Source organism: Thiocystis violascens DSM 198 (assembly GCF_000227745.2).
GTDB classification, from domain to species: Bacteria; Pseudomonadota; Gammaproteobacteria; order Chromatiales; family Chromatiaceae; genus Chromatium; species Chromatium violascens.
The window spans coordinates 346,030-401,229 of the sequence record NC_018012.1 but is presented as its reverse complement, the minus strand read 5'-3'; the positions used below and the strand labels follow the sequence as shown (position 1 = coordinate 401,229).

The following is a 55,200-nucleotide window of genomic DNA, read 5'->3' as shown; positions in this document are numbered from 1 at the left end:
GCGCATCGAGATCGGTCAGTTGGATAGCCGGCTCCGCTTGGCGCGCTGCGCTCGCGCGCCAAGCTCCGAGCTTGCGCCGGGCGCCCGCACGGGAGGAAACGGCACGGTCAATGTCCGCTGCAGCGAACCTGTCGCCTGGTCCATCTTTGTACCGTTTCGCGTGGAGCGCTATACGGAGGTTGTGACCGTCGCGCGGCCGCTCTCTCGCCAACAGGTCATTCAACCCGCCGACGTGCGGCTGAAGCGCATGGAGACATCGCAACTCGCGAGAGGGTATTTCCAGGAACTGGCCCCAATCATTGGCCTGGAGGCGCGACGAACGCTGGTTCCGGAGCAGGTGTTGATTGACGCCCATGTGACCCAGCGGACCTTGGTCGAGCGTGGTCAACAAGTCACCCTGTTCTCGGCCAGACCCGGACTGACGGTCAGGATGAAAGGCGAGGCGCTGGAAGCCGGGACGGTCGGACAGCGCATTCGGGTGCGCAACAAATCCTCTAAGCGCATCGTGGAAGGCTATGTGGAACCTTCGGGAGCGATCCGAACCGCTTTTTAGGCAATTTCCGGAAAAGACTGTACCGATTTCCCGTTCGTCCTGAGTCCATCAATTTGGTATAAACTTCTTCAGAAATCGCCTTAAACTCTGTCAGACGCGGCACAGGCCATTTCGGTATCGCATCAGCCCACGCAAACCGACGAACGTCGTCGCAAACGTGGCTGAAGCGGGATATTTAATCCGCCGTGGGAATGCCTCTACAGTTCTCTTTCATCCGGCCGTTAAACAAGGCAAGCCCGAACCGACCTGGATTAAGCCCATGGACATTAAAAACCTGACTGGCGGCAACCTCCGCACCGAAGGCTCTCCCTCGGGGGTCAAGCCGCGCGTGACGTCAACCGCCGACAGGCCGTCCACCCCGAATACGCCCGGCGCGATCGGCGAGCCCGTGACACTCACGCAAACCGCCCGGATTATGAGTGCCGCGCGCGATCAAGCGAACAATGTTCCTATCAACGAAGCAAAGGTCGCGGAACTCACGGTCGCCATTGCCGAAGGCCGCTATTCCATCGACAATCAGCGGCTGGCGGATCGGATGCTCGCATTCGAGCGCCTGCTGGCCTGACTTCGATGCGCCGGGCGTTTCCGGTCGACCGTCGCCATTCTGAGAGATTGAATGAAATGGATCGTGCAAACCCCAACCTGGCGCTCCCCAATACCGCGGCCCAGTTTGCCCAATCGCTGAAGCTGTCGATTCAACTGATGGGTGACCTGGAAGCAGCGATGCTGGAGGAAACCCGCGCCATCGAGACACGGGAAAGCGATTCGCTGCTACGGGTTCTCGCCAGCAAAAGGGACTTGGTCGCGCGACTCGAAGAAGAAACGCTCCTTCAAAAGCAATGGGTTGCACTCGCTCATCACCCCTTCACGCCGGTCGGCATGACGAAGTTCTTCGCCGGAGTGGGCGACGACGGCCAGCTTCTCGGTCTGTGGTCGATTCTGCGCGAATCCAGTACCCGCTGCGATGGCATGAATCGCTCCAATGCACGCTTGATCGAGCGCGGCCGCAAACGCGTCGCCACGTCGCTACGCATCCTAATTGGTGACGATGGCACCTCGGCGACCTATAATCCACGTGGACGCACCGAATCGACAACTCCACGCAGCCGCACCTTCAGCCAAGCCTAATGCAGACAACGCAGGATTCGGAATCTTGAGTCAGGCACTCTCAGGCCAGCAAATCGGGGTTGACCGAGCACACCTGGCCCACGGTGAATTGGTGACGACACCCAACCGCATTTCAGCAATTCTCGACGATATCCATCGTCACCTGGTACTGATCGGGGTACGGATGGATCCCGACGGCCCTCTGTACGAATCGGTGTTGATTCGACTCGATACGGCCCGCACAAGACTCTCTCTAGATCTCTCCGGTCCAGTCGAGGACCACGCTCGGCTCGGCCCAGGTCAGCGTATCCATCTTCATGTCAGTCTACGCGGCATCGCGATTCGCTTCTCGATAACCATCGACGAGGTTCCGATCGAAGATGGGCGGCCTTTGTATGTCGGACAATATCCAACTGAAATCAGCTTTCTGCAGAGACGCGGCATTTTTCGGGTGCATCTCCCGCTTCATGATCGACGCCGTGTCAGACTCCAGCACAAGGAATCGGAGAACGCGTTCAGCGCCCAGATCATCGACCTCTCGGTCAAAGGATTTTGCGTGGAATTAAACGAAACCGATATTGATCGAACGCAACTCGGATCACGATTCGAGTACATCGGAATGAAGTTACCGGATCTGAGAAGCACGCTGTCCGGCGAAGCGGTGTTGGTCAACCTGCGACCATCTCCAAGGCCCGGCGCCCTCTCCGCTGGCTTTGTCATCGCCAATCTCGATCCTCAGGTCGAAAGATCTCTGATGCGCGCAGCGCTTTACTATCAGCGCGAGGCGAGAAGGGCGGGGATTTAGCGGCATCCCTCTCCAGGTCTCGCGCGCGCACCGCAGAGCCGAGTCATGCGTCCATGAGCGAGTTTATCCCATCGGTCTTGCCCGGACGAAACAGCGCACTCAATCCGTCCGCTAGAGCGGACGTTTCCGAGACGGGGAATTCCGGCCCCCCACTCTCCCTCAAGGTTGGAATGTCGTTGGAAATCCAATTGGCGCAAAGGCTTTCCTCGACGCTCATCGAGGCCCGCCTGCGCCCCCTGGAAGGCAACGCGCCCTGGTCGGCGACCACGCGCGTCCAGTTGACCGCGCCCTTGCCAGAACCGCCAGCGCGCCAAGCGGACACGATGACCGAGACGCGCTCGACGTCCGTCGATGCCTTACGCACGAAGGCGGAGGTTGTCTCCGTCAGCCCAACGCTGATCCTGCGCATCGGAACGCGGACCGAACCGGCCCCGGCTCCGAAGGTTGCATCCCCGGCCGCTGGATCGCGCGAATGGCTGGATGTTCAACTCCGCCAAAACCTTCCTCAATCCCGGCCGCTCACGACCACGCTTCAGGGTTGGGTCGCTCGACTGAAGAGTCCCGATGGATGCCCCGCCCGGCCGCCGGCAGAGACGTCTCCAAGGACTGACGCAATCCAGCGAACGATCGAGCCATCCACCACGATTGTCGCAACCCAACGCATGATCGAAACCCTCGTTGGAGGCTTGACCACGACGAAGGATCTGGTCGACCCGAAGCGTCTGTCCTCCGCCATCGCGCAATCCGGCATCTGGCTTGAGGCGCTGGTGGCGCAGACGACCGCGCACCCCGCAGACTCTAATAATCGCTCGCTCGATCTCAAGGCGCAATTGCTGCGCCTCGCCGAACAGATCCGCCTCGCCGATCGGTCGACTCTTCCAGTGGCGCGTCCGGCACCACTTCAGTCACTCGCTTCGGAGAGTGCCCCACCGACCGCCCTGCCCCCAAAACCGGCCGAGCCTGTCGGCAATCCGGCGCGGCCGCCCATCTCCCCTAACCTTCCATCCAGCCCTGCCACGCCACAGGAACGGATCGCCCCAGAGCGCCCGCTCACGCCATCCGCGCGCTCGCTTGATCTCTTCGTGGCGCGGGAGGCATCGAACCCCGCACGCGTCGGTGATCGCTCGCTCGATCTCCAGGCACAGTTGCCACGCCTCGCAGATCGGTCGACTCTTCCAGCGGCGCGTCCGGCACAATCCCAAGTACGCGCGCCGGGGACCGCCCCGCCCCCCTCTCCTAACCTTCCATCCCGCTCCACCACGCCACAGGAACGGATCGCTCCGAAGCGCCGGTACACCGCGATGACGCAATCCGGCATCTGGCTTGAGGCGCTGATGGCGCAAACGAACGCGCACCCCGCGTGCGCCCGCGATCGCTCGCTCGATCTCAAGGCGCAATTGCAGCGTCTCGCCGAGCAGCTCCGCACCGTCGATCAGTCGCCGTCGCCATCGTCCTCGGGACCGATGCCGCAGACGCGGACCGTCGTCGTGCCAGCGGAAACCTCGCCGAACGCCTTACCCCCGGTACCGACGAAGCCAAACAGCGCGGACCATTCGGAGCGGCCCCCAGACCCCGCCTCTCCTAAAGCCCGATCAGTCGCGCCGGAGCCGCCTCCAGCCTCGCCTCGCCTTCACGACGAAACGCCTCACTCGCGAACGACCGCGCCAGAGATCTTGGCCAAGGAAGTCGACGCCATGATTAAACACGTGGTGACTCAACAGTTGCGAAGCCTGGAAGCGGGAACCGATCAGCCGCAATGGATCCTGGAATTACCCTTCAAGACACCGTCGGGTTTAACGGCGCTGGAAGCCGATATTCGACGGGAGAACCGCGGCGATCAATCCGAGGACGACGTTTGGAGCATGCGGATCAGGCTGAATTTACCCCGCCTGGGTCCTTTGTCGATCAATCTGAGTCTTCGCTCGGATCGGCTGAATGCGGGTCTTCAGGCAGAGAACGCGACCGGCGCCGACATCCTGCGAGAACATCTGGAGACCTTGCGTCAACAGTTGCTGGACCGAAAGATCGAGGTCGTCAGCCTGCACGCAAGCCATCGGCCCGGCGGCGGCACGCAACCCGCCCGGCGCCCGCCCATGGTGAGCGAGCGGGCATGACGAAAAACCAGCGTCAAGACGCCGTCCCACAGGCCGTTGCGCTGCAATGGGATCGCCTGAACGCACCTCGCATCACCGCTGCGGGCAAGGGACTCACCGCCGAGGAAATTCTGCGCATCGCCGGGGAACAGGGGATTCCTTTGCAATCCGATCCGATTCTGGTCGAAGCGCTGGCGCAAATTCCGATCGGCGACGAGATCCCCAGGAACCTCTACATCGCGGTTGCCGAAGTCCTCGCCTTTATTTTCATGCTAGAAGGGATTGACCCGCGCAAACCGACACTTCTCGATCGAGAATCGGCGCAACAGGAATAAGGCACAGCTCAACGTCGCGTTGAAGCTGTCGAGTTCGCTCCGACACCGAGCCCCTGGCCATGCAGACTGAACAGCAGACCGACCTCGGAGTCTGTCAAGCCACAGAGTTTACGGACCTCTTCGCGGCCGCGTCCCTCCTGGATCAGTTGGATGGCCTGGGGATAGAGTCCATCGTCGACATCGCGCAGACGCATCTCGTTCTGCTGATCGGCCAGATGTTCGAGGGTTCGCCTGACCGAGGACTGCGCCTGACCATGGCTGATCACATCCTCGGAGATCATCTTCATAGCCCCATGCAATGCCAGAAGCGACGTATTTTGACGTTGATGATCCTGTCGGATCTCCCGAATCTGGCGCCGCAGAGTCGAGATGGACTTCAGGGCAACGCCAGCCATCAGCATGGCGAGGAGGATCAGGACAAAAAGCGCCAGGACCGCACCAAACAGCAGATTTTCGTTCATTCAACACGCGTTCGTTCAGGCATAGTCATCGATCAATCCTCGGCGTCTTTCGGTCGACGACGATGGCGGCCCAGATTCCCGCTTTCCATTGCTGCGACCCAATCGACCCTTGAACGAACGCCGCTCCGTCGAACGCCGCTCCCCGGCCCGCCGTTCGTCCGAGCGCCGCTCTTCCAGACGCCGCTCTTCCGAGAGACGCGAGTCCAGACGGCGTTCGTCCGCGCGACGCTCGACCGAGCGACGCTCGAATTGACGGCGTTCACCCGAGCGACGCTGCCGATCACGCAGATCGCCACGATTCTTTCGCGGGCGAGCCGCGGTAACCTGACGCGCCAAGCTCCGATCCTGCTCGTCGCCCGATGGCCGCGAGGAGGTTTGCGGCTGGACTGGCCGGAGCGGCCCGATCAAGTCGCGCATGGAAATCTCCTGGGCGTTCCGCATCGCCGGGGCTGACGACACGATGACGCCGGTGCAACTGCCGCGGAGGAACGGCTAACGTTCGCGAATCGCCGCCCACTCATCGTCGGACAACAATTTATTGAGATCGATCAGGATCGTCAGTCCCTCCTCGGTACTGCTGACGCCCAGGATAAAGCGGCTCGTCTGATCGTTACCGACCGCGGGCGCGGGATCGACCGCATCCGGCGGTATCCGCACGACCTCGGCAACCGAATCGACCAGGATGCCGACATTCTGATTATCGACATCGATGATGACGATCCGGGAGGCATCGTCGGGCGCGCGCTCGGGGAGCAGCATGCGCCGGCGGGCATCGATAACGGTGACCACGTCGCCACGCAGATTGATGATGCCGAGAATGTAATCGGGCACACCGGGAACCGGTGCGATTTCGGTGAGCTTCAGGACTTCCTGTACCTGTAATACATCGATGGCGTAGGTCTCGTCCTCCAGACTGAACGTCACATACGACGAAGAAGTTCCCTTGCCATTCACGTTCGTGTCTTCTGCGGTCATTACATCCTCGCGCGGTTCATTGCGAAACCCATCATTATTGAATTCGTCCGATCCCGGCTTCGTAGTCGCTTCGTAGCCGCTCGGGTTCGATGGCCTTGCCCGCGCGTGGAGGCGGGCCAGGCAGCACGATCACCGCGACACGACGATTCCGCGCCCGCCCTGGTTCCGCCGCATTGCTGGCCAGTGGCTGAAATTCGGCGTATCCGATCGCGACCATCCGCTCCGGATCGACCCCATTCTGGGCGAAGAGGTTCACCACCGTCGCGGCGCGACCAGACGACAGCTCCCAATTGGACGGATAGGTCGAATTGCTGATCGGTAAATTATCGGTGTGGCCCTCGACATGGATCCGCGCGTCCCGCTTGGCCAGGATCGCGGCCACGTTCTTGAGCACGGGACGCGCTACCGCTTCCAGCGTCGCGGATCCACTCGAAAACAGGAGATTGGAGTTGATCGCGATCTCAAGCCAGTAGGGTTTGCGCGTCACCTGAATGTCGTCATCCTGGATCAGCGATCCCAGCGACGACTCGATCTCCTCGGACATCTCCCCGATTTCGTTGAGAATGCGCGCGCGTTCCTCGCCTTCAAGCAAATCGAGTACATTCTCGATGGCGACATCGGTCGGCGACAACAGATTTTGGATGGCGATTTCGCTTTGTCGGGATGCGGCGCCGCTCTCGATTTCGATCGGTACGAGCGAACGATGCACGTCGTCGTTCATCAGATTGAGCGCAAAACTCGGTTCCCCGATCTGGATGGGATCCACCGGCACCTGCGAGCCGAAGGCCTCGACCAGCGAGTTGGATAAGACGCGGTATTTGCCGGCGTCGACCACGGACACGGCATACAGCACGACAAAAAAGGCCATCAGGAGGGTCACCAGATCGCCATAAGGGATCGCCCATGCCTCATGGTTCCCATGTTCCTCGCGCGTTTTTCGCCTCGCCATGACCGGTTGTCAGCCCTGGATAAAGCCGTTCAGCTTGTTTTCGATATGGCGCGGATTCTCACCCTCGGCAATCGCAATCAACCCTTCGAGCAGCATCGTCTGATAATTTGTCCGTGCCTGAACGATTCCCTTGAGTTTGTTGGACATGGGTAGAAAAAGCAAATTGGCCAGTCCAACGCCGTAGATGGTCGCGACGAAGGCCGCCGCGATGCCATGCCCAAGCTTACTGGGATCGGCCAGATTCTGCATGACCGCCATCAATCCCATGACGGCGCCAATGATCCCGAGCGTCGGCGAATAGATTCCCATGCTCTCGAACACCTTGGCGCCCTGCAGATCGAAGGATTCGCGGTTGTCCAGATCCGCTTCCAGGATTTGCCGCAACGCCAGCGGCTCGGTTCCGTCGACCAGCAGTTGGAGTCCCTTGCGGACAAAGGGATCGGCCTCGACTTCCGATTGATCTTCCAGTCCCAGCAGACCCTCCTTGCGCGACAGATGGGACCATTCGACAAGGCGTGCGATCATGGATCGCGGATTGAGGCTCGGCGGCATGAACACCCAGGGCACGATCCTGAAGGCGTGCAAAAAGATCGGGGCGCGCGTCTGCACCAGCGTGGCCCCCAGGGTTCCGACGATCACAATGACAAAGGCGGCCAGATTCCAGAGTGCCCCCAAACTGCTGCCCTTCGCGACCGCGCCACCCAGGATGGCGACGAGACCCAGGAGGATCCCGGCCACGCTTAGGATATCCATTCAGCAGAAACCCTTTACCAGTGCCGGCCCCACATCCTTCAGCGCCAGGACATGATCCGCAAGACCCGCATCGATCACCGCCGCCGGCATGCCGAACACGACCGAACTGGCCGCATCCTGTGCCCAGACATGGGCGCCCTGCCCTTGCAATGCCCGTGTCCCTTCGCGGCCATCGGCCCCCATGCCGGTCAACACCACGGCGAGCACCTGGGATTTCAACGCAGTGACCGCCGATTGAAAGGTGATATCGACGCTCGGCTTGTAAATGGTTCCCGGCGGATTTTCCTGGATCCTGACACGGGTCTGCGCCCCCCCTTCCAGCACCAGTTGCTGACCGCCTGGCGCAAGGAGCGCGCAGCCGGGTTTCAGCACATCACCCGAAACCGCCTCGCGGACCTCGATCTGGCAGAGATTGTTCAGACGCTCCGCAAATGCCGGGGTGAAGCTCGCGGGCATGTGCTGGACCAGGATAATCGGCAAGGGAAAACTTTTCGGCAGTACCTTCAGCACTTCCTGAAGGGCGACCGGACCACCGGTCGAGGTACCGATAAGCACAGCGCGCAATGAATGCAGCGGAGTGGCGCTGACCGGCGCCCGCCGCGCGGAGGGTGCCGTCAGTTCGGGCTCATGCGTCGACGGCCGCTCCCGGGCCGCGGGACGGCTGAGCGCCTGATGCCGGGTGCGGGCCAATGCACGAACACGACGGCGCAGCATCACCTTGGCGGCATCCTCGTCCTTGGCGATTTCACTGAAGCGTTTGGGGAGAAAATCCATCGCACCCGCATCCAGCGCATCCAGGGTCGCCCTGGCGCCCTCGGTCGTCAGCGTCGAGAACATCAGGACCGGCCTTGGGGATTCCGCCATGATACGACGAACCGCGGTAATCCCATCCATCACGGGCATCTCGATATCCATGGTCACTACGTCCGGGTTCAGACGCTTGACGACCTCGATCCCCTCCAGACCGTTGGCGGCGGTTCCGACCACTTCGATCCCGATGTCGGCGTTGAGAATTTCGACGATCCGTCTCCGAAAAAATCCGGAATCATCGACCACGACGACTCGAAGCGCCATCGCTCAGGCTCCCGCTTGCGCCAACTGACGGACGGCTCGCGAACCGCGTCCTCCATACCCTGGACGGCCCATGAGCCGCAAGAGCTCGGGGACATCGATAATCAAGGCAATTCCGCCGTCGCCCGTGATGGTCGCGCCCGCCAACCCAGGGACGCCCTGCAAGCCGCGGCCCAGCGGTTTGATCACGACCTCTTCCTGACCGACCAGTCCGTCCACGACCAGCCCGACCTTGCGCTGCGCGACATGCACCACGACGACATGCGCCTCGGTCTTGGGTTCGATGAGTCGGTTTGGATGCAGCCAGCGCCCGATGTAATAGAGCGGCAGGGCATGGCTGCGCACCATGATGGCTTCCTGATCGTCGACAAAGTGACTGCGGGTCAGATCGAGATCGAGAATCTCCGAGACCGACGCCAGCGGAATCGCGAACCGACGTCCATCCAGAATCACCATCAGCGCGGGCAGGATGGCCAGGGTCAAGGGCAATTTGACTGTCAGTTTGGTGCCGCGTCCGATCTCCGAGTCGATTTCGACCGTACCGTTGAGCTGGGCGATGCGCGTCTTGACGACATCCATGCCGACCCCGCGCCCGGAGACGTCGGATATCTCGTCCTTGGTCGAAAGACCGGCCAGAAAGATCAGATTGAACGAATCCCGATCACTCATGCGCTCGGCCATCGTGGGTTCCAGCAACCCTTTCTCGACGGCCTTGCGGCGCAACACCACCGGATCCATGCCACGTCCGTCATCCTGGATAATCAGTGAAATATGATCGCCTTCCTGCGCGGCACCCAGCACGATGGTTCCCTTGCGCGGCTTGCCATGCGCCTCGCGCGCACCGGGCAACTCGACCCCGTGATCGACGGCGTTGCGGATCAAATGGACCAGCGGATCGGCCAAAGCCTCGACAAGATTTTTGTCGAGGTCGGTCTCTTCGCCGAAGATCTCCAGATCGATTTCCTTCCCCAGACTGCGCGCCAGATCGCGCACGACGCGCGGGAAGCGGCTGAAGACCTTCTTGATCGGCTGCATCCGGGTCTTCATCACCGCCGTTTGCAGGTCGGCGGTCACCAGCGCCAGGGCGCCGATCGCCTTGCCCAACTCCTCGTCCATGGTGCGGGTGCGCAGCATGCTCATGCGGTTGCGCACCAGCACCAGTTCGCCGACCAGGTTCATGATCTCGTCCAGTCGCTGAGTATCGACCCGTACCGAGGTTTCGGCGCCGGCTCCGGCCGCAGTCCCTCGCGCGTTCTTCGCTAAAGACGAAACCGCGGCATCCTCTTTCTCGCCGAACGCGGCGGCGGCATCGACGGAGTTCACCGACCGATCCCCAACGGTCGGGGAGCGGGGCGGACTCGGCGCCAGAACCTCTGGCGCGGATGGCTGGGAAGCGGCTGGAGCCGCCCGGGATTCCACCGCTCTCTGCCCGTGCAACTGATCGAGCAGCGCGTCGAACTCATCGGCTGTGATCAGATCGCTGGATGAGGATTCGGGCGTGGGCGCTGACGCAGCGGGCGCGTCGGGCGCGTCGGGCGCGTCGGGCGTGTCGGGCGCGTCGGGCGCGTCGGCGACGACTTTGTCTGTTCCAGAAATAATGTCGAGCAGTGCCTCGAACTCGGCTTCCGTGATGTCGTCCGAAACATTCGAATCCGCGCGTTCGGCACCGCCTTTGGCTGGATCGGGTTCAGGGGCCGACCTCGGCGCGCCAGGCGTCGGAATGGCTTCGCGCACGGTCGCCTCTGGCCGTATGACCGGGGACACGGGCGCCGTTTCCGCCGGCGCGGGCGAGGGGGCACCGGGAACCGCCAGTTTCGCCAGGGCCTCGATCAACTGATCGGGCGCGGGTTCCGGTTCGTTGCCTAACTTCAGATCGCCGAACATGACATTGAGCACATCGAGAACACGCAGAACGGTGTCCATCAGGAAGGGCTCGATCTTGCGCTGATTGTTCCGCAGAAGATTGAAGACGTCCTCGGCATGGTGGCAGATGACCACCATCGAGTTGAGGTTCAGAAACCCCGCGCCACCCTTGATCGTATGGAAGCTGCGAAAGACCGCATTCAGAAGATCTCGATCTTCGGGGTTTTGCTCCAGATCGATCAGTTGCTCATTCAGCGCTTCGAGCAGTTCTCCCGCCTCGACCAGGAAATCCTGAAGAATCTCGTCTTGCGGATCGATTGCCATGCAAAATCACCTGATGTCAGCGGGCTAGAAGCCCAGGCTGGAAAGCAAATCATCCACGTCGTCCTGCCCACTGACGACATCCGAAGCCGTATCCTGAGTATTGGGCACGATGGGACCGTGACTCTGCGGACCGGCATGTTCCGCGTCCTTCGCCAGCGCCGCCTGCTTCGCCGCCTTGCCAGGCTCCATGCGAGCGCTGGACAAGCGAATCAGTCCGACGAGATTTTCCTCGACCTCGTGCACCAGGCGGATGACGCGGCGGATGATTTGCCCGGTAAGAGGGTGTAGACAAAATCAAACCGTTGTGGTCAACCGCCGCAGCAGGATGCGCGCCTCCGCCAGCCAAACCCAGGTTTCGGAGACCGCTGGCAGACGGTCATGATGCATGATCAATCGACGGGCACGCTCATTCCACGCATGGGTGCGCTCGACAACCCAGCGCTTCGGCAGCGGAACGAAGCCGTCGGCGTTGGCGATCACCACTCGGTCAGGCGCCCCGTCCACGTGCCAGGAGCCAACGCTTTTGTTGGCTGGATGGCGCACGACTTCCACGCGGATCGCGTGGGTCTGCTCGGTGGTTTGGGCAAATTGACCGGCGTAGGCGCTATCGACAAACAGCGTGTTGATCTGGGGGTACTTGGCGGCCGCGTCAGCGACGGCGCCCGAGGCGGCATCGCGGTCCTGAAGATTGGCCGCGACCACGCTCACCGCCAACACGAACCCCAAGGTATCGACCACCAGGCTGCGCTTGCGCCCCTTGACCTGCTTGCCCGCATCAAAGCCGCTCGGTCCACCCTGCGGCGAGCCGCGGGTCGATTGCGCATCCAGCACCGCCGCCGTCGGCGCGATCTCACGCCCCTCGCGTTCGCGCCATTGCCCCCGCAGTCGATCATGCATCTGCTCAAACTTCCCAGCCGCACTCCAACGGCGAAACGTCTTGTAGACATTCTGCCAAGGCGCGAAATCGTGCGGCAGCATCCGCCACGCGCACCCCGTGCGCACCACGTAGCAACACGCCTCCAGGATGCTCCGGCGCGACACGCGGGGCGGTTGACCCCGCCCGCCCGGCATCTCAAAGAGAGCGGCGACCAAGTCCCACTCCGCATCGGTCAGACAACTTGGGTAGCTTTGGTCGGGGTCGTGGCGACGATGCGCATCCGTATACCCATACCGACGCGGCGTTGCGCGCGCTTGCGCCTCGAGACCACTCTCGCCCCGGAGGCGCGTGACGCCCGCCTCCCGCAAGGACTTGCGAATCGTTGCTTCATGAGCCTCGATTCCCGTCCGTGCCGCGAGTTCCCGGGCAATCTCTGACAGCGTGGAGGTCGGGCGATCCGTGACAATTTGACGCAATACCGCTTGCTCCGCCTCGTGAATCTTGGGGGGACGACCAGCTTTCGACATCAGCGCACACCAGCTCAGTTGTAGACTGGTATACAAATAGCAGCTCAATTATTTTTGTCTACACCCTCTAAGATCCTGAAAATCCTGAGCCATCATGACTTCGGACATCAACGACCGCAAACGCTCGGTCTCTTCGCCGCTCGCGGCGAAAAAGACATCCAGGGCGCGGGCAAATTCGCGGAATTCATCGACCGACAACTCGCGCTGGCGAAACCGGTTCCAGGTGTCCGTGAGTTCCAGCAGGCGGGCATGGAGAGATTCCGCGATCGGCATCCCCTCGTCGAGCGCGTTGAGCGTCCGGTGAGTCGCCTGCTCCGTCATGGTGACGACATAATCGAGGCGTTCCTTCGCATCCGGAATCTCGTCGCGCGTGAGTTCCACCAGCCGGGAATCGCCACGAAAACTGTTCAGCGCCTCGTGCAAATCGCGTGTCAGCTTGCCGAGTTCCTCGAAGAGTTCTCGTTCGTAGGGAATCCTCAACTGGCGGACCACCTCGGCGGCCCGATCTCCATGGCCCGCTTCCAGATGCTCGACCAATTGCCTCGCCAGGCTCAGTTCGAATGCCTTGCTTTCTTCGTCATTGTCCATCGATGATTCCTTGCCGGACATCTAGGATGCCCGATTGGCCACAATAACCAACAGTTCGGATCTCGAAGTCACTAGGCTTCAAGGCGCTCGAAGATTTTGTCGATCTTCTCCTTGAGCGTCTCGGCGGTAAAGGGCTTGACAATGTAGCCGTTGACTCCGGCCTGTGCCGCCTCGACGATCTGATCCCGCTTGGCCTCGGCCGTCACCATCAGGACCGGGAGCGTCTTCAGGGCCGGATCGGCGCGAACCGCTCGCAGCAGATCGATCCCCTCCATATTCGGCATGTTCCAGTCCGTCACCAGAAAATCGAAACCGCCATTCTTCAACATCGGCAGCGCGGTACTGCCATCGTCCGCTTCCATGGTGTTGTTAAACCCCAGTTCGCGAAGCAGATTCTTGATAATACGCCTCATCGTGGAAAAGTCGTCCACGATCAGAATTTTCATGCCTTTATCCACACGGAGCCCCCAATGGCATTGGCCGGGTTAACGATTATGAACCAGTTGCAACCTGAATCCACTCGTTCAGGCGGACGCGCAAACGGTGGAGTGCCTGGCTGCGAATCTGGCTCACACGCGATTCAGTGACGCCAAGAATGGCGCCGATTTCTCGGAGATTCAGTTCCTCGTCGTAATACAGCGCAAGCACCAGGCGTTCCTTTTCAGGCAGACCCGCGAGCGCCTGAGCCAGCGCGTCACGCAGCCGATCCAGCTCGAAATGTTCGCCCGGCCCCGGACCGCCGCCCGGCAACAAGCGATCAGGATCCGTATCCTCGCCGAAAAGATCCTCCAATCCAAGAATCTGAGCGTTGGCCGAATCCTGAAGCATCGTGTGATAGTCGTCGAGTGCGATTCCGAGCTCGCTTGCAATCTCGCGATCCGCTGCCGCCCGTCCCTCGCGCGACTCCACCTGCTGGATCGCCTCGGCAATCCGGCGGCTGTTCCGATGAACCGAACGCGGCGTCCAGTCGGAACGTCGCAGTTCGTCAATCATGGCACCCCGGATGCGAATGCCCGCATAGGTGGCAAAGGTCGCCCCCTGACCGCTATGAAACTGACGGGATGCCTCGATCAAGCCGATCATACCGGATTGAACCAAGTCCTCGATCTGGACCGACGCGGGAAGACGCGCCGCCAGATGGTGGGCGATGCGTCTCACGAGTTCGAGGTTTGCCGTCACCAATTGCTCCGATTGATCAGCGGTACCCGAATAGCCTGTCAAGGAGCGATGCGTGGTCATCAGGCACTTTGCAGCATCCGCTCGACAAAAAAGCCGATCCCGCCCATGCCGGTCTCGGACACCGTCAAGCGATTGGCCTGTCTGGCCAGCTCGATCAGCGCCTGTCCCGACAAACTCCCGGGATAGAGCTTCACGACTGGCTCGCGTTTCCGCACGGCGTGCCGCAGGTGCTCATCCATGGGAATCATACCCGATGCATCCAGGATCACGTCAGGCAGATATTGCGCGCACACGGAGGATAGTTTGCGCATCAGGCGCCGTCCGGATTCCGGAGTGCGCAACATATTGCAGATCACCCGGAAGCGGCGCAGGCCATGTTCCTGACGCAGCACCTTGATCAAGGCATAAGCATCCGTCAAGGAAGCCGGCTCGTCGCAGACCACCACGAACACATGCTGAACCGCCTTGCAAAAACTGGTGACCGAATCCTGCACGCCTGCGGCCGTATCGACGATCAGGACATCGAGCGGCTTGTCGTAGGTGCTGAATGCGCGGATCAGCCCGGCATGCTCGACTGGCGTGAGATTCGCCATGGTTCCGATGCCGGAGGCGGACGGCACCAGAAGCAGGCCGTCCGGCCCTTCGACAAGAATCTCTTCGAGGGTGTCCGCCGTCCCCGCGACCAGATCGTGCAAGCTTTTCGTGGGGCGCAGTCCGAGCAGAAGATCCGCGTTCGCCAGACCGAGATCGGCGTCGAAGAGCATCACGCGACGCCCTAGCCTGGCTAACGACACCGCCAGATTGACCGCAACGTTCGTCTTGCCGACACCGCCCTTACCACTGGCAATCGCGATGCTCAGGAGGGGCCGGTGCCTAATGGGAGGCTGCATGAACGGTTTTCCTGAAAGGCAACACCGACTCCAAGACCATGGTCTCGCGCGGCTTCCGAGGCGGCGAGGCAAAAGGCGCTCGGTTCAGCGGCACGGGCTCGGCGGGAGCGACGTGGTCCTCGAAGAGGATCCCGGCGGGCCGGGCCGGCTCCTGGAGCGCGAGGCGCGTGAGACAGGTGGTATCCGTTTTATGGAAGTCCTCGTCGATCCGCTGTCCGTCGCTGTAAAACACCAGACCCAAACGCTGTTCGAGGAGAACGGACAAGGTTTCCCCCAATTGTTCCGCTTCGTCAACCTTCGTCAAAACCAACGCCGATGGTTCGCTCCCCTGAAACGACTGCAACACTTGCCGCAACACCATCGCCTGATGGGTTGCCGGGATCACCAACCAGGTCTCGAGCGGGATCTGGTGACGCACCTTGGCGAACAGATTGCGCTCGGCCGCATCGCGCGCGGCCTGTCCCTCGGTATCGATCAACACCAGCTTTCCGTCTCCCTCACGGTTCGACAAGGCGACCAGATCCCGTTCGCTTTCCAACAGCATGACGGGAATTCCGGCCATCTGACCAAAGGCCTGCAATTGTTTGTACGCGCCGATGCGCTGCCGATCAAGCGTGGCAAGAATCACCGAATCGCGGCCCATCCGCCGGATCTGACGCAGCGCGAGACGGTTCAGGGTCGTGGTCTTGCCAACGCCGGTCGATCCCACCAGCGCAAGCATACCACCCTGTTCGAGGACGGTGGGCGCGGCCGTGGCAATCGAGGCCGACAGGCGAGTGCGCAGACGCGACCAGGCGGTCTCGGCCGTCGAGTCTTCATGAATACTGCCCGCGAGACTGCGCGCCAATTTGTCGCTGAAGCCGCATTTCTGGAGACGCTCGACGAACTCGGCGGCCAGGGGATGGCGAACCGCCCATTGATCGCGTTCGCTCAAGGCGCCCTGTTGCATCAGGAGCGTGCGCAAATCGGATAATTCCCGACGCATGGCGGCCAGTTCGGGATCGACGGGGAGGGTGTGGACGAATTTGCTCGCTGAACCGCCGGAATCGGCCGCCGGGGCGGGTTCCAGCGCGGCAACCACTTCCAGCATCCCATCGACCCGGCGGCTGGAAAGAATAACCGCGTCCGCGCCCTGCTGCTCGCGCACCTGCCGCATCGCATCCCGCATGTCCCGTGCCCGATATCGCCGTACATTCATCTGTCCGCTCCTGTTCGCTCGTTCATGCCCGCGCCTGCGCGGTATCGCCCTTGCCCACGGTGGCAACGACCCGGATACGCCGGTTATCCGGGATCTCGGTGAAGGCCATGACAGTCAGATTGCGCACCGCGCCGCGAAGCCAGCTCGCGATCCAGGAACGAATCTCCGGAGCCACCACCAGCACCGCGGGCGCTCCTTCCGTTTCCTGACGTCGCGCGGCATCGGTCACCGACCGCTGCACCCGCTCCGCCAGCCCAGGCTCGATCCCGATGGTTTCGCCCTGACTGCCTTGCAGCGACTTATGCAAAATCTGCTCCAACGCCGGATCCAAGGCGATCAGGGGCAATTCGTCCTCCGGACCGATCAGATCCTGCACGATGGAGCGGGAGAGCGCGACCCGCACCGCCGCGGTCAAGGTGGCGGGATCCTGACTCTTGACCGCGCGTTCCGCCAAGATCTCGGCGATGGTCCGCAAATCCCGGATGGACACCTGTTCCGCCAGCAGATTCTGCAGCACCTTCAGGACGACCCCAAGCGGCAGGGCCTTGGAGGAAATCAGATTCTCGACCAGCTTGGGCGAGCGGCGCGCCAGTTGGTCGAGCAGGTGCTGGACCTCCTCGTAGCCGATCAGACGATGCGCATTATCCCGAAACACCTGCGACAGATGGGTCGCGATGACCGTCGCGGCATCCACCACGGTGTAACCGGCGCCCTGCGCGGATTCCCGATCGGCCGGGTCGATCCAGAGCGCGTCCAGATTGAAGGTCGGATCCTTGGTTGGTGTCCCCGCCACGGTCCCGAAGACCTGTCCGGGATTGATCGCCAGTTCCCGATCCGGGAAGACCTCGGCCTCGGCGGCATTCACCCCCAGCAGCGCGATGCGATACTGATTCGGGCCCAGCTCCAGATTGTCGCGGATATGCACTGGCTGAATGAGAAACCCGAATTCCTGCGAGAGCTTGCGTCGAATGCCCTTGATCCGGCCCATGAGTTGCCCATCCTGGCTGCGATCGACCAGCGGGATCAAGCGATAACCGACCTCCAGCGAGACCAGATCGACCGGCGGAACATCGTCCCAGGACAGATCGCGATCTTCCGGCGCGGGGAGTTCCATGCCCGGGGGCAGTTGTTCCACCTCATCGGGACTGGGTTCGGGCGGTTTGCGTCCCTGTAGATAGGCGCCACCGGCCAGCATCGAGGCCAGTCCGAGGAAAACCAGATTCGGCATTCCCGGGATCACCCCGAGGATTCCGATGACACCCGAAGTCACGTAGAGCACGCGGGGATTGGAGAGCAGTTGCTTGGTCAACTGCTGGCCCATGTCCTGGGGGGTGTTGGCCCGAGTGACGACGATGGCGGTGGCGGACGACAGCAGCAACGCCGGAATCTGCGCGACCAGACCATCGCCGATACTCAGGAGGACATAGACATTCGCGGCATCCCCGAACGACATGCCATGCTGGGTCGTCCCGATCGCGATGCCGCCAAGAATGTTGATGAAGAGAATCAGGATTCCCGCCACCGCGTCCCCGCGCACGAATTTGCTGGCACCGTCCATGGAGCCGTAGAAATCCGCCTCCTGGGCCACGTCCGCGCGGCGCGTGCGCGCGTCTTCCTGCGAAATCAGACCCGCGTTCAGATCGGCGTCGATCGCCATCTGCTTGCCCGGCATGGCGTCCAGGGTAAAGCGGGCGCTGACTTCGGACACCCGCCCCGCGCCCTTGGTGACCACCACGAAATTGATGATGACCAGGATCGTGAACACCACCAGACCGATGGCGAAATTGCCTCCCAGGACGAACTCGCCGAAGGCTTTGATGACTTGGCCGGCGGCGTCCGTCCCCTCGCCGCCATAGAGCAGGATGACGCGGGTCGAGGCCACGTTCAGCGCCAGACGCAGTAGGGTCGCCAGCAGCAGAACTGTCGGAAAGGCGGCGAATTCGACGGGTCGCGGCGTATAGACGGCCACCATGACCACGATCAGCGACAAGGCGATGTTGAAGGTGAAAAGCAGATCGAGCGCGAATGGCGGAAGCGGCAGCACCAGCATGGCGAGCAGCGCCATCAGCATCACGGGCACGCCGAGACCAAGCTGGCGAAGACCGCCGAGACGGTCGCTCACGGTCGTCATCGGGCTTCTCTCCGCGCCTGGCGGGAGACCCGCGGATCGAGATACTCCTCGGGGACCGGCAGATCGTCGGGCATCTCGACCTCGGGATCCTCGCGCTTGAGCTGGTAGACATAGGCCAGCAGCCGGGCCACGGCCACGAAGAGTCCGTTGGGGATTTCCTGGCCGATCTCGGTGGTGAAATAGATCGCGCGCGCCACCCTGGGCGCCTCGATCCGCGGGATGTCATGCGTCTCGGCCAGTTCGCGGATGGCCGCCGCGACGTCATCGGCGCCTTTCGCCAGCAGGTGCGGGGCGCGCATGGTCGCGGCCGCATAGGCGATGGCCACGGCATAGTGGGTGGGATTGGTGATGATGACATCCGCATTGGGCACCTCGGACATCATCCGGCGCCGCGACATTTCCATCTGCATCTGGCGGATCCGTCCCTTGACCTCGGGTTTGCCATCGCTTTCCTTGAACTCGTCCTTGATCTCCTGAAGCGTCATCTTCAACTGTTTGTTGTGATTGTAGAGTTGAAACGGCACATCGATGGCCGCCACCAGCAGCAAGGCGGCCGACGCGATCAGAAACAGGTTGACCGCCATCTCTCCCGTCCGCGTGATCGCGACCTCCACCGGCAGTTCGCCCAGATGCATCAACGACTCCCAAATGCCGCTGATCGCCAGGCCGGCGACCAGACCCACCAGAACGAACTTACCGAGCGACTTGACCAGTTCCATCAAGCCCTGAACCGAAAAAACGCGCTTGATTCCGGTAATCGGATTGAGTTTCGAGAATTTCGGCGCGAAGGCCTTCGCGGAGAAGTTCGCGCCGCCGATCAGGATGGGACCAAGAATCGCAATGGTCATCATGACGACAAAAAGCGGCGCGACAATCAGCAGTGCGCGGGTCATCAGATCGCGCAGATACGGCAGCAGCAGACCCGGATCGTAAATCAGGCTCCTCTCAAGCGTTAAGGCATCCGTCAACAGCGCACTCAGGCCCCCGGCAAGATCGCCACCAAGAAACAGCAAAAAGACGCCGCCAGCGATCAGGATCACCAGGGTATTGAATTCGCGCGAGCGGGCGACCTGGCCCTTTTCACGGGCCTCGCGCAGACGCTTCGCGGTCGGTTGTTCGGTTTGTTCCTGACCATTTTCGTTTTCGGCCATGTCAGGTTCTCGTGATCTGCTGGATCAGCGCAAACGCGATCAGGAGCAATTCGCCGATCCGCGCGGACAAGGCCGGCAGCGTCAGTATCAAAATGAGAAAGCCGGCCAGAATGGTCACGGGAAAACCCACGGCGAAAATATTGAGCTGGGGCGCCGCCCGCGTGACCACGCCCATCGCGAGATTGACCAGAAGCAGCGAGGCCATCGCGGGCAGGGCAATCAGGACGGCACCGGAAAACATCTGACTGCCAAAGCCGATGACCGCCCACAAATCGTCGGAGGTCAATCCGGCGCCCGTCACCGGAAAGGTCTCGAAGCTGCGGATCAATAACTCGATCAGCACCAGATGGCCGTTCAAGGCCAGAAAGATCAAAGTCGCCAGGATGGTAAGAAACTGCGAGATCATCGGTACCTGGACCCCGCCGACCGGATCGACGGCCGACGCGAAACCCAGCCCCATCGAGAGCGCGATGTATTCGCCTGCCTGGGTCAGGGCCGAAAAGACCATTTGCAGGATAAAGCCCATGGCGACCCCGATCAGGATCTGCCGCATGGCCACCACCAATCCGCCCAGACTGAGCGGATCGACCGTCGGCTGAGCGGCCAACTGCGGCGCCACGACCAGCGCCAGCAGCAGCCCTAACGCCAGCCGGGCGCGCACATTGACATTGCGGGCACCGAAGAGCGGCGCGACCAGCAGTGCGGCGCTGATGCGCACGAATGGCCACATCAGCGCGCCGACCCAGAGCACGATCTCCTCGGCGGCAAAGTTCATGACGGATTGCGACCGCTCGGATCACCCGATCAGGTTCGGAATACTGTGATAGAGACGGATGATGTAGTCGGTGATCAGCGACAGCATCCAGTGGCCCGCGAAGATCAGCGAGGCCCCGACACCCAGCAGCTTGGGAATGAAGCTGAGGGTCATTTCCTGAATCTGGGTCGCGGCCTGGATCATGCTGACGATCAGACCGATGGTCAATCCAGCCAGCAGGGGCGGCGCCGCCAACAAAACGATGACCTCGCCGGCCTCTTTGCCAATATCCATCACCATTTCGGGCGTCATCGCGCATCACCTCAGGTAAAAAAACTCTGGGCCAAGGTGCCCATCACCAGCGACCAGCCATCGACCAGCACGAACAGCATGATCTTGAAAGGCAGCGAGATGATCATCGGCGACAGCATCATCATGCCCATCGACATGAGGACGCTGGCCACCACCAGGTCGATGATCAAAAAGGGAATCAGGATCAGGAAGCCGATCTGGAAGGCGGTTTTCAATTCGCTGATCACAAAGGCCGGCACCAGCAGATTGAGCGGAATGGCGTCGGGCGAGTCGAAACCGTCGAGTCCCCGGATCTCGGCGAAGAGCGACAGATCGGTTTCCCGGGTTTGCGCCAGCATGAAGGTGCGCAGCGGTTTGATCGCCTTGCCGAGCGCCTCCTCGGTGCCGAGTTTCTCCTCCATGTAGGGAATGGCGGCCGTGTCATAAATTTCCTGGAACACGGGCGCCATGACAAAGAGGGTCAAAAACAACGCCAATCCAAGCAGGATCTGGTTCGAGGGCGTTTGGGAGGTGCCCAACCCCTGGCGCAGAATGCCCAGCACGATGATGATGCGCGTGAACGAGGTCAGCATGATGAGCGCCGACGGCAGCAAGGTCAGCAGGGTCATGAACAGCAGGATCTGCAGGGTCACCGAATAGACCTGCCCGCCATCCGGCGCGCTGGTGACGGTGACCGCATTCATTCCCCCGATCTGGGCCAGGACAAGTCCGGGCACCAGCGCGAACGCCAACACAAGCCCCAGTCGCATGGCGCCCTTCATTTTCCCGCCCACTGCGATCTGGCGCGCTGCAACAGGCTCGCGAACTCGCCCGCCCGCGGCTCCACCGGCGCGACGACGACCGGCGTGCGCAGGGTATGGAGATGGCGCATGCCGGTCGGCGTCAACCCGACCAGAATCTGCTCTTCCCCAACCTGCACGAGCATCAGGCGTTCGCGCGTCCCAACCGCACGCACCGCCAGAATCTCGATGACCTGCCGTCCCTGGCCCGCCATGCCCGGCATGCGGCGCAGGATCCAGGCCATTACCAGAATCGTCAGGATGACGAGCACCAGACCGCCCACCAACTGGGCCAGGTACCCTGACGCAGCCCGTGCGGACTCCGCCGCGGGAGCCGCCAGCAATGGCGGCGCGGCCAGGGCGATCAGCAGGCCCAGATCGCGCGCTGCCGGATGACGGGAACGAGGCCGACGGAGCGTCATGGGTTTACCGGAGCTTGCGAACCCGTTCGCTGGGACTGATCACGTCGGTCAGACGAATGCCGAATTTTTCGTTGACCACCACCACCTCGCCATGGGCAATCAGGGTGCCATTCACGAGCACATCCAGCGGCTCTCCGGCGAGACGATCCAACTCCACTACGGAGCCCTGATTCAACTGCAAAAGATTGCGAATCGCGATCTTGGTACGGCCGATTTCCATCGCAATGGTGACCGGCACATCCAGCAGCATGTTGAGGTTGAGGTCTTCGCGACCGGATGCCTGCATACCGGAAAAATCTTCGGGATTCATGGGCTTCGCCTGCAGCGCATCCATGGATCCCCCGCCAACGCCGCGGTTGGCCGACGCGGGCGTCCGTTCCCCGGCGCCTCGCTGGGGCGCGGCATCCCGCGCAGGAGGCGGCACCGCCGCAGACGCCGCAGACTCGGTCGTGGCGTCTTTCTGCTCTTCCAGCGCCGCGGCCCAATCGTCGGCAATGGCGTCATTCGGATCGAGATCGGTATCGGTATCGGTACTCATGTCACAACCCGCTAATTTTTATTAATAAATTCAGAAATTTTGATCGCATTGGAGCCGTTGGCAACACCGAACTTCCCGCGCAACAGCGGAATATCCTCGACGTTGAGGACCACCGATTCGGGCAGGTTGATCGGAATAATGTCGCCTGGACGCATATCAAGCAATTGTTGGACCGTCAGAGTAGCCTCGGTAAGAACCGAGCTGATCTCGACCTGAGCCGTGGGGATCTCTTCCTTAAGCGCGCGCAGCCAGCGTTCGTCGACGCCGGAGCGATCGGATTGCAAACCCGTGTCCAAGACCTCGCGAATCGGCTCGATCATCGAATACGGCAGGGTCACATGCAGATTCCCGCCCCCGCCATCGAGTTCGATATGAAAATCGTTGATGACCACGATCTCGGTTGGACTCACGATATTGGCGAACTGCGGATTGACCTCCGAGTTGATGAACTCGAATTGCAGATGCATGACCGGCTCCCATGCCTTCTGCATGTCCTCGAAGGCGACATCGAGCAGATTTTTGATCACCCGCAGTTCCATGGGCGTGAAATCACGTCCCTCGATACGGGAGTAATAGCGTCCGTCGCCGCCGAAAAAGTTGTCGACCAGACTGAAAACCAGCTTGGGATCGAACACGAACAGTCCGGTTCCATGCAGTGGGATGACCCGCACCAGGTTCAGGCTCGTCGGAACAAAGAGCCCGTGAAGATATTCCGAAAATTTCGTGACACGGGCGCCAACCACGGAGATTTCGGAGGAGCGGCGCAGCATGTTAAAGAGATGGATTCGCAGGTATCGCGCAAAGCGCTCGTTAATCATATCGAGCGTGGGCATGCGCCCGCGGACGATGCGCTCCTGGGTGGCAAAATCGAAGGATCGCGCATTCCCGTCCACCGGAAAAGGATTCGCATCGGTATCGATATCGCCATCGTCGACGCCATGCAGTAGCGCGTCGATTTCGTCCTGGCTGAGAATGTCGCTCTGCTGCGCCATTGCCGCGTCGCGCTCCTACTGCATGACCAGGTCTGTGAACAGAATATCCTCGACTCCCGCGGGCTCCCTGGCCCGAGTCAAGACATTGATCAGCATGCTCTTCAATTCTCCGCGCAATGCGTCCTTGCCTTCCGGTGTATTGACCGTGCTGTAATTCTGTCCCGAGAGATGCGCGAGCAGATCGTTGCGGATCAATGGCAGGTGCTTCTCCACGGCGGCGATGACATTCTGATCGCGCGTGACGACGGTGATATTGAGACGAAGAAAACGCACCGGACCGGGTGCCGTGATATTGACCGTCACCGGCTCGAGCGCATGGTAGATCAACGGCGCCTCTTCCAGTGGCGGCTTGGGCGGCGCGGTAACGGCAACGGGTTCGGCAACGGGTTCGGACGCGGATTCGGATGCGGATTCATCCGACGCCCCCCCCTCTTCGGCCGGTTCCGCGGCGCCCCGGAACAGGAAATAATAGGCGGCACCGCCTCCCGCGGCGAGGATCAACAAGACAACCAAAATCAGTATTATCAGCTTGAGCTTGCCGCTGGAGCCCTTGCTCGGTTTCGGTTCGGTCGCTTTCTCGGCCATGTTTCACCCTGACGGATAGTCATCGAATGTATGCGGACCAGCATACCAGATACCAAAAACGCATCGATCCCTCTGAACCGCGCATCCGGCCTCTGGTAGCAGACGATCATCGCAAAAGTAACCAGTTGAAATCAAATAAAATAATCCAGTCTCCCGGCTAAGGCGGACAGGGTGCTGCCGGCGAGATCCGGAGACTCGACACCATCCCCGACAGAACCGTCAAAATCCTGGCGGTTTTGGGCGCTGCCAGCCCGCTCCCGATCCTGTTCGCCGCGTCTTTCGGGGGCTTGCTCGGAAATCGACACGTTGCCCAGCGACAAACCATCCTGGGCCAGCGCATCCCGCAACCGCGGCAGTGCCGCTTCCAGCACCTCGCGCACGATCGGGTGAGGCGACAGAAACTGGACATGCGCCTGATCGGCCTCCATGGTCACCCGCACCTCCATGGCGCCCAGACTCCGCGGGTGCAGGGTTAACTCGGCCGTCCCCAGACCGGACCGCATGACCCATTTCACCTGCTCCGCGAGGCCCGTCTCGCCGCCGGGCCGCAACACATTGGACAGATCGAATATCCGCGCCGGCCCGGAACCGCTTTGAGTCCCAACCGAGGTCACGCTCGTCGCGGGCAACCCCGTTTCGGGCAACTCAGCCGCTTCGTCGGACGCGCCCCGGACAGCGAGGCGCTCCGTTTCGTGCGTCGCCTTCAGTGCCAGATCGAGCAGGGCGCCACGGGTCGAGAAGACCATCGGCAAACCCTGCCCCTCTCCAGCCAGCGGGTTTCCGGACTGCGCCGCACCGATTTCAGTATCGCGCGCTCCCGGCGGGAACTGGTTCAACCAGATCGGAGCGGTTGCTTTCAGGATCGATGCCTGACCGGACTCACCGGAATCCGCCAGGGCGGCGGTCGTTGGGATGGCCGCAACGTCATCCGCGGGAATCGACGGCAACCACTGCCTTAACGCCTCTGCGGGAAACGCCTGCGGCAGCGAGGCCGGCACGATCTCGCCAGATTTCACCAGAGCAGCGGCAGTCGCTGGTTTGGAAGTCGCCACGCCATCCCCTGGCATCGGCTGCAAATAACGCTGCGGCAAGTCTGCGGGAATCGCCGTCAGCGGTGCGGTTTCTTCTGATTCCAGCGGATTCACAAGGTCGGCTGCCCTCGGGCCGGCGCTTTCCACGCCATCCGCTGGCGTTGGCTGCAACAATCGCCGGAGTAGATCCGCCGGAACCGCCGTCGGCGGCCCGGTTTTTCCTGACTCCATTGGAGTCGCCAGGGCGGCGACCGTCGGATCGGCGCTTTCCACGCCATCCGCCAGCGTTGGCTGCACTAACCGCCGGAGCGGATCCGCGGGCATCGCGGTCGATGGCGCTGTATTTTCTGACTCCAGCGAACGCGCGAGGGCGGCGGCCGTCGGGGGAAGATCCACGCCATCGGCCAGCGTTGGCTGCACTAACCGCCGAAGCGGATCCGCGGGCATCGCCGTCGATGCCACGGTTTCTTCTGACTCCAGCGAACGCGCGAGGGCGGCGGTCGCCAGGGGAAGATCCACACCATCGGCCAGCGTTGGCTGCACTAACCGCCGAAGCGGATCCGCGGGAATCGCCGTCGACGCCGCGGTTTCTTCTGACTCCAGCGAACGCGCGAAGGCGGCGGCCGTCGGGGGAAGATCCACGCCATCCGCCAGCGTTGGCTGCACTAACCGCCGAAGCGGATCCGCGGGCATCGCCGTCGGCGACTCGGACTGCCCGGCGCCTTCGGAACGCATCTCCGACAGCGTGGCGGCGCCTTGCGCGCTCGCCGGCGATGCGCCGGCGATCGACGATTCCAGCAATTTGTTCAACAGATCCGTAGGCATCTCCGGCGGGCTCGATGCCGCCGCACGGAGCGACGCCGGGGGTTGAGCGGTCATTCTCGGCTCGTCGGCGGGCGGCAAGCGGTCCTGTGCGAGCGCCAGGAATTGCGCCAGGAGCGACGGACCGTCAAGCGCCGCGATCTCGGCCGGATCCTCCCCCCATTCGACCAGGATATTTTGCAATTGCGTGCCAAGGGCGCCCATGAATCCACCGTCTTCCGGCGTTTCCAGGGAAACCGTCTCGCCAGATGCGCCTGCGTACACTTGAGACAGGAGGTCGGTGCAAAGATTGAATTGAATCATCTCAAGCCCTCGTGTGCATGATCATGACAACGCCCTTTCAAGAATCCGCGTTCGCGTGTTTCTGGAAAGCCTGTCGGGTCGCCCAGAGATCCTGCTCGCGCTGTTGCTTGCGACCGTCCAGAACGCTCTCGGTCCGGCGGCGACGCTCGATGAGTTTTGCCAGCGACAAGGTTGCCTGATGCCTTTCCATCCAGACCGACCGGGCCTGTTCCACCTGCGACTCGGCGGCGGCGACGCGCAACGCCTGTTGTTGCAATGCCTCGCGCAACTGCTGCTGCATCTGGGCCATCTGCTTCAGCATGCGGGCATCGCTCGGCAAGCCGGAATGCAAATACTGGCTCTGATACTCGGACAACTGGTCACGCTGCTGCTCGGCACGGTTCAATTCCGCCAGACGGCTGGCCAGGACGACCGCCACCTCGTTTTCCTGCGCCTCGCGGATCTTGCGCAGGCGCTCGAAGCGTTTCACGCTCATGGGTTGTCTCCTCGCGCCTATCCGCTCGGCATGCCCAGCAGGTCGAACAACTCGCGCCGCGACTGTTCGAAGCTGGCCGCCTCGGTGCGGTTTTGTCCAAGATACGACTCCAGACGCGGGTTCATCGCGACCGCCTCGTCCAACTGCGGATCGGAACCCTTGCGATAGGCGCCCACGGCGATCAGATCGCGGTTGCGCGCATAGGTCGACATCAGACTCCGGAAACGATAGGCCGCGCGTTGATGCTCGGGGGTCACCACGGCGCTCATGACGCGCGACACCGAGGCGCTGACATCGATGGCGGGATAGCGGCCGCTTTCGGCAATCTCGCGCGACAGCACCACATGGCCGTCCAGGATGGCGCGCGCCGAATCGACGATCGGGTCGTTCTGATCGTCGCCCTCGGCCAGCACGGTATAAAAGGCCGTGATCGAGCCGCCGCCATGATCCCCGTTGCCGGCGCGCTCGACGAGTTGCGGCAGACGGGCGAACACCGAGGCCGAATAGCCCTTGGTGGCCGGCGGCTCGCCGATGGCCATGGCGATCTCGCGCGCGCCTTGGGCAAAGCGGGTCAGGGAGTCCATCAACAGCAGCACGTTGAGCCCGCGGTCGCGAAAATATTCGGCCACGGTGGTCGACACCCAGGCGCCATGCTGACGCAGCAAGGGCGACTGGTCGGCGGGCACCGCCACCACCACGGTTCGCCGGCGCGATTCGTCGTCGAGAATATCCTGAATGAATTCGTTGACCTCGCGACCGCGCTCGCCGATCAGACCGACCACGATCACGTCGGCTTCGGTGTGCTTGGTCATCATGCCCAACAGGACGCTCTTGCCGACGCCGCTACCGGCGAAGAGTCCGAGCCGTTGTCCGCGACCGACCGAGAGCAGTCCATTGAGCGTACGAATCCCCACATCCAGCGGCTGTCTGACCGGCGCGCGGGTCAGCGGGTTGATCGGGCGACCTTCGAGCGGCACCAGTTCCTGAGTGCGCAGCGGCCCGCCGCCGTCCAGTGGCCGGCCGAGCGCATCGATCACGCGCCCGAGCAGTTCGGGACCGACCGGGATACGGCGGCTCTGCTCCAGCGGTTCGATGCGGGCGCCCGGAATCAGACCCTCCAGCTTGCCCTCGGGCATCAGAAAGGTCCGCTCGCCCTGGAAACCCACCACCTCGGCGGCCAGTTGCGTCCCGTTGACGGTATGGATGGCGGCCCGCCCGCCCACCGGCAATCGGATGCCCTCGGCCTCCAGGGTCATGCCCACCATGCGCGAGAGTCGGCCTTCCGGCTGCGGATCGGGCGTCTTCTCGATCCGCTGGCGCGATTGCTCAAGGCGTTCGCGCAATCCATGAACCAATTGACGCGAACCCTGCTCCCGTAGATCTCGAATGACCTCGGTCATGCATCGTTCTCCAGCGGCGCTTCCGGCGGGACTTCCATCTGCGCTTCCGGCGGCTCGGCAGGGGCGGATTCCATCGGCTGCGCCAGTTCCCCCCAGATCGCATCGATGGACTGCCGCAGCCGCGTCTCCAGTCTGGCATCGATGCGACTGGCGCCGCTTTCGATAAGACAACCGCCGCGCTCGATGGCGGGGTCCGCGAGCCAGGTCAACGATTCGCCGATGGAATTGGCATAGGCATCCAGAATGGCCTGGTCGTCAGGATGGACATGCACCCGCAGCGGACGATTGCGCGAGGGCAACTGGGCCAGCGCCTGTCGGAGAACACGCGCAATGAGGTCGGGACGTTGACGCAATTCATCCATGACGACCCGTTTGGCCAGCGTCTCCACCAGCATTAGTAATTCGGGCTCCAGGTCATCCGCGGAGCGGGCCAGGGGATCGGCAAGATCGGCCGCGATACCCTCCAGCGCCGCGATCGTTTCTTGCAATGTCGCTTCCTGAAGTGTCCGCAGTTCCGTCTCGCGCGCCAGGCGCGCATCGCGCTCTTCTCCGGCCTCTTGCAACGCCTGTTCGAGTCCCTCCCGATAGCCCGCTTCAAAACCAGCCTCGGCTCCGGCCGCTCGCGCGGCCTCCTCGATAGCCGCGAGTTCGTCCGCCGTCGGCCGATGGACGAGAGGTTCGGGTTCGGGTTCGGGTTCGCACAACGGCGGGGTGGTCACATCCGGCGGCATCCAGCGCTGCGCGTCCGGAAACATCTGTTCCGCCAACCCTGACCGGGACCGGTTCACAGCATGGTCTCCCCGCCCTTGCCGCCCAGGATGATTTCGCCACTGTCCGCGAGGCGGCGCGCCACGGCGAGAATCTCCTTCTGCGCGCCCTCGACGTCGCTCACGCGCACGGGGCCCTTGGATTCGAGATCCTCGCGCAGCATCTCGGCGGCACGCTTGGACATGTTCTTGAAGATCTTCTCTTTGAGTTCCTCTTCCGCGCCCTTTAACGCCAGAACCAGCGACTCGGTCGAAATCTCGCGCATCAGCGTCTGAATCCCCCGATCATCGACATCGACCAGACTGCCGAAGACGAACATCAACTCCTGAATCCGCGTGGCCAGATCCTCGTCAACCTGCGAGACGCTCTCCATCACCACGGATTCCTTGGAAGAATCCATGAAATTCAGGATACTGGCCGCCGCTTTGATCCCGCCGATCATGGATGACTTGGCGGTATTCTTGCCCGAAAGCTGGCGTTCGAGAATTTCGTCGAGTTCCTGCAGGGCCGCCGGCAGCACGCCATCGAGCGTGGCGATGCGCAAAATCAGATCGGACTGCACCCGCTCCGGCAGATAGGACAGCGTTTCGGCCGATTGATCCGGATCCAGATGCGAGAGCACGATCGCGACGATTTGCGGATGCTCGTTGCGGATCATTTCGGCGATCGCCCGAGGGTCGAGCCACTTCAGCGCCTCCAGCCCCTTGGAATTGCGCCCCTGCAGGATACGATCGATCAGACCCGACGCCTTGTCCTCGCCCAGGGCCGAGCGCAGCACATTGCGGACATAATCGTCGGCCCCGATGCCGAGCGAGGTCTCGTCATGGATGACGCTCAAAAATTCCTGCAACACATAATCGATGTCGCTGCGCGCCACGCGCTCCAGGGTGGCCATCGCCGTGCCGATCCTCTGGACCTCCTTGGGCCCCATGTGCCGGAGGAGTTCGGCCGCCGATTCCTCGCCCAGGCTCATCATGAAAATGGCCGTGCGCTCGGCGCCGGAAAATTTCGAGGGATCAGCTGCCATCTTCCACCAACCATAACTTCATGACTTGCACGACCCGCTTGGGATCCTCACGGACCATCTCGCGGATGGCTTCCAGATCGAGTTGCTGCTGGGTGGTCCCCTTGGGCCCCGTCAGCGAGGGGTGCGCCGAGCCTTGATGACTCAAGGCGACCAGTTCATCGTCGGACTGCGATTCGTCGGTCAAGGCAGGGAGTTCCTCGCCATCGGCACCCAGTGCCAGCGACTCGGGCTCGGGCTCGGGCTCGGGCGGCTTGGGCATGAGCTGTTGCAGGCCCGGCTTGACGACAGTCAGCAGGACCAGCAGGGCCAGGATGAGTCCGCCAACGACCTTGACCAGTTCAAGAAACCAGGTCTCGGACCAGAAAGGAATGGCGTCTTCCTCAGCCGTATCCGGGACGAAAGAGACCGAACTCACGTTAATCGAATCGCCGCGTTTCTCATCGAAACCGACCGCTCCGCGCACCAGTGCGCGGATACTCTCAAGCTCGGCGTCCGAGCGCGGGACACGCACGACCTCGCCGGCATCGTTGGTTTCGTCCCGATAATCGACGACCACCGCGGCGGACAGCCGACGAATACCGCCAGGCGTTTCCTGGATGTGGGAGATGGTTCGATCCACTTCATAATTGCGCGTCGTCTGCTGGCTGCGACTGCTGGGCAGTTGGGGATTCGCCGCCGCGCCAGCCGCCGGCCCGCCGACCGCGCCGCCCGCTGGCGGTTGGTTGGTCAAGGCGCCGGGAATGCCGCCGATGACCGGATCGACACCAATTTTTTCTTCTTCGTTACTCTGCTCCGAACGCACCGCCGTGCGGTCCGGATCGAAGGCTTCCTCGGTCCGCTCGACCCGCGAAAAATCCAGGTCGGCCGCGACCTGTACCCGCACCCGATCGCGCCCGACGATCGGGATCAGCAGCGACTGCACGCGCTCCACGAAACCCGTTTCGACACGATTCGTATAATCCAGATGATCGAGCGACAGATTCGCCGACTTTTTGTCGTCATCGACGGTGAGCAGCCGCCCGGTCTGGTCGACCACGGTCACGCGCTCCGGCAACAGCTCCGGCACGCTCGCCGACACCAGATGCACGATGGCCCCAACCTGGGCCTCGGTCAAGGAGCGATTCCCGCGCAGATGAACGACCACCGAGGCGCTCGGCGGGGTCCGCTCGCGCACGAACACCGAACGTTCAGCCTGGGCGATATGGACCCGCGCCCGCTCGACCGGCTCCAGGGCGGCCACGGAGCGGCCCAGTTCGCCCTCCAGCGCGCGTTGGAAGCGGGCGCCCTCGATCAAGCGGCTGCTCCCGAAACCGGCATTGTCCTGCAACAGCTCGAAGCCGATATCGCTCTCTTTCGGAAATCCCTGGCCAGCCAGCAGCAAGCGGGTCTCCGCGATCCGCTGCTGAGGAATCTCGATGCGTCCGGAGGCGCTGTCGACCTTGTAGGGCACGCCCATCGAGGTCAGCGCCTGCATCATCTCGGCGGCCTCGGCGCCATCGACCTGCGCGAACAGGGGGGCGTAGGTGGGCCGCAGCGCCCAGTACAGAATCGCGACCACGGCGACGAGACCGCCGGCGATCATCCCGATCAGGGCGATCTGACGCCCGGCCGGCATCTCGTTGAACGACTGAAGACTCGTCGAAAGCGCGGCGGTCAGTGAGGACGCCATGGCTAAATCGCTCCGTTACCCGCTCGTCCGTCAGGCTCAGACCTGCATGCTCATGACTTCCTGATAGGCCGACAGCAAGCGATTGCGGACCTGATTGGTCGCCTCGAAGGCGATGCTCGAACGGTTCATCGCCAGCATCACCTGCGGCAGACTGGTATTCGCGTCACCCAGTTCAAAGTTGGTTTGCATCTTGGTGGATTCCTGTTGCACCTCGTTGACGGAACGCACCGCCTCCTTCAGCTTGGAGGCGAAGTCCTGCCCCTCGGATCCGCGCGCGGGCTGTACCGCCTCGACTGGTCTGGCGCCCTCGATCCGTCCCGACTGGGAGAGCGCGCGCATCTGCTGCAACACACTCTGGATCTGCATTTCGCTCATGTCCAATCAACTCCGGCTTGGCCCGACGGGATTCAGGTCATGACGCCCACCGACCCAGGACCGATTCAACCGGAGGGAAGCGAGGCATGCGACTGTTGCCAAATCAAAGCAAATTCCGCGCCTGCCAAGACGACGGGGGGCTGGCGAAGGTTATCGCCGCAGCCGTTGCGCGGCGGCCATTCGCTGCATCGGCGGTTCATGCAAGGTCATGATGACGGACAAACGTGCGGCGTTCGGACCGCTTGCGCATGCGCGGACAGGCCGCGTCGATCGGCAAACGTCAGAACATTGACGCTTCGTCGGGCGACTCCCGTTCGAGCCCGAATTTACGCATGCGCTCAACCAGCGTCGTGCGCCGCATACCCAAACGTCTGGCCGCGCGAGCGACGACCTGATCGCTTTGCTCCAGCGCGACGAGGATCATGCCGCGCTCCAGCGCGTTGAGATATTCGCGTAACTCCATGCCGTCCGGCGGGAGCGGCGGGGGAGCGGCGGCGGGCATCGCCAACCCCTGATCCCGCGTCTCCAAGAACGGCAGCGACTCCACATGAGGCGGTCGAAACCGGGCTGGCAGTTGGGGCAGATCGACCAGCAGACCTGGATACATGATCGAAAGTTGCTCCAAGAGATTCGCCAACTCCCGGATATTTCCTGGCCACGTCTGCCGTTCCAGATGGGCCAGCACGGCGGGGGTCAGATGCGCCGGCTCCCCTCCCTGCTCTCGGAGACGCGCTTCGAGCGTCGCGATCAACAGTGGAATATCGCTTTGCCGCTCCCGCAGGGAGGGCAGTTCGATCGGAAAGACATTGAGACGGAAAAACAGATCCTGCCGAAAGGATCCGCCCGCGACGGCCTCCTCAAGATTCCGGTGCGTGGCCGAAACGATGCGGGCATTGGTCTGTAGCGGCTTGTTCGAGCCGACCCGCTCGAAAGTGCGCTCCTGCAGCACGCGCAGCAGCTTGACCTGCATCGGCAACGGCATGTCGCCGATCTCGTCGAGAAAGAGCACGCCATCCTCGGCCAACTCGAAACGCCCGGCGCGGGCCGTGAACGCGCCAGTGAACGCGCCCTTTTCATGACCGAACAGCTCGCTTTCCAACAGATCGGCCGGAATGGCGCCACAGTTGACGGCTACGAAAGGCTTGCCCCGGCGACTCGATGCGTGGTGGATGGCGCGCGCGACCACCTCCTTGCCGGAACCGGTCTCGCCAAGGATGAGCACGGTCGCATCGCTCTTCGCGACCTGACCGATCAGACGCTTGACCGCGAGCATGGCCGGATGGCGACCGACGAGATCGATCTCGGACGAGCAATCGGACGGGGTTTCGGTGTCGTTCCGCAACCATTGCAAAATCTGAATCACGCTGCCCGGCGACAACGGAGTCTGCACGACCAGGGCCCGCCGCGAAAGTTCGCCGGCGAGTCCATCCGTCGGCTGGCACACCACGGGCGTCCCCGAGAGGGGCTGCGTGTCGAGTATGCGGGTCAGATTCGCGGAGGAGTCGCAAAGCCAGAGCGCGGCCAACGCGTCATGCCGCGCCGTCGTCGGACTGCCCAGGTCAACGACCTCGCAACCCAGAAACTCCAGGATGCAACGGGTTGCGATGCGCGCCGTTTCTTGACCGAACAGACCGATTCTCATCACCGATGCGGATTCCCCTGGTCCGGGAGCGTGGGCGCCGTCCTTACAGTCAATGTTCAAAACCGTGCTGCGAGGCGTGCATGGAGGAATTCGAGAGGAATAACGACGTCTCCTCGCGCGCGGCGCCAGACTGAAAGCGTCGCCGCGCGACCTCGCGGCGATGCATGCGAAAGACCCAACGTCTCAAGACCTCTTTGAACCCGTCATCCGGGGAGCGCCAGGTCGCGCCGCATTCGTCGCCGCGGCACTGAACCCTGCTCAGTTCCAGGACGAGAGGCTGCGCCAGCCAATGACAGGGGAAGACTTCGATGCGTTCGCAGTCGGACGTAAGCACGGTCGCGGGCAGCACCAGCCCATCGCCGCTGAGACCGACCCGCGAACGCCTCGGGATTTTATCCGCCAGCAGCGTGGTGACAAGATCCATGAGCAAATCGATCTTCAATTCCAGACGAGCCAATTCCGGCGTGACAGGATCCTCCTTGGCATGGCCTTGCGGTTCGGCCTCAAGGACGGCGATCGCCTCCAGCAGGCGCGACGCCGCGTCGCTGGTCGTCGGCATCCGGTCGCTCGGCGCGACAGGCAGTTCCAGAGTCACCGCGAGCCCTTCGCCCAACACGTCCCGCCAGTCCTCCATCGCCATGAGTCACCTGATTCCAGACCGAGATAGCCACTGCCATGATGCTAACCGCTTCAGGATCGCCGGGAAAGCCGTTCGTACATTGACCGCCCTTGCTTGCTAAAATCGGCGCATCGGCATCCGTGTCATTGTTTCCTAAATCAGCCTGCATCGACTAAGAGAAAACCATGCTATCGAGTATCGGCAATTATTTCGAACGGCTTGTCATGGAACGCATCCATGGCGTACTGGGCGAAAACGGCAGCGAGTTCGACACCACCTACATTGAGGATCTTGCCTGCGTGGCGCTGAATTATCTGCCGCCACGTTACGTGAGGCATGCCGTCGACCTGGCGTCCCATCTCAGCGACTCGGATCATCGAAACATGCGGGAAGAGGTCTCGGACGCCGTCAACTTCGCGATCGCGACCACGCAGCGTCGCCAAGGAGCCCGGGATGAGAACCTGGAGTGACGGCTGAACGCCGCTCCGTCAAGCGGTTTCCAGACACTCCAGACACTGACTCGCCTGGCCGGCAAGACGTTGAAACGAAGCGTAACCGCGCGCATCCAGACGGCAGCTCGCACTGCGGCGATCCGCGTAAAGTAACCCGATCGGCCGCCCCCTGACCCACATCGACATGACAAAAAAGCGCGTGTCGCCGATCAGTTCGACGATTGCCTCCGGGATCCGCGGCAGAAGATCGGCTTGATTTTCCTCGTTCAGCCAGATGGCGGACGGCGCGTCCAGCAACTCGCCAAAAAGCCCACCGGCATCGAGCGAAAGACTGAAGCGATTGAAGGTCGGCTCGAAATCCGTACCGACCAGAAACTCCGCCGACAAGGTCCGCCGGCGGGGACAATAGGCCGCGAACACCGCACGATTCAGGCCCAGACCGCGATGCAGGCCACGTAGCAGGGTCGCGAACACCGCCGCGCGATCAGGCAGCGAGCAATCGCCGAGCGCCGCCAGACAGGCCAGATAATCGTCCGCTCTCGGCGCCAGACAAAAAGACGGCGTCGCGGGCGCGTTCGCCGCCGCCGACCGCCAGCCATCGCGCTCCAGGGTCAACAATGCCAGTGAACCGATGCCATAGCGGACGGCCGTCGGATTGAAGGCACCCAACACATGATTGATGCGTCGGATCAAGGACGGCGGATCGAGATCGAGCAACTCGGCCACCAGACGCAAGTCACGCATGCGCATCGGATGACGCCAGGCGGAGAAGGCATCGCGGGCAATCTGAGTCGCCAGCATCACGCATAGCGTCCTTGCATGTTGCGCATTGCGGGCCCGCATCGCCTCCCGAACCATCTCGGGCAATCTCCACCGCAGTGCCAGGGCATGGCCCAACGCTTCCAGGCTCTCCCCCAGCGCGACATACTCGGCCTCATGGGGAAACTCATGGTTTACCTCCACCAATTGCAGATAGCGGTTGATCCGGGCGTCCCCATGCGCGAGCAGGAAGAGTTCGCCCAGGTTATTCAACAGGGCCGCCAGACTGACCTCGGACGGAAACCGGTCGCGATCCAGCTCGGCCCAGTCCAGCGCCAACAGCGCCGCCAGGACCGCTCTGCCCGCGCTCCGGCGATAGGACGCGAGCCGCGCGGGATCCAGAACCTCTTCAGCCACGTGGGACTCGGACTGCATGCGCAGGATCTTCTCGACACCCAGCATGTGCGCCGCATCTTCCAGCGTTGCCACGTCGGCGCTGAAATGCCGGTGCGGAACCGCATTGGCCCGCTGCAGTACGCGCAGGGCCATGGCCGGATCGCGCATGAGCGCCAGGGACAGCTCGCGTAGCGGCGCCAGTTCGCTCGCCAACAGATGCGTCAATTCCTGACGTGTCCGGGCCAGCACCGGGAGTTCCTCCGGCGAGGCATCGGCGGTCACCCTTGTCAACCAGCCTGAACGCACAGTCGCGCCTCCCCGATGAGCCGGACATCCCCGAACCATGATCGAGGTTCAAGCAGAGGATGCCCCAAATCGCTATTATTGGACGTCAACCGCCCGCGTCACAAGCGGGCCGCCTTCGCGAAACGCCCTTGAGAATCCGCCAGCGTGAATCTGATCCTTGGCTCCGTCATTGTCTTTGCCTCCATTCTCGGCGGATTCGCCGCGCAGGGCGGGCACATCGTCGCACTCTGGCAGCCCTTCGAACTTGTCATCATCCTGGGCGCTGCGCTGGGCGGTTTCATCATCGCCAATCCCATGCGCGTCGTTCTCAAGTCGCTAAAGTCCATACCCTCGCTGTTCACGGGCTCCCGTTACCAAAAGGCCGAATATCTGGATGCGCTCGGTTTTATGTACGAACTCTTCACCAAGGTCCGTAAGGAAGGTCTCATGGGGATCGAGGCGGACATCGAGGAACCGGCCAGCAGTCCGCTCTTTCAAAAATACCCGCAAATCCTGAAGGACCATCATGCGGTGGAATTCATCTCCGATTACATGCGGCTCGTGGTCAGCGGCAACATGAACCCCTTCGAGCTCGACAACCTCATGGACATCGAGTTGAGCACCCATCATCACGAGGCAGAGGAAACCGCGCACGCCGTGCAGCGCGTCGGCGACGGCTTGCCCGCCTTCGGCATCGTGGCCGCCGTCCTCGGCATCGTGCATACCATGGCCGCCCTGGGCGGCCCCATGGACGAACTTGGCACCCTGGTCGCGGCGGCCCTGGTCGGAACCCTCAGCGGCATCCTGATCGCCTACGGTTTCGTCAGCCCCATCTCCACCATGCTGGAACGGTACGCCGCCGACGAGACCCGCTTCCTGTCCTGCCTCAAGGCCTGCATCCTCGCCAGCGTACAGGGATACAGCCCGCAGGTGGCGGTGGAGTTCGGCCGCAAAACCATGACCTCCGACGTCCGGCCCAGCTTCGGCGAGCTGGAACAACATCTGCGCGGCAGCCGCTAAACCCTGTTCATACCGCAAGCGCCCGCCCTAGCGGACGCGGCTTCGCCGGAGATATCCCGCATGCCGATCGACACCAACAAACAACCCATCGTCGTCAGGAAGGTCTTCAAGTCGGGAGGCCATCACGGCGGTGCCTGGAAGATCGCCTTTGCCGATTTCGCCACCGCGATGATGGCGTTTTTCATGCTGCTCTGGATCCTGGGCGCCACCACCAAGGAACAGAAAGCGGCAATCTCGCAATATTTCCAGAATCCCTCGGCGTTCGAGGGCGTCAGCACCGCGCCCTCCCAGGCGCTGGGCGAAGGGACCGGCTCCAAGCCATCCATCATCGACTTCGAGGGCGCCATCGATATGGCTCCGGAAGCGTCGCGGCCCACCGCGGAACAGATCGACGAATTGGCCCAAACGCAGGATCAGGCCCGCCTGGAATCGCTGCGGAAGGTACTGGAAGACGCCCTGAAGCAGAGCGCAACGCTAGCCCCGTACAAGGAGCAGCTTCTGATCGACATCGTGTCCGAAGGACTGCGCATTCAGATCGTCGACGAAGAAAACCGCCCCATGTTCGACTCGGGCGATACTCAGCTCAAGCATTACACCAGCGCCATCCTGCGGGAGTTGGGAACCATGATCAATCAGGTGCCGAATCGGATCAGTCTGACCGGACACACGGATGCGCGCCCACTGGCACGTGCCGGTTTCAGCAATTGGGAGTTATCCACCGAACGCGCCAATGCCGCCCGACGCGCGCTGGTGGCGGGAGGGATGCGGGAAGACAAGATCGGCCGCGTGGTCGGCTTCGCGGACACCGTGCCCTTCGATAAGGCCGACATCAATAATCCGATCAATCGTCGCATCAGCATCATCGTCATGAATCAGAAAACCGACGCGGCGATCCACGAAGAGACCACGACCGCGAACCAGCTTCTCGATCAGAATTGATAAACCGCGCCCAAAGTCACGCGAGCACAGGGCTCTGCTCGTCGAAATATTGACGCAAGCGCCCATGACCGCGCTTGACGACCTCCTCAATCACGTCATTCGCCTTTCTCAAGCCTCTGTTTATTAGAAGATAACGCTCTCTGGCCCGGATCATGCTTGGTCGACTGTCAAGCGCGCCCATCGACAAGTGGGCGCAGTCCGAGACACATGAGCGGAAGGTCTATCATGTTTGAATCGATCGCCCTCGGCCTGGTCGCCGCCATGGAACGCATGGATTCCATGACCGTCACCGGTCTCTTCGTCGTCGCCATGATCCTGCTGTTCGTGGGCGCCTTGCTCATGCTCGCGCGCGGGCGCGCCATCGCCTTTTACGAAAGCACGCCGACCCTGCTCACCACCCTGGGCATTCTGGGCACCTTTCTCGGGATTGCGATCGGCCTGCTGGAGTTCGACGCCACGCGCGTCGAATCCAGCATCCCGCTCCTGCTCGACGGACTCAAGATCGCCTTCACCACCAGTATCGTCGGCATCCTGCTCTCGACCTGTCTACGCCTGGCCCTGGTGCTGCGCCGGGGCCGCCCGCTCGCGGCGGACGACGCCGGAGAGGACGCGACCCTGCCCGCCGATGCCTCGGACCTGAGCACGCTGTTTTTGCGTCAGTCGCAACTGGCGGAGGCGCAACTGGCCACGACCCGGCAACTGGCCGACCAGGTGGCTCATCTGGACGAACGCCTGATTCAGACCCTGGAGATCCAGCACGCGCAGCATCTCGACGCCCTGCGCTCCTTCGCCGAACAGTTGAGCGAGATGGGATCGCGCCAACTGATCGCCGCGCTCGAATCGGTCATCCGTGATTTCAACCGCAATCTGGGCGAACAGTTCGGCGAGAATTTCCGCCGACTGGATCACTCGGTGGAACAACTCCTGCTGTGGCAGGATCAGTATCGGGAGCACATGGACGCGCTCGGCCAGCAACTCGACCTCGCCATTCAGGGGGTCGCCAGTTCGCAATCGAGCCTGCAGGCGCTGACCCAGCAGGCGCGTCAAATCTCCACGCACATCGAGGATCAGGAAGCGACCATGATCAGTCTGCGCCGCGAAGGCATGGAACTGGAGTCGCTGCTCGGCAGCATCGCGGAACTGCGCGACAAGGCTAGGGAAGCCTTCCCCGCCATCGATCAGCGTCTGAAGGTCATGCTGGAGACGATTGAAAACGCAGTGCTCGCGGCCATCGGCACCCAGCAACGTCTGGGCAATCTCGGCGCCGAGGATGGACACTTCACGAGCCACCGTCAAGAATTCGCCGCGAGGGCGCACGCATGAACGCACTTCTGAACCGTCCGCCGGTCCACGCCGTCGCGCGCGAGGAGGACGCCCATTGGCTGGTGGTCTCCGATTTGATGGCCACCCTGATGATGATCTTCCTATTTTTGGCCGTGCTGCACATGGCGCAGGTCGAACGCACGCACGCCATCGAAACCGAGGTCCGGGTCACCGCGGTCGAATCGCGTCAGGCGATTTACCAGGCGCTCGACGAGGAGTTCCGGGAGGATCTGGTGCGTTGGAACGCCGAGTTCGACCGGCCCACGCTGACCCTGCGCTTTCGCGAGCCGGACGTGCTGTTCGATCGCAACTCGGCGCGCATCAAACCCGAATTCGACGCGATCCTGCGAGACTTCCTGCCGCGCTATGTCGCCCAATTGCGCCCCTTCCGCGAGGTTATCCGCGAGATCCGCGTCGAAGGGCATACCTCCAGCGAATGGAGCCCCAACGCCAGTCCGCTCGAGGCCTATTTCGCCAACATGGACCTGAGCCAGCAGCGGACTCAGGCAGTGCTGCGTTTCGCCTATGGCCTGGACAGCCTGCAACCGGAATCCTGGTTTCGTGAGCGGATCGCGGCGGTGGGGCTCTCCTCCTCGCGCCCGGTGCGCGATGCGAACGGGCGGGAAGATCCGAGGGCGTCACGACGGGTCGAGTTCAGTGTGCTGACCGATTTCGAGGCCCGTTTGCTGGAGCCGATCACGCTGGAGGGGACGCCAGCGGACAGAAAGGGAACGGACCGTGCGTCACCCACCCCGGACGGATCGAGTTGACGAGCCAGCCGCGGGACGGGATTTAGGCTTCATCGTTCAAGCGGGATTCCGCAGGGCTTCCACATCCAGTACCTGAAACTGCGCTTTCTCCAGCAGTTCCAGAACGGTGTCGGGGCGAATGCTGATCAACGGCCAGATACCGGAATCCACCGGGGGGGCATCGCGCCAGTCCCGGGAGTCGAGTTCGGCGAGATGCGCGGCGGTATTGGCCAGATGCACCAGAATGACCGGCAGCCGGAAGGCTTCGGGCGCCGTCAATGGGTCGTGATGAAACCGCAGACAGGCGCACAGGATATCGGGCAATCCCCAGTGCTCGGCCAGTGCGCCCCCAAGCTGGGCGTGATCGAAACCCAGTTCGGCGCGCTCGGCGTCCTGTGGCGTGAAGGCTTCCGGTTCGCCCAGACTGCGCAGAAAGGCCCGGTGTGCCGCCTCCGGTTCCTGGGAGAAAAGAATCAACTGTCCCAGATCGTGCAGCAATCCACCCAGAAAGACGGTTCCCGCCAGGGCGGGCGACTCCAGGTCGGCCAGCAGTCGCGCGATGACCGCGCAATAGGCCGAATGATGCCAAAATACCTCCAGCGGCAGCAGCGTCTGTGCCGGCAACCGATCCGACGCCTGCGTCACGGCACCCGCGATCACCAGTCGACGGAGATGATCGCGACCCAGGAGCATGACCGCGCGCTCCACGGAATCCACGGTACGAGCGGGCGCAAAGGCAGGGCTGTTAGCCAGGCGCAGCACGATCACGACCAGCGCCGGATCCTGAGCCAACACGTTGGCGATCACCGACTGGCGACTGTTGGGATCGTCCAGCAACTTGAGAACGTCGCCGACCACCTTCGGGATGGCCAGCAGCCGGCCGGTCCGTTTGACAAGGGCTTCGATGGTCATTGATGGCACGCGTGAATGCTCCGGAAAACCTGACGGGGTCGAGACTAAACCGCGTCCAGAATGATAGTCGTTGTGGCGAGTCACCGGTATCACATGGCGAACATCGATTTCAGGGACTCCAGCGTTTTTTCGGTGCCCGCCAGTTGGGCGATCGGTTCTCCAGGCGGCGGGGCCGGCAGGCCCAGGGTCGCGAACGCCGGAACGTCCGCGGCATCCGGATGCGGCCGGCCTGCGCTTTGCAGAAAGGCCCAGCGCGCCACGGTGGTCACGCTCGCGTAATCGGGCGCGTCGGCGCGATACTCCCAGGTGCCGGACTGCTCCGCGACCGCCACCAGATCCTCGCCCAGCCCCCAGTAGTTGATCACCAGCACGCCGGTAATACTGCGCAGCTTGGCAATCAGCGACTCGATGCGAGCCAGCTGCGGATGGCGATCCCGCATCTCGATGAACTGGATGATCGGCACCGCGCCGATCCCCGCCACCAGTCCCGCCAGCAGCGCCCGCTCTCGATTAAGGATCTTGAGCGTATCGGACAGGAGGTAGCTGTAGGCCGAGCAGAGCACGCCATCGGTCCAGACCGCCATCATGGCCTCTCGGGTGACCTCGTTCCGGGCCTTGAAGGCCTGTCGCAAGGCCAGGTTAGTCGTCAGCATCCGGGTATTGCGAAAACCCAGGCGCATTACGGCATCGCGCACCGACTGGATCTCTTTCGCGCCGCGAAACAGCGGACTGTTGGTCGCGTGGAGCAGCGCGCCGGCGATGGTACCATCGCGCTGAATGACCTCGGTGAGTTCCGTCGCCCCGGCATCCGGATCATTGGTGAGTTCCTGAATTTTCAGGGCCACCTCGGGCCTTGCCGGAAGCTCCAGCCGGTTGCTCGTAATGAGTTCATAGAGTTCCGCGAGAAACTCGCCCTCGGCGGGGTCGAGTTCGATGTCGCTGACTTCGAGGCTGGAGTTGAGCGCGGAGTCCAGGGCCGAGACCGGAATCCTGAGCACGATGCAGGGCGTCTCCGTGATGACGAAATCCCCTGCCCCGCTGGCATCGCCGAAGAGATCGATCGGGTCGCTGAGCCCCTGATAGCTCTCCAGGCGTTCGCCAGCGCCATTCGTCAGACGCACCGCATGGCCATCGACAAGAAACAGACGATTGCCTTCGATATCGGTCAGACGAATCCGCTTTTTCGGGGCGAGTTCGCCAACGCTGCACTGCTTGGACAATTCCTCTCGGGCGGTTTCCGAAAGATCCCGAATCAGGTCGATTTCCGTCAGTAGCGACAGAACCTCTGATGTCTGCTGCATCGCTGGATTCCTGGATGGACAAATCTGGTGTCATCCCTAGTCTAGCAGCATCGGCGCGCAAACCGATGCCTTGTCGTCAATTGCATCCAGGCGGAAACCCCTGCACTGTCAGGCGAGCGCGCGGTATCCCAACAACACGTCGGACGCCTCGCCGGTGCTCCCGTCGGCACGCTGGAACTGGCCGACCTGGGCCACGCTGTCGTAGAGGTTCAGCGCCTTGCGGGTATTCTGGTAGCCCAATTCGATCGCCGTGACCTCGGCTGCTTCCAGAGTTTTGAGCGTCTGGGCGCCATCGCTCCCGATCTGGAACAGACGCAGCTGCGAAAACACCTCGTCGCCAGCGTCGATGACGCCATCGGCATTGCCGTCATAGCGGGCCAGTTCGGCAAAGCCATGGGCCGCGCCGCCCTGATCGCCGAACAACTCCAGGCCGTTGTCGATTTGACCGTTGCCATTGCGATCCAGGGCCAGGAACCAGCTATCGCCCGTCACGAAACTCACCTGCTCCACCTGACCGTCGCCGGTCAGATCGAACTGGACGCCGGCCTCGACGCCGGTGGTGGCGATCCCCCGACCGGACAGATCCAGCACCAGCGGATCGCCCATCTGCACGGCAGCGGTCTCGCTTGAGCGCAGGTCCATCTGGAACGTCTGTCGCCGAGCGCTCTGGAACTGGAGCGTAAGGCTGGAGTCGAGACTGCTCGTGTCGAGTTCGAAGCGGGTGCTCGACGCCTGGCTCCAGGAGACCTGCAACTCAAGGTTTGCCGTCGCGATGGAGCCGTCGCCCATCCGCGCCTCCAGCACCGCCGAACGCCCGCCAGCGAAAGCAGCCCCGGCGTGCGGATCGACTCTGGCCGCAGAAGCGCCGTCCGAGGCTCGGCGCGACTCATCCCCCGCATCCAGGGCGAAGGATTTACGCAGGATCTGGTAGTCAAGATCCTGCTCCAGACGCGCTTTAATCTGGGCGGCCAGATCGCCGGATCCAGCCTGCACGCTGGGCGGCGCGGACAGCGCGACAGGCGGGCGAACATTGGCCCGAGCGATCTCCTGGTTCGGGCTGGAAACCGACCGTGGCGCAGCGGATAGGGGTAACTTGACGACGGATGGAAGTAACATCATCACACCTCGCAACGAACAGGGATGTCCGCGGGTTACAAAAACGCGTCGTCGGAAAATTGGACCGCAACCCCGGCGGGCGCATGACGCACGACCGTTGCATCGACCATGGGCGGGGTTTCGCCTTCGCCCAGCGTTCCAACCACCCGGACCTGAACCTGCGTTCCCAGCGGTGGACGGTCGGGGACATCCAGAATCAGCAAGACCCCGCCAACGCTCAGATCCTCGGTCTGGACCACCCGCATCGGTTGACCGGAGCGATGCAGCTCAACCTCGACTTCCATGGGAAGACGCCGATGTCGACGTTTGTCGGAGTCCATGTTCGTCCTCTGCCAACAGGGAATTCCCGTGTCCACGGGAAACATCATGGCCAGACCGCCTGCCATGCCGATCAACCATCCAGACCGGGACGCGCGAGATCCGCCAGGCACCAGAAGGCGTCGCCACGCAGATAGCCCGGCTCCACGGCCGCCACCAGCGCCGAGGGACGTCCATCCCAATCGCGCTCGGCAACCCAATGGGCAGGCATGGAGTCCAGAATATGAACCCGAGCGATGCGACCGTCAGTCAATTGGCACAACCGCACCTCACCGCTCGACCGATGTCGGAAAGCCGGCAGAAAACCCACGACCAACTCCGGAGAAAGACGCCATTTCGGACCTTGCACGGTCGCGCCGGATGAGGAGAAAGAAACGCCACTGTCAAGCATCATCGGTTGTTCCTCCATTCGTGATCAACTTCCGTAACGGCCCGGAGACGGGAAACTAAAGTGCTCCAGGAAGCGCGGCCACGCCTGAGTACGACACCATGCCCGGCGGCGTCCAACGACTGGATGTCCGGGATTGTGCTTCATTCGTCGGTCATCGACAGCGAATTCGTCTAAACTCTGAACCAAAGTCTGATTTCCGCGCCTGTCCTGCCGCCAACCGGATGCAGAGGACGCGGATTTCCTTCTCTGACGGAACGGCGATCCAGCCGCCCGCATCGACCAGCCGAAGAGGCCATACGATGGACGTTTCTTCAACCACAGGCATCCCCAGCGCAGCCAACGCGATGCTCGCCAACCAAACGGCCAACGCCAGCGCCGTCTCCGTGCTCAAGCAATCGCTCGACATGCAGGCCGAAACGGTCGCCGCCCTACTGCCGACCGAGCCGGCAACGGCGCCTGGGCAGGGATTGCCCGAACACATCGGACGCAACATTAACATCACGGCCTGAAGATCGCGATTCGAGGCCAGTCGACGGTTGCAGCAAGGCGATCAGGGCGCGAGCAAGCGCCCTACATGAGGTTTTGCCTGATCCGATTTCGGGATTTCGGGATTGTCTCAAGCAAACTGACTGAGAATTGCTGTCGGCGGGTCGGCGAAAAAACCTGCGATCCTCTGTTCGAGACGTTCACGGGCACCCGAACCGTCCGGCTGCCCGGTTTGATCTCGGCCGACCTGACTCCTGTCAACCTGGGTGCCAGCGTTCGCCTCCTCGCTGTTCGATGTTTCCTCGCCGGTTCCCGGCCGCTCGACCGACTGCTCGCGTTGCAGCTGCATCAGTTCGTGCAGTTCGTGTAGCGCGTTGGTTTCCATGGTCGTCGCCGAGGCCGCAACCCGCAGATCCTGCGAGGAAGGCTCGGCCGGAGCAAGGGCTGCGCGGCGCACCGCGCGCGCTTTTTCGAGGGTGGCCGCGGGATCTCCCGACACGCTTGAGGTGTCGATTCCCACCTCGCCGCCGATGGCATAACGCTGTCCATCGGGGCCGGTCTGATAATCGTAGCTGGCGGAACTGGTCACATAGCGACCGCCCGCGGCGACATGCGCCTGCTCATGAGCGCGGACTTCCGTATCCCGTTGTTTCAGGAGTTGCAGTTCCTCCAGCTCGTCCGTCGTGAGCTCCGGCGCGGAGTCGATCGCTTCCGGACGCTGACGCGAATCCTCCTTCGCGGTGGACACCTCGCTGGCAGCGAGCTCATCGTCCTTGAGATCGGCAGTGCGCTCGGCCGCCACCGTTGGCGTCGGGCCAGCCGGACGCGGCATGCCGAAAGGAATCGAATTGATGGCGGAGTGGATCTCCATGAGCCAAGCCTCGCGTTGCCCCACTCCAAGTGTAGCCCGTCAACCGTTTTCAGACTGCCAATGCGTCCGCGATGGCGACACAAAACATCTGAGAGTCAACGCCGCCAACGCCGTCAACGCTGCGAATCCAGCACGGAACCGATGGTCCGAATCCAGGGGCCATTCGCGCGCACACCGGCGGGTAACTCGGGCAAGGCATTTTCCGCCTCGGCCCGATTCGGATAACTGCCGGCTAGCGCGATCGCAAAGGAGCGCGTCTGGATGAAATGAATGCCTTCCAGATCATGCGGAGCGATAAACGCCTGCGCGACCGCCAGACTGCGGGCCGCAACCAATTGGATGGTGAAACGGCCGCGATCCTGGCGCTGGAGCCACTCCTGATCGGCTTCGGGATCGGACGACCGCGACGCCGGCAACGGCGCCGGTTGGAACAGCGGGGTCGGCTCAGGCTCGGAGGCGGGCGTCCGATCCGGCGGTCGCTGAAGGTCCGGACGCGCGTCGACCGGCGGCGTCGCCGGAACCGGGTTCGGCGTCACAACCTCTCCCGCGGCGGACTCGGCCACGGGCGCATTGACGGCCGCCACCGGCGCCATCGTCGGGGCGTCAGCCGCAGGAGCCCTCAGCCGGGCCTGATCCGCATCGACGGCGGAGCCGGAAACCGCTTCGGGAACCCGCCCGACCGCCTCCACGGAACCTGTTTGCTCCAGCGTCTCGATGGGGAGCCTGAGCGAGGAATCCTCGAGTTGCAAGACGACGGGAACCAGAATCGACACGACCACGATGCCGAGGATGGCGGGGAGAAACCAGCGCTGGCTCCAGTACGGCACCGCGGCCTTCACCCCCGAAGCACCCGGTTCGCGTTCCTCGGTCGTCTGGCGCTCCTGCGTCGGTGGGGAGTTGGCAAGCCGCGTATGGTTGCGAATCTGCCGGAGCACCTGTTCGAAGTCGGAGGTCTCCTCCCGCGTATCTTCATGAACGAGAAACCTGGACAGTTCCGGATCCATTGGCGTCAAGAACTCGTCTTCTCCATACAGATCCAGGATTCCCTCTGGATTCATCGAGGCCGGCTCGGACTGGCCTGGGCGCGCGTCGTTCGCAGCCCGCGCGACGCCCGGCTCGACACGGGCCGCAGCGACGCCGGACGGGCTGGCCAGATGACCGATCTTGCCGGCGATCGCCTGTTTAAAGCCATTGACGCTACGGCAGCGGCGGGCCAGCCAGGCATTCGCATTGGCGTTCAGGCGCGCGGGGAGGCCTTTGCTGCTGGTTTGCAGAACCGCGATATCGCCGGAGGTCAGAAAGCTCTCCGGATCCTCGATGCCCGCCACCCGCAACCGATGACGCAGATAGGCACCAGCCTGTTCGAGATTGAGCGGACGCAAATTCAGACGCACGACCTGATTCTCGTCCGCCGGATCGCCCAGCGGCAGACGCCCGCGATTGAGGGAGGGGTCGCCGACCAGAATCAGACGCAGACCCCGTCCATTCAGTTCGAGAATCTCGGAGCGTATCCGCAGCAACCGCTCGACGATCTCCATCCCAATCAGATGCGCATCGTCAATGGCCAGCACCAGCGCCACCCCGGCGCGACTGCGTTCCGCCAGCAAGTCCTTCACCGAGCGGGCGGGATGATCCACACCGATGGCGCGCAGATGACCGCGGATGGTGGCGTCGACCGCCGCGAAGGGGATGCCGGCGCGTCCCCGGAAGGCAATGAATTCAAAGTTATCCCCCAGAGCGCCGAGCAGTCGCATGAGTTGAATACTGCGTCCTGAACCGTTCGCCCCCGCCAACGTGACGATGGCCCCTGGCGCGATCAAGGCCCTGGCCGCCGCTTCGATCAGACTCTCCAGCAGCGGATCGCTATAGAGAAACTCCTCGCTGGGAACCGCATCGAATGGCGGCTGACGCAGCTTGAGTCGAGCCAGGCAATCAGGAGGGAAAGGCATAATTTCGGTTTTAGATTCAATCATCTCGGACGAATTGGGATGCTGATGCTACACTCCGCGACCAGGCTCATCAAGCCATACGCCCGTGCCGCGGCACCTTCGCTCAGAGTCGATACCATGCACGATTTGCGCCTCAACATGCAGGATATTGCCCGTTCCGGGCATGTCACACGCTGGCATTCGGTGCGCTGCGCGCGCAGCCAGACCCTGGCCGAACATCATTATCTGGTCGCCATGATCGCCCGCGAATTGATGCGGCGCATCCTGGGGGACAGCCTCCCGGCCGAGACGCGCCTGCGCGTCCTCGAATACGCCTTGACCCACGACGCCCCCGAGTTACTCATGGGCGACCTCCCCTCCCCGCTCAAACGGCGCATCGCCGAGGTCGCCGGCGAAGCCGATCCGCTCGCGCGCATCGAGCGGGAGATCGCCCCGGAAATCGCCGAGCTGAAAACCGCGCTCCAGGGATCGGCGCTGGCGTTCATCGTCAAGCTCGCCGATCTGATGGACGGCTGTCTCTTCATCCGCGAGGAAGGAATCGGACGCCACGCGGCCGCGGTCGCGGAAAAATCCGAAGCCGCCTTCCACGACAAAATCGCCGAAGCGCGGATGCGTTTCGCCGAGCTTGACTGGTCGCAGGCCGAGGATCTCTACGCCCGGATGCGCGGCGATACCGGGGCGGACAATCGCCTGCTCTTCGAGGAATCGCCCTAAATTGCCGCCCATGATCGACGGGTGAAATCAGACGCCTTGCAGCCTTGGCTGACCTCTAAAATGAGTTCAAACTAGCTGGGCTCAAAATCCGGTGGCTCCAAGGCTGGACGCCGGTGGCGCAATGCATCAAGCAACCATCAACAGGGTACGCCAGGATGTCCTGGAGAGCCTGGAACGGCTCCTTTTGACCGCAATGGCGACGACACGCGAGAATCGATATGCGACGTATCAATGACCTGCCGATCTGGGTGCGCTTGGTCGGGGCAATGTGGCTCATCCTGATGCCGGCTTGGACCGGACTCATCATCTGGGCCTCACAAGAACAACGTCAGACCGCGATTGAACAGGCCGAAGCATTTACCAGCACGCTGCACGAAATGACCCTGGCCGGCCTGACCACCCTGATGCTCCACGGAACCATCCACAAGCGGGCCGATTTTCTCAGTCAGATCGTCGAGCTGCAAAACGTCAAGGATCTGCGCGTGCTGCGTGGCGAGAACGTCAAAAAACAGTTTGGCGCGGGCACCGACGGCGAACAACCGCGCGACGACATCGAACGGGCCGTGCTGGAGACCGGCGAAGCCTACCTGAGTCTCTCCGATGACGGCACCATCCTGCGCGCGGTCGCTCCGGCCTTTGCCCGCAAGGAGTATCTGGGCAAGGACTGTACCTCCTGTCACGCACTCGCCCCGGTCGACGGGGTGCTGGGGGCGGTGAGCATGGAGATCAGCCTGGACGACGTCAACGCCAATGTCCGTCTGTTCGGACTGAAAATTTTTGGTCTGGCAGCGATCCTGAGCATCCCGGTTCTGCTGTTTCTCTACTTTTTCACCTCGCGCTTCGTCACCCGCCCCATGCAACAGATGACGCTTGGCCTGGACGGCATCGCCCATGGCGACGGCGATCTGACGCACCGCCTGCCGATCGCGGGCCGCGACGAGATCGGCCGCGCCTCCACCGCCTTCAATGCCATGATGGACAACTTCCGCGATCTGATCCGACGGATCCTAGAGTCCACCGCCCAGCTCGCGCAAGCGGCGGGGGATCTGGCGGACGTCACCGAGCGGACCAACGCCGGCGTCGCCCGCCAGCGCAACGAGGTCGACCAACTCGCCTCGGCCATGCACGAGATGAGCGCCACCGCCCAAGAGGTCGCCCACAGCGCCCAGCACGGCGCGGATGCCACGAATGTCGCCAACACGGCGGCCATGGCCGGTAAAACCGTGGTGTCCGGCACCATGGCACGGATCGAGCAGCTCGCTCAAGAGGTCCAGAAGGCGGCCGACGTGATTCGCGAGCTGGGCAAGGACAGCCAGGAAATCGGCAAGGTGCTGGACGTGATCCGGGGGATCGCCGAGCAGACCAATCTCCTGGCACTCAACGCCGCCATCGAGGCCGCGCGCGCCGGCGAGGCGGGTCGCGGCTTCGCGGTGGTCGCCGACGAGGTGCGCTCGCTGGCCAACCGCACCCAGACCTCCACCCAGGAGATCCAGGCGATGATCGAGCGGCTCCAGAACGCCAGCCGCCGCGCGGTCGACGTGATGGAGGAGAGTCAGCAGTATGCCGAATCCAGTCGCGCGAGCGCCATCAAGGCGGAGCATTCGCTGGATGACATCACGGCGGCGGTGACCACCATCAACGATGTCAATACGCAGGTGGCCAGTGCCGCCGAGGAACAGAGCGCGGTGGCCGAGGAGATGAACCGCAACGTCACCAGCATCTCCGACGCCGCCGAGGGGAATGCGCAGGGGGCGCGCCAGACCACCGACGCCTCGGAGCAACTCGCGCGACTGGCGGCTGAACTCCAGGAGTTGGTGGGGCATTTCAGGGTCTAGTCAATGTTCCGGAGACATCCGTCACCGCGGCCGTCTCCTCGCTGTCGCGGGATGGCGAGGCATCGTCACCCGAGCAGACGGGCGTGCAGATTTGAAAACGCCGTTCGGTAGTCCTGATTGCCGCGACTGCGCGGGGCATAGTCGCGGATGGGGCGACCGACGGCGAAGGCCTCGGCGAGCTTGATGTCGTTGCGGATGCCGCCGAGCAGACGCGCCTGGCCGAATTGACCGATCACCTGCTCGCGCACCCGACGATGCTGCACGATACGCGAGTCGAGCATCACCGGTAGCAACCCGAGCAGACGCAGGTCGGCATTGCTGCTCATGGCAACCCGAAAGAAGACCCGCGCCAGTTGGCGCACGCCCTCGCTGGACAACGGATGCGGCACGAAGGGAATCAGCGCCCAATGCGCGGCCGCCAGCGCGTTGAGCAGCAAGCGGTCGAGCGAGGGTGGCGAGTCGATCAGAATCCGGTCATATCCCGCGACGATCACCGGGTCGGAGAGTGCACGAACCAAAATCCGATCCTCGTTCGATGCGGTGTCGTGGCGAAAATCCGGGTCGCCGGGAACGACATCGAGCCGTTCCCACCCGGTTTGCACAATGGCATCGGCGAGCGCCACCCCAACTGCCGCATCCGGCGCGCCGAACAGGCTGTGCGCGGTTGGCTGACCGTTGCCAATCTTCAGCCCGAGGCCGAGTGCGCAATGCCCCTGCGTATCGAGATCGATCAGCAGGGTGCGCTCGCCGCTGGCGGCAAACTCGGCCGCGAGATTGACGGCCGTGGTGGTCTTGCCGGTCCCGCCCTTGCGGTTCGCGATCACGATAATGGTCGGTTTGGCGGTCATTGAGTTCGCGGCCGTCTGCTTGATCTGAAACGTTCCCGGCGATCGTCGCGGCCGGCTGACAACCGCTTACTGCAGCGCCTCGGCAATCGCCCGGCGCAAGGCATCGCGGGTAAAGGGCTTGGGTAGCGTCGCCCGCACCCCCATCAGCGCGGCCGATTCGAGATTGAACTCCAGACTGATGGCACGCCGTCCGCCTGACACCGCGATGATCGGAATGCGGCTGTCGCGTTGCGCCAACTCCGCGATCAGCTCGATCCCGTCCTTTTCAGGCATCAGGATATCCGTAATGATGAGGTCGGGCGGTTGCCGCGCGATGGCGAGGAGCGCCTCGTTACCGTTGGTGACGGCGCGCACCTGGTAGCCCTCGCGTCGCACCATTTCCTCCAACATGGCGCGAAAGAGTTCGTCGTCATCGACGATTAGAACGTTGATCATTCGGTCTCCCGCTCACTGGATGAGCGATCAGAGTTAGGCTGTTCGTCCGGAACGAGTTGCGGCAGGTCGATCGTAAAGCGACTGCCGGTGCCGGGGCTGCTGACGATCTCGATCATACCTCCCAGTTGACCCACGAGACCATGAATCACCGACAACCCAAGTCCGCTGCCCTTGCCCGGCGCCTTGGTCGTAAAGAAGGGATCGAAGACGCGTTGGCACACATCTGGCGGCATTCCTTCGCCATCGTCCTGCACGGTCAGCCGCACCAGCGCCCGCCCGTCTGGTTCCGGCACCAGTGCCAGACCGATATCAATGGTGCCCTGACGCTGCCCGATGGCATCGGCGGCGTTGATGCAGAGATTCATCACGATCTGTTGGATCTGGCTCGGCTCGGCCAGCACCCAGGCGTCGGCGACGGCGGGCATGAAGCGTAAGCGAATGCCTGCCGGCAGCGACGCGCGGAGCAGAGCCAGGGTTTCGCGGGTCAGCGCGACAACCTCGACCGCGATCGGGGTGTCGGCCATATTCCGGGCGAAGGTCAACAGTCGGGCGATCAGATCGCGGGCGCGAAAACTGGCCTGCTGGATGAATTGCAGCGACCGTCCGCCCGCCGAGTCGGCCGGCACCTCATCGCCGAGCAATTCGCTGAAACCGATGATCGCTCCCAGGAGGTTGTTGAAATCGTGCGCGATACCCGCCGCCAGCGTGCCGATCGCTTCCAACCGCCGCGATTGTTCGAGCCGGGCGTTGACGATGGTCTCGGCGCGGCGCTCCAGTTGGACGCGAAAGGCCAGGCTATACGCCATGTAGGCTTCCATCAGCGGGACCGTGATACGCCCGGCGACATGACTCAGCGGCAGCTCGGGATGAGCGCTTGCCAGATGCACGAGCGCCTCGTGGTGCATCTCGCCAACCTCTTCCAGCGGAATATCCAGCGCCACCAGTTCGCGCCCCAGATCGGCGGCTTCGGTCAGCGCGGACTCGGTCGCCAGCGGATCCTCGGCAAAGACGGCGCGCTGCAGTAACTCGGCATAGCGTTGAGCGATTGCGATCGCTGGCATGGTGGCGGTCAACGGTGACGATAGAGCAGCAGACTGGCGTCGTCGCGTTCATCGGCCCAGCGCGCGAGCAGCCCTTCGGCGAACTGGTCGGAAGGCTGTGCATCGACCAGACAATCGACGATGCCCGCATTTTCGCGGATGCCGTCGGAGAAGATAATCAGCCAGTCGCCGGGATTGATCGTCAGACGTTCGGTCCGCAAACTGCTGAAACCGGCGCCGACGATGCCACGCGCCCCGCCGAGTCGTTTGACCCGGTCGTCCTGGACCAGAAGCGTACGGACGTTTCCCACGGCGGCATGCTGGATGCTTGCGTCATCGCCGCAAATATCCACCACCGCCAGCGCCACCCCACGGGTGTTCAGCAGCCGTTGATCACAGCGGGCGAAGACCACATCCAATGCGGGTTCGGTGCATTCGGCGGCAAGCTGGTGCATCGCGGTCGCCGCGGCGGCGTGAGCCTCGCGCCCATGTCCCAGACCATCGGCCAATGCCAGCCGCAAACCGCCGGACGTGATCCAGCAGCCCAGTTGATCGCCGCACGGCTCGCCATCGCGCAGCGCCCGCAGCGCCTGACCGAGCCGCCCGCCGACATGGGCGCCACAGGAATCAGGCGCGGTTAACGCCATTTGACCGCCTTGACGCAGGTTCCGCGACCGGGTGCGGACTCGATCGCAAAATCGTCCATCAGCCGCTTGACGCCGGGCAAGCCGCAACCCAAACCCTTGCCGGTACTGTAGCCCTCGGTCAGCGCAAGGGTCAGATCGGCGATCCCTGGCCCCTGATCCCGCGCCAGCAGTTCCAATCCAAGAACGTTATCATCCAGCCCGCAAGGGTCGGTTAACGACCGTACCTGAAGCAGTCCGCCACCGGCATGGCACAACAGATTCGCCGCCAGTTCAGAGGCCGCCGTCGCGATGTGATAGGCCGCGGTGCGCGAGAAGCCCAAGGCTTCGGCCAGTTGCCGCGCCTGACGGCAGGCGGCCATGATGTCCGGCTCGGCACCGACCGAAACGCAAACGCGACGGTCGGTCAACCCTGTCGGCGCATCCATGGATGGCTGTCTCGGCGCGACTGCCGGCGTCCAGCTCATAAAGGTTTCGCCAGCGCAATGGTGACGCACGTCCCGCCCGCGGCCGATTCGATCTGAAACTGATCGACCAGGCGGCGCGTTCCCGGCAGTCCCGCGCCCAGTCCGCCGCTGGTACTGTAGCCGTCGGTCAAGGCGCGTTCCAGATTCGGGATACCCGGCCCCTGATCCTCCACCCTGACCCAGATACAGCGCTGCGTTCCAGTGGAGCGATCCTCGATGATGCAGATGCCGTGGCCGGCATATTGGATGACATTGCGGGTGAGTTCGGACACCGCCGTCGCCAGGCGGGTTTGATCGGCCTTGCCAAAGCCCAGACGCTCGCACAGCTCGCGGGCGGCGCGGCGGGCCGTCACGATGTCGGCGGCAACGCAAACCGGAATACGGTGGGTCGCCAGTCGCTCAGACATCCTCGTCCCCGGCAAAACGGGTATCGCCACGGGTGGCGATGCGGGTTTTGAGAATCTCCAGCCCCTGCCCGAGATTGAAGGCGCAGTCCGCCCCGAGCAGGTCGCGGCCCATTTCGATCAGGGTCAGGGCGACGAAGGGCTGCACCCCGCAGATCACCGCCTCGGCCCCCAGCAGCCGCACCATGCTGGCGGTGTCGTTGATCACCCGTGCCATGTAGGAATCCACCACGTCCAGCGCGGTGATGTCGATGGCGACCCCCAGCGCCTCGATCTCGGCGACCCGCTCGACCAGATCGGACTGAAAATCCATGGCGTCGTTATCCGTGAGATCCTCTTGGATCGACACCAGCAGAATGCGCTCCAGCCGCAGGATGGGGATCTTCATCGGCGCGGCTCCTCCAGCGGCGCGATGCGCTGGCCGACCAGCAGGAGCGCCTCGGCGATGCCGGCACGCAGCGTGGCACGACTGATGACATCGGCGAAACGGATACCGAGTTTGGTGAGCGTCTGCGCGCCTTCCGGGCTGATGCCGGTCATGACGACGCGGGTGCCGAGCAGCCGCGCCGCGTCGATGGTCTTCATCAGATGCTGGGCGACACTGGTATCGAGTATCGGCACGCCGGTCAAATCGAGGATGGTCACTCGCGCCTCGTGGCGCGCAATAGCCTCCAGCAGGTTCTCGGTGATCTGACGCGCCCGCCCCGTATCGATGACGCCGATCAGCGGCAGTAACAGGATGCGGTGCCACAGGCGCAGCACCGGCGTCGAGAGTTCCAGCAGCGACAGACTTTGCTGGGTAATCTGGCGCTCGCGGATCGCCACGAAGGATCCAAACGCCAGCAGCGTCAACTGCTCGAACACCTGTTCCAGCCACAGCAGATCAGCGCTTGCCGCGAGGGGTGCGTCGTTCATCAGACGTTGCGACAGCAGATGCTTCAGCGCCAGGATCACGCCCACGCATTCGCTCGCATCGCTGCCGTGCCGTGCCTGATCGGTCACAAGCTGACGCAACGCCAGCGCCAGCGATCCTTCCTCCGCGAATTCAAGCGTCGCCGTCGGCGGGCGTTCAAGCACGGCAAGGATGTCATCAAACAGGCTGCGCAACAGTGATTCAAGCGCATGAGAGACATCATCATGTGGGCTGCGGCGTTTGCCAGACGCGGATACCTGATTGATCCAGTCAGCAAGCAACTCGATACG

61 protein-coding genes and 2 pseudogenes (2 of these 63 cut by a window edge) are annotated in these 55,200 nt (G+C 62.7%); 14 read left to right on the top strand and 49 right to left on the bottom strand.

The window, feature by feature from the left end:
* From flgA to THIVI_RS01885, 4 genes are all read left to right on the top strand, one after another.
* Positions 1-553, top strand: partial view of a flagellar basal body P-ring formation chaperone FlgA gene (gene flgA, locus THIVI_RS01900; protein WP_014776963.1) — the 3' portion only. The gene continues 194 nt to the left of window position 1, outside the view; the window shows 553 of its 747 coding nt (coding positions 195-747); its start codon lies beyond the left edge, outside the window; the stop codon is at positions 551-553.
* 157 nt (positions 554-710) lie between these two features.
* Positions 711-1,118 (top strand): flagellar biosynthesis anti-sigma factor FlgM, encoded by a 408-nt coding sequence (gene flgM, locus THIVI_RS01895; protein WP_157174339.1) that lies wholly within the window; start codon positions 711-713, stop codon positions 1,116-1,118.
* Between the two features lie 5 nt (positions 1,119-1,123).
* Positions 1,124-1,681, top strand: coding sequence for a flagella synthesis protein FlgN (locus THIVI_RS01890; RefSeq protein ID WP_083845669.1), 558 nt, complete (start codon positions 1,124-1,126; stop codon positions 1,679-1,681).
* Between the two features lie 25 nt (positions 1,682-1,706).
* A complete protein-coding gene (locus tag THIVI_RS01885; protein WP_014776960.1) occupies positions 1,707-2,465 on the top strand; it encodes a flagellar brake protein in 759 nt (252 codons plus the stop codon).
* Between the two features lie 43 nt (positions 2,466-2,508).
* Here THIVI_RS01885 and THIVI_RS24385 read toward each other — a convergent pair whose 3' ends face one another.
* The gene (locus tag THIVI_RS24385; protein WP_041446773.1) at positions 2,509-2,874 is read right to left on the bottom strand and encodes a hypothetical protein; all 366 of its coding nucleotides are present in this window, start codon (positions 2,872-2,874) and stop codon (positions 2,509-2,511) included.
* Between the two features lie 253 nt (positions 2,875-3,127).
* On the opposite strand from THIVI_RS24385, the gene fliK reads away from it, so the two are divergent.
* Together fliK and THIVI_RS01870 are read left to right on the top strand one after the other, a co-directional pair.
* On the top strand, positions 3,128-4,579 hold the full coding sequence (gene fliK / locus THIVI_RS01875) for a flagellar hook-length control protein FliK (protein ID WP_041446772.1): 1,452 nt from the start codon (positions 3,128-3,130) through the stop codon (positions 4,577-4,579).
* Positions 4,576-4,893 carry an EscU/YscU/HrcU family type III secretion system export apparatus switch protein gene (locus THIVI_RS01870; RefSeq protein WP_014776958.1) on the top strand — a complete coding sequence of 106 codons (318 nt, stop codon included), beginning with the start codon at positions 4,576-4,578 and terminating at the stop codon, positions 4,891-4,893. Before fliK ends, THIVI_RS01870 begins: the two co-directional genes overlap by 4 nt.
* Positions 4,894-4,901: 8 nt before the next feature.
* Here the strand turns inward: THIVI_RS01870 and THIVI_RS01865 are convergent, their stop codons facing one another.
* The 32 genes and pseudogenes from THIVI_RS01865 to THIVI_RS01710 form a co-directional block, all read right to left on the bottom strand.
* Complete coding sequence (locus tag THIVI_RS01865; protein WP_014776957.1) at positions 4,902-5,354, bottom strand: DUF2802 domain-containing protein; 453 nt, start codon at positions 5,352-5,354, stop codon at positions 4,902-4,904.
* Positions 5,355-5,369: 15 nt separating this feature from the next.
* Positions 5,370-5,771: a hypothetical protein gene (locus THIVI_RS01860; RefSeq protein ID WP_157174337.1), complete on the bottom strand. Its 402-nt coding sequence runs from the start codon at positions 5,769-5,771 to the stop codon at positions 5,370-5,372.
* Positions 5,772-5,846: 75 nt separating this feature from the next.
* Positions 5,847-6,329 (bottom strand): chemotaxis protein CheW, encoded by a 483-nt coding sequence (locus THIVI_RS01855; protein WP_014776956.1) that lies wholly within the window; start codon positions 6,327-6,329, stop codon positions 5,847-5,849.
* A 34-nt stretch (positions 6,330-6,363) separates the two neighbouring features.
* Complete coding sequence (motD, locus tag THIVI_RS01850; RefSeq protein WP_014776955.1) at positions 6,364-7,278, bottom strand: flagellar motor protein MotD; 915 nt, start codon at positions 7,276-7,278, stop codon at positions 6,364-6,366.
* 9 nt (positions 7,279-7,287) lie between these two features.
* A complete protein-coding gene (locus tag THIVI_RS01845; RefSeq protein ID WP_014776954.1) occupies positions 7,288-8,031 on the bottom strand; it encodes a flagellar motor protein in 744 nt (247 codons plus the stop codon).
* On the bottom strand, positions 8,032-9,105 hold the full coding sequence (locus tag THIVI_RS01840) for a protein-glutamate methylesterase/protein-glutamine glutaminase (RefSeq protein ID WP_014776953.1): 1,074 nt from the start codon (positions 9,103-9,105) through the stop codon (positions 8,032-8,034). It abuts the gene before it with no gap.
* A 3-nt stretch (positions 9,106-9,108) separates the two neighbouring features.
* Positions 9,109-11,289: a chemotaxis protein CheA gene (locus THIVI_RS01835; RefSeq protein ID WP_014776952.1), complete on the bottom strand. Its 2,181-nt coding sequence runs from the start codon at positions 11,287-11,289 to the stop codon at positions 9,109-9,111.
* Positions 11,290-11,313: 24 nt separating this feature from the next.
* A pseudogene (locus THIVI_RS01830) lies at positions 11,314-11,568 on the bottom strand (protein phosphatase CheZ); the annotation flags it as partial.
* Positions 11,569-11,583: 15 nt separating this feature from the next.
* Entirely contained in the window at positions 11,584-12,693 is a 1,110-nt protein-coding gene (locus THIVI_RS01825) for an IS5 family transposase (protein ID WP_041447215.1), read from the bottom strand.
* A gap of 63 nt (positions 12,694-12,756) precedes the next feature.
* A pseudogene (locus THIVI_RS01820) lies at positions 12,757-13,281 on the bottom strand (protein phosphatase CheZ); the annotation flags it as partial.
* A gap of 71 nt (positions 13,282-13,352) precedes the next feature.
* A complete protein-coding gene (cheY, locus tag THIVI_RS01815) occupies positions 13,353-13,727 on the bottom strand; it encodes a chemotaxis response regulator CheY (RefSeq protein WP_014776949.1) in 375 nt (124 codons plus the stop codon).
* A 46-nt stretch (positions 13,728-13,773) separates the two neighbouring features.
* The gene (locus THIVI_RS01810) at positions 13,774-14,523 is read right to left on the bottom strand and encodes an RNA polymerase sigma factor FliA (protein WP_041446770.1); all 750 of its coding nucleotides are present in this window, start codon (positions 14,521-14,523) and stop codon (positions 13,774-13,776) included.
* Complete coding sequence (locus tag THIVI_RS01805; protein WP_014776947.1) at positions 14,520-15,350, bottom strand: MinD/ParA family protein; 831 nt, start codon at positions 15,348-15,350, stop codon at positions 14,520-14,522. Before THIVI_RS01805 ends, THIVI_RS01810 begins: the two co-directional genes overlap by 4 nt.
* A complete protein-coding gene (flhF, locus tag THIVI_RS01800) occupies positions 15,334-16,548 on the bottom strand; it encodes a flagellar biosynthesis GTPase FlhF (protein ID WP_014776946.1) in 1,215 nt (404 codons plus the stop codon). Before flhF ends, THIVI_RS01805 begins: the two co-directional genes overlap by 17 nt.
* Before the next feature lie 22 nt (positions 16,549-16,570).
* Positions 16,571-18,679 carry a flagellar biosynthesis protein FlhA gene (flhA, locus tag THIVI_RS01795; protein ID WP_014776945.1) on the bottom strand — a complete coding sequence of 703 codons (2,109 nt, stop codon included), beginning with the start codon at positions 18,677-18,679 and terminating at the stop codon, positions 16,571-16,573.
* On the bottom strand, positions 18,676-19,830 hold the full coding sequence (flhB, locus tag THIVI_RS01790) for a flagellar biosynthesis protein FlhB (protein WP_014776944.1): 1,155 nt from the start codon (positions 19,828-19,830) through the stop codon (positions 18,676-18,678). Before flhB ends, flhA begins: the two co-directional genes overlap by 4 nt.
* Position 19,831: 1 nt before the next feature.
* Entirely contained in the window at positions 19,832-20,605 is a 774-nt protein-coding gene (gene fliR, locus THIVI_RS01785) for a flagellar biosynthetic protein FliR (RefSeq protein ID WP_014776943.1), read from the bottom strand.
* A gap of 21 nt (positions 20,606-20,626) precedes the next feature.
* Positions 20,627-20,896: a flagellar biosynthesis protein FliQ gene (gene fliQ, locus THIVI_RS01780; RefSeq protein ID WP_014776942.1), complete on the bottom strand. Its 270-nt coding sequence runs from the start codon at positions 20,894-20,896 to the stop codon at positions 20,627-20,629.
* An 11-nt stretch (positions 20,897-20,907) separates the two neighbouring features.
* Positions 20,908-21,645 carry a flagellar type III secretion system pore protein FliP gene (fliP, locus tag THIVI_RS01775; protein ID WP_014776941.1) on the bottom strand — a complete coding sequence of 246 codons (738 nt, stop codon included), beginning with the start codon at positions 21,643-21,645 and terminating at the stop codon, positions 20,908-20,910.
* Between the two features lie 8 nt (positions 21,646-21,653).
* Positions 21,654-22,097, bottom strand: a complete 444-nt coding sequence (gene fliO, locus THIVI_RS01770) for a flagellar biosynthetic protein FliO (RefSeq protein ID WP_014776940.1) — start codon at positions 22,095-22,097, stop codon at positions 21,654-21,656.
* A gap of 4 nt (positions 22,098-22,101) precedes the next feature.
* Positions 22,102-22,635, bottom strand: coding sequence for a flagellar motor switch protein FliN (fliN, locus tag THIVI_RS01765; RefSeq protein ID WP_014776939.1), 534 nt, complete (start codon positions 22,633-22,635; stop codon positions 22,102-22,104).
* A gap of 11 nt (positions 22,636-22,646) precedes the next feature.
* Positions 22,647-23,627 carry a flagellar motor switch protein FliM gene (gene fliM / locus THIVI_RS01760; protein ID WP_014776938.1) on the bottom strand — a complete coding sequence of 327 codons (981 nt, stop codon included), beginning with the start codon at positions 23,625-23,627 and terminating at the stop codon, positions 22,647-22,649.
* Positions 23,628-23,642: 15 nt separating this feature from the next.
* A complete protein-coding gene (locus tag THIVI_RS01755) occupies positions 23,643-24,212 on the bottom strand; it encodes a flagellar basal body-associated FliL family protein (protein ID WP_014776937.1) in 570 nt (189 codons plus the stop codon).
* A gap of 131 nt (positions 24,213-24,343) precedes the next feature.
* Entirely contained in the window at positions 24,344-26,368 is a 2,025-nt protein-coding gene (locus tag THIVI_RS22440) for a flagellar hook-length control protein FliK (protein ID WP_014776936.1), read from the bottom strand.
* 37 nt (positions 26,369-26,405) lie between these two features.
* A complete protein-coding gene (locus tag THIVI_RS01745) occupies positions 26,406-26,843 on the bottom strand; it encodes a flagellar export protein FliJ (RefSeq protein ID WP_014776935.1) in 438 nt (145 codons plus the stop codon).
* A 17-nt stretch (positions 26,844-26,860) separates the two neighbouring features.
* Entirely contained in the window at positions 26,861-28,243 is a 1,383-nt protein-coding gene (fliI, locus tag THIVI_RS01740; RefSeq protein ID WP_014776934.1) for a flagellar protein export ATPase FliI, read from the bottom strand.
* The gene (locus tag THIVI_RS01735) at positions 28,240-28,998 is read right to left on the bottom strand and encodes a FliH/SctL family protein (RefSeq protein ID WP_041447213.1); all 759 of its coding nucleotides are present in this window, start codon (positions 28,996-28,998) and stop codon (positions 28,240-28,242) included. The genes fliI and THIVI_RS01735 overlap by 4 nt, the downstream gene beginning before the upstream one ends.
* 29 nt (positions 28,999-29,027) lie before the next feature.
* The gene (gene fliG, locus THIVI_RS01730) at positions 29,028-30,038 is read right to left on the bottom strand and encodes a flagellar motor switch protein FliG (protein WP_014776932.1); all 1,011 of its coding nucleotides are present in this window, start codon (positions 30,036-30,038) and stop codon (positions 29,028-29,030) included.
* Positions 30,028-31,707: a flagellar basal-body MS-ring/collar protein FliF gene (gene fliF / locus THIVI_RS01725; RefSeq protein ID WP_014776931.1), complete on the bottom strand. Its 1,680-nt coding sequence runs from the start codon at positions 31,705-31,707 to the stop codon at positions 30,028-30,030. The genes fliG and fliF overlap by 11 nt, the downstream gene beginning before the upstream one ends.
* 36 nt (positions 31,708-31,743) lie before the next feature.
* Positions 31,744-32,082 carry a flagellar hook-basal body complex protein FliE gene (fliE, locus tag THIVI_RS01720; protein ID WP_014776930.1) on the bottom strand — a complete coding sequence of 113 codons (339 nt, stop codon included), beginning with the start codon at positions 32,080-32,082 and terminating at the stop codon, positions 31,744-31,746.
* 280 nt (positions 32,083-32,362) lie between these two features.
* The gene (locus THIVI_RS01715) at positions 32,363-33,724 is read right to left on the bottom strand and encodes a sigma-54 interaction domain-containing protein (protein ID WP_014776929.1); all 1,362 of its coding nucleotides are present in this window, start codon (positions 33,722-33,724) and stop codon (positions 32,363-32,365) included.
* A 49-nt stretch (positions 33,725-33,773) separates the two neighbouring features.
* Positions 33,774-34,364, bottom strand: a complete 591-nt coding sequence (locus tag THIVI_RS01710; protein ID WP_014776928.1) for a PilZ domain-containing protein — start codon at positions 34,362-34,364, stop codon at positions 33,774-33,776.
* A gap of 164 nt (positions 34,365-34,528) precedes the next feature.
* Here THIVI_RS01710 and THIVI_RS01705 point away from each other — a divergent pair, with 164 nt between their 5' ends.
* Entirely contained in the window at positions 34,529-34,813 is a 285-nt protein-coding gene (locus THIVI_RS01705; RefSeq protein WP_014776927.1) for a late competence development ComFB family protein, read from the top strand.
* 18 nt (positions 34,814-34,831) lie between these two features.
* Here the strand turns inward: THIVI_RS01705 and THIVI_RS01700 are convergent, their stop codons facing one another.
* Positions 34,832-36,232 carry an HDOD domain-containing protein gene (locus THIVI_RS01700; RefSeq protein WP_245537349.1) on the bottom strand — a complete coding sequence of 467 codons (1,401 nt, stop codon included), beginning with the start codon at positions 36,230-36,232 and terminating at the stop codon, positions 34,832-34,834.
* Between the two features lie 168 nt (positions 36,233-36,400).
* Here THIVI_RS01700 and motA point away from each other — a divergent pair, with 168 nt between their 5' ends.
* The 4 genes from motA (at position 36,401) to THIVI_RS01680 (ending at position 40,287) form a co-directional block, all read left to right on the top strand.
* On the top strand, positions 36,401-37,255 hold the full coding sequence (gene motA, locus THIVI_RS01695) for a flagellar motor stator protein MotA (protein ID WP_014776925.1): 855 nt from the start codon (positions 36,401-36,403) through the stop codon (positions 37,253-37,255).
* Positions 37,256-37,315: 60 nt separating this feature from the next.
* Positions 37,316-38,194: a flagellar motor protein MotB gene (motB, locus tag THIVI_RS01690; RefSeq protein ID WP_014776924.1), complete on the top strand. Its 879-nt coding sequence runs from the start codon at positions 37,316-37,318 to the stop codon at positions 38,192-38,194.
* A 225-nt stretch (positions 38,195-38,419) separates the two neighbouring features.
* Positions 38,420-39,517, top strand: a complete 1,098-nt coding sequence (locus THIVI_RS01685; RefSeq protein ID WP_014776923.1) for a hypothetical protein — start codon at positions 38,420-38,422, stop codon at positions 39,515-39,517.
* Positions 39,514-40,287, top strand: a complete 774-nt coding sequence (locus THIVI_RS01680; RefSeq protein WP_014776922.1) for an OmpA/MotB family protein — start codon at positions 39,514-39,516, stop codon at positions 40,285-40,287. Before THIVI_RS01685 ends, THIVI_RS01680 begins: the two co-directional genes overlap by 4 nt.
* Before the next feature lie 36 nt (positions 40,288-40,323).
* Here the strand turns inward: THIVI_RS01680 and THIVI_RS01675 are convergent, their stop codons facing one another.
* The 5 genes from THIVI_RS01675 to THIVI_RS01655 all read right to left on the bottom strand — a co-directional run bounded on the left by THIVI_RS01675 (position 40,324) and on the right by THIVI_RS01655 (position 44,304).
* Positions 40,324-41,178: an HDOD domain-containing protein gene (locus THIVI_RS01675; protein ID WP_041446767.1), complete on the bottom strand. Its 855-nt coding sequence runs from the start codon at positions 41,176-41,178 to the stop codon at positions 40,324-40,326.
* An 89-nt stretch (positions 41,179-41,267) separates the two neighbouring features.
* Positions 41,268-42,479 (bottom strand): HDOD domain-containing protein, encoded by a 1,212-nt coding sequence (locus THIVI_RS01670; protein ID WP_014776920.1) that lies wholly within the window; start codon positions 42,477-42,479, stop codon positions 41,268-41,270.
* Between the two features lie 108 nt (positions 42,480-42,587).
* On the bottom strand, positions 42,588-43,598 hold the full coding sequence (locus THIVI_RS22435; protein ID WP_169315557.1) for a hypothetical protein: 1,011 nt from the start codon (positions 43,596-43,598) through the stop codon (positions 42,588-42,590).
* 32 nt (positions 43,599-43,630) lie between these two features.
* A complete protein-coding gene (locus tag THIVI_RS01660; protein WP_014776918.1) occupies positions 43,631-43,915 on the bottom strand; it encodes a PilZ domain-containing protein in 285 nt (94 codons plus the stop codon).
* Between the two features lie 71 nt (positions 43,916-43,986).
* Positions 43,987-44,304, bottom strand: coding sequence for a hypothetical protein (locus THIVI_RS01655; protein ID WP_041447208.1), 318 nt, complete (start codon positions 44,302-44,304; stop codon positions 43,987-43,989).
* 299 nt (positions 44,305-44,603) lie between these two features.
* On the opposite strand from THIVI_RS01655, the gene THIVI_RS24380 reads away from it, so the two are divergent.
* A complete protein-coding gene (locus THIVI_RS24380) occupies positions 44,604-44,813 on the top strand; it encodes a YjfB family protein (protein WP_014776916.1) in 210 nt (69 codons plus the stop codon).
* 107 nt (positions 44,814-44,920) lie between these two features.
* Here the strand turns inward: THIVI_RS24380 and THIVI_RS01650 are convergent, their stop codons facing one another.
* Both THIVI_RS01650 and THIVI_RS01645 read right to left on the bottom strand, forming a co-directional pair.
* On the bottom strand, positions 44,921-45,661 hold the full coding sequence (locus THIVI_RS01650; protein WP_014776915.1) for a putative metalloprotease CJM1_0395 family protein: 741 nt from the start codon (positions 45,659-45,661) through the stop codon (positions 44,921-44,923).
* Between the two features lie 113 nt (positions 45,662-45,774).
* On the bottom strand, positions 45,775-47,610 hold the full coding sequence (locus tag THIVI_RS01645; protein ID WP_041446766.1) for an AAA family ATPase: 1,836 nt from the start codon (positions 47,608-47,610) through the stop codon (positions 45,775-45,777).
* Between the two features lie 117 nt (positions 47,611-47,727).
* On the opposite strand from THIVI_RS01645, the gene THIVI_RS01640 reads away from it, so the two are divergent.
* The gene (locus THIVI_RS01640; RefSeq protein WP_245537347.1) at positions 47,728-48,324 is read left to right on the top strand and encodes a YfbR-like 5'-deoxynucleotidase; all 597 of its coding nucleotides are present in this window, start codon (positions 47,728-47,730) and stop codon (positions 48,322-48,324) included.
* A 218-nt stretch (positions 48,325-48,542) separates the two neighbouring features.
* Positions 48,543-50,159 carry a methyl-accepting chemotaxis protein gene (locus THIVI_RS01635; protein ID WP_014776912.1) on the top strand — a complete coding sequence of 539 codons (1,617 nt, stop codon included), beginning with the start codon at positions 48,543-48,545 and terminating at the stop codon, positions 50,157-50,159.
* A gap of 65 nt (positions 50,160-50,224) precedes the next feature.
* Here the strand turns inward: THIVI_RS01635 and THIVI_RS01630 are convergent, their stop codons facing one another.
* From THIVI_RS01630 to THIVI_RS01595, 8 genes are all read right to left on the bottom strand, one after another.
* Positions 50,225-51,007, bottom strand: coding sequence for a ParA family protein (locus THIVI_RS01630; protein ID WP_014776911.1), 783 nt, complete (start codon positions 51,005-51,007; stop codon positions 50,225-50,227).
* Between the two features lie 66 nt (positions 51,008-51,073).
* Complete coding sequence (locus tag THIVI_RS01625) at positions 51,074-51,442, bottom strand: response regulator (protein ID WP_014776910.1); 369 nt, start codon at positions 51,440-51,442, stop codon at positions 51,074-51,076.
* A complete protein-coding gene (locus THIVI_RS01620) occupies positions 51,439-52,503 on the bottom strand; it encodes a sensor histidine kinase (RefSeq protein ID WP_014776909.1) in 1,065 nt (354 codons plus the stop codon). The genes THIVI_RS01625 and THIVI_RS01620 overlap by 4 nt, the downstream gene beginning before the upstream one ends.
* A gap of 8 nt (positions 52,504-52,511) precedes the next feature.
* Positions 52,512-53,129 (bottom strand): SpoIIE family protein phosphatase, encoded by a 618-nt coding sequence (locus tag THIVI_RS01615; protein WP_014776908.1) that lies wholly within the window; start codon positions 53,127-53,129, stop codon positions 52,512-52,514.
* Positions 53,120-53,554 (bottom strand): anti-sigma regulatory factor, encoded by a 435-nt coding sequence (locus THIVI_RS01610; protein WP_014776907.1) that lies wholly within the window; start codon positions 53,552-53,554, stop codon positions 53,120-53,122. Before THIVI_RS01610 ends, THIVI_RS01615 begins: the two co-directional genes overlap by 10 nt.
* Before the next feature lie 35 nt (positions 53,555-53,589).
* Positions 53,590-54,000, bottom strand: coding sequence for an anti-sigma regulatory factor (locus tag THIVI_RS01605; protein ID WP_014776906.1), 411 nt, complete (start codon positions 53,998-54,000; stop codon positions 53,590-53,592).
* Positions 53,993-54,385 carry an STAS domain-containing protein gene (locus THIVI_RS01600; protein WP_014776905.1) on the bottom strand — a complete coding sequence of 131 codons (393 nt, stop codon included), beginning with the start codon at positions 54,383-54,385 and terminating at the stop codon, positions 53,993-53,995. Before THIVI_RS01600 ends, THIVI_RS01605 begins: the two co-directional genes overlap by 8 nt.
* Positions 54,382-55,200 carry the 3' portion of an STAS domain-containing protein gene (locus THIVI_RS01595; protein ID WP_014776904.1) on the bottom strand. It continues 39 nt past the right edge of the window, so only the last 819 of its 858 coding nucleotides appear in the window; its start codon lies off the right edge, out of view; it ends in the stop codon at positions 54,382-54,384. The genes THIVI_RS01600 and THIVI_RS01595 overlap by 4 nt, the downstream gene beginning before the upstream one ends.

What these genes read in the sequence shown, in the direction of transcription:
- THIVI_RS01890 (WP_083845669.1), top strand. Translation starts at nt 1,124, where the DNA reads ATGCGCCGGGCGTTTCCGGTCGACCGTCGCCATTCTGAGAGATTGAAT.
- THIVI_RS24385 (WP_041446773.1), bottom strand. Translation starts at nt 2,874, where the DNA reads ATGCGCAGGATCAGCGTTGGGCTGACGGAGACAACCTCCGCCTTCGTG.
- fliK (WP_041446772.1), top strand. Translation starts at nt 3,128, where the DNA reads ATGATCGAAACCCTCGTTGGAGGCTTGACCACGACGAAGGATCTGGTC.
- THIVI_RS01870 (WP_014776958.1), top strand. Translation starts at nt 4,576, where the DNA reads ATGACGAAAAACCAGCGTCAAGACGCCGTCCCACAGGCCGTTGCGCTG.
- THIVI_RS01865 (WP_014776957.1), bottom strand. Translation starts at nt 5,354, where the DNA reads ATGAACGAAAATCTGCTGTTTGGTGCGGTCCTGGCGCTTTTTGTCCTG.
- THIVI_RS01860 (WP_157174337.1), bottom strand. Translation starts at nt 5,771, where the DNA reads ATGCGCGACTTGATCGGGCCGCTCCGGCCAGTCCAGCCGCAAACCTCC.
- THIVI_RS01855 (WP_014776956.1), bottom strand. Translation starts at nt 6,329, where the DNA reads ATGACCGCAGAAGACACGAACGTGAATGGCAAGGGAACTTCTTCGTCG.
- motD (WP_014776955.1), bottom strand. Translation starts at nt 7,278, where the DNA reads ATGGCGAGGCGAAAAACGCGCGAGGAACATGGGAACCATGAGGCATGG.
- THIVI_RS01845 (WP_014776954.1), bottom strand. Translation starts at nt 8,031, where the DNA reads ATGGATATCCTAAGCGTGGCCGGGATCCTCCTGGGTCTCGTCGCCATC.
- THIVI_RS01840 (WP_014776953.1), bottom strand. Translation starts at nt 9,105, where the DNA reads ATGGCGCTTCGAGTCGTCGTGGTCGATGATTCCGGATTTTTTCGGAGA.
- THIVI_RS01835 (WP_014776952.1), bottom strand. Translation starts at nt 11,289, where the DNA reads ATGGCAATCGATCCGCAAGACGAGATTCTTCAGGATTTCCTGGTCGAG.
- THIVI_RS01825 (WP_041447215.1), bottom strand. Translation starts at nt 12,693, where the DNA reads ATGTCGAAAGCTGGTCGTCCCCCCAAGATTCACGAGGCGGAGCAAGCG.
- cheY (WP_014776949.1), bottom strand. Translation starts at nt 13,727, where the DNA reads ATGAAAATTCTGATCGTGGACGACTTTTCCACGATGAGGCGTATTATC.
- THIVI_RS01805 (WP_014776947.1), bottom strand. Translation starts at nt 15,350, where the DNA reads ATGCAGCCTCCCATTAGGCACCGGCCCCTCCTGAGCATCGCGATTGCC.
- flhF (WP_014776946.1), bottom strand. Translation starts at nt 16,548, where the DNA reads ATGAATGTACGGCGATATCGGGCACGGGACATGCGGGATGCGATGCGG.
- flhA (WP_014776945.1), bottom strand. Translation starts at nt 18,679, where the DNA reads ATGACGACCGTGAGCGACCGTCTCGGCGGTCTTCGCCAGCTTGGTCTC.
- flhB (WP_014776944.1), bottom strand. Translation starts at nt 19,830, where the DNA reads ATGGCCGAAAACGAAAATGGTCAGGAACAAACCGAACAACCGACCGCG.
- fliR (WP_014776943.1), bottom strand. Translation starts at nt 20,605, where the DNA reads ATGAACTTTGCCGCCGAGGAGATCGTGCTCTGGGTCGGCGCGCTGATG.
- fliQ (WP_014776942.1), bottom strand. Translation starts at nt 20,896, where the DNA reads ATGACGCCCGAAATGGTGATGGATATTGGCAAAGAGGCCGGCGAGGTC.
- fliP (WP_014776941.1), bottom strand. Translation starts at nt 21,645, where the DNA reads ATGCGACTGGGGCTTGTGTTGGCGTTCGCGCTGGTGCCCGGACTTGTC.
- fliO (WP_014776940.1), bottom strand. Translation starts at nt 22,097, where the DNA reads ATGACGCTCCGTCGGCCTCGTTCCCGTCATCCGGCAGCGCGCGATCTG.
- fliN (WP_014776939.1), bottom strand. Translation starts at nt 22,635, where the DNA reads ATGAGTACCGATACCGATACCGATCTCGATCCGAATGACGCCATTGCC.
- fliM (WP_014776938.1), bottom strand. Translation starts at nt 23,627, where the DNA reads ATGGCGCAGCAGAGCGACATTCTCAGCCAGGACGAAATCGACGCGCTA.
- THIVI_RS01755 (WP_014776937.1), bottom strand. Translation starts at nt 24,212, where the DNA reads ATGGCCGAGAAAGCGACCGAACCGAAACCGAGCAAGGGCTCCAGCGGC.
- THIVI_RS22440 (WP_014776936.1), bottom strand. Translation starts at nt 26,368, where the DNA reads ATGATTCAATTCAATCTTTGCACCGACCTCCTGTCTCAAGTGTACGCA.
- THIVI_RS01745 (WP_014776935.1), bottom strand. Translation starts at nt 26,843, where the DNA reads ATGAGCGTGAAACGCTTCGAGCGCCTGCGCAAGATCCGCGAGGCGCAG.
- fliI (WP_014776934.1), bottom strand. Translation starts at nt 28,243, where the DNA reads ATGACCGAGGTCATTCGAGATCTACGGGAGCAGGGTTCGCGTCAATTG.
- THIVI_RS01735 (WP_041447213.1), bottom strand. Translation starts at nt 28,998, where the DNA reads ATGTTTCCGGACGCGCAGCGCTGGATGCCGCCGGATGTGACCACCCCG.
- fliG (WP_014776932.1), bottom strand. Translation starts at nt 30,038, where the DNA reads ATGGCAGCTGATCCCTCGAAATTTTCCGGCGCCGAGCGCACGGCCATT.
- fliF (WP_014776931.1), bottom strand. Translation starts at nt 31,707, where the DNA reads ATGGCGTCCTCACTGACCGCCGCGCTTTCGACGAGTCTTCAGTCGTTC.
- fliE (WP_014776930.1), bottom strand. Translation starts at nt 32,082, where the DNA reads ATGAGCGAAATGCAGATCCAGAGTGTGTTGCAGCAGATGCGCGCGCTC.
- THIVI_RS01715 (WP_014776929.1), bottom strand. Translation starts at nt 33,724, where the DNA reads ATGAGAATCGGTCTGTTCGGTCAAGAAACGGCGCGCATCGCAACCCGT.
- THIVI_RS01710 (WP_014776928.1), bottom strand. Translation starts at nt 34,364, where the DNA reads ATGGCGATGGAGGACTGGCGGGACGTGTTGGGCGAAGGGCTCGCGGTG.
- THIVI_RS01705 (WP_014776927.1), top strand. Translation starts at nt 34,529, where the DNA reads ATGCTATCGAGTATCGGCAATTATTTCGAACGGCTTGTCATGGAACGC.
- motB (WP_014776924.1), top strand. Translation starts at nt 37,316, where the DNA reads ATGCCGATCGACACCAACAAACAACCCATCGTCGTCAGGAAGGTCTTC.
- THIVI_RS01685 (WP_014776923.1), top strand. Translation starts at nt 38,420, where the DNA reads ATGTTTGAATCGATCGCCCTCGGCCTGGTCGCCGCCATGGAACGCATG.
- THIVI_RS01680 (WP_014776922.1), top strand. Translation starts at nt 39,514, where the DNA reads ATGAACGCACTTCTGAACCGTCCGCCGGTCCACGCCGTCGCGCGCGAG.
- THIVI_RS01675 (WP_041446767.1), bottom strand. Translation starts at nt 41,178, where the DNA reads ATGACCATCGAAGCCCTTGTCAAACGGACCGGCCGGCTGCTGGCCATC.
- THIVI_RS01670 (WP_014776920.1), bottom strand. Translation starts at nt 42,479, where the DNA reads ATGCAGCAGACATCAGAGGTTCTGTCGCTACTGACGGAAATCGACCTG.
- THIVI_RS22435 (WP_169315557.1), bottom strand. Translation starts at nt 43,598, where the DNA reads ATGATGTTACTTCCATCCGTCGTCAAGTTACCCCTATCCGCTGCGCCA.
- THIVI_RS01660 (WP_014776918.1), bottom strand. Translation starts at nt 43,915, where the DNA reads ATGGACTCCGACAAACGTCGACATCGGCGTCTTCCCATGGAAGTCGAG.
- THIVI_RS01655 (WP_041447208.1), bottom strand. Translation starts at nt 44,304, where the DNA reads ATGCTTGACAGTGGCGTTTCTTTCTCCTCATCCGGCGCGACCGTGCAA.
- THIVI_RS24380 (WP_014776916.1), top strand. Translation starts at nt 44,604, where the DNA reads ATGGACGTTTCTTCAACCACAGGCATCCCCAGCGCAGCCAACGCGATG.
- THIVI_RS01650 (WP_014776915.1), bottom strand. Translation starts at nt 45,661, where the DNA reads ATGGAGATCCACTCCGCCATCAATTCGATTCCTTTCGGCATGCCGCGT.
- THIVI_RS01645 (WP_041446766.1), bottom strand. Translation starts at nt 47,610, where the DNA reads ATGCCTTTCCCTCCTGATTGCCTGGCTCGACTCAAGCTGCGTCAGCCG.
- THIVI_RS01640 (WP_245537347.1), top strand. Translation starts at nt 47,728, where the DNA reads ATGCACGATTTGCGCCTCAACATGCAGGATATTGCCCGTTCCGGGCAT.
- THIVI_RS01635 (WP_014776912.1), top strand. Translation starts at nt 48,543, where the DNA reads ATGCGACGTATCAATGACCTGCCGATCTGGGTGCGCTTGGTCGGGGCA.
- THIVI_RS01630 (WP_014776911.1), bottom strand. Translation starts at nt 51,007, where the DNA reads ATGACCGCCAAACCGACCATTATCGTGATCGCGAACCGCAAGGGCGGG.
- THIVI_RS01625 (WP_014776910.1), bottom strand. Translation starts at nt 51,442, where the DNA reads ATGATCAACGTTCTAATCGTCGATGACGACGAACTCTTTCGCGCCATG.
- THIVI_RS01620 (WP_014776909.1), bottom strand. Translation starts at nt 52,503, where the DNA reads ATGCCAGCGATCGCAATCGCTCAACGCTATGCCGAGTTACTGCAGCGC.
- THIVI_RS01615 (WP_014776908.1), bottom strand. Translation starts at nt 53,129, where the DNA reads ATGGCGTTAACCGCGCCTGATTCCTGTGGCGCCCATGTCGGCGGGCGG.
- THIVI_RS01610 (WP_014776907.1), bottom strand. Translation starts at nt 53,554, where the DNA reads ATGGATGCGCCGACAGGGTTGACCGACCGTCGCGTTTGCGTTTCGGTC.
- THIVI_RS01605 (WP_014776906.1), bottom strand. Translation starts at nt 54,000, where the DNA reads ATGTCTGAGCGACTGGCGACCCACCGTATTCCGGTTTGCGTTGCCGCC.
- THIVI_RS01600 (WP_014776905.1), bottom strand. Translation starts at nt 54,385, where the DNA reads ATGAAGATCCCCATCCTGCGGCTGGAGCGCATTCTGCTGGTGTCGATC.